The following is a 55,930-nucleotide window of genomic DNA, read 5'->3' as shown; positions in this document are numbered from 1 at the left end:
TCCACCTCGTCGGGGGTGACCCGGATGCCGCCCCACTCCGGGGGAACCGGGACCTGCTCGCCCTCCGGGTAGCGGGCGGCGAGCTCGGCGTAGCGGCGGTCCAGTTCCGCGCGGGAGCCGATCACGCTGGACTGCTCGCTCGCCCAGGCTCCCAGCTGCGAGCCGTGCGGGCGGGAGCGGAAGTACGCCGCCGTCTCGTCGCGGCCGATCCGGGCCGCCGTGCCGGTGACGGCGACCTGGCGGGAGATGGGGTGCCACGGGAACAGCAGGGCGATGTGCGGGTTCGCGTCGAGTTCACGGCCCTTGCGCGACGCATAATTGGTGAAGAAGACGAAGCCCCGCTCGTCGAACTGCTTGAGCAGCACCGTACGGGAGCTGGGGCGGCCGTCGGGGGTCGCCGTGGAGACGATCATGGCGTTGGGTTCGAAGAGGTGCGAGGCGGCGGCCTGCTGGAACCACCGGTCGAACTGCCGCATCGGGTCCTCCGCGAGGCTGTCCTCCTCCACGATCTCCGAGCGGTACTGCTTGCGCATGATGGCGGGGTCAAGGTCCTGGTGGGTCACGCGGGCCATCCTGCCGCAGCGGGACCGTCGGCGGTGTGCCGTATGTCACGCTTCCGCAGTCCATCCGGAACGGACAAAATCTTGGGGCCGGTCCGAGGGTCCCCGCACGGATGACCATCGGCCGTGCCGGGCATCAACGGGGATGACCGCGCCGGACCGCGAATCACGCCGGGAGCCGCGCGTGTTCGCACTATCTGAGGAGCCGCCTGATGTCCGACTTCGTACCCGGGCTCGAAGGGGTCGTCGCGTTCGAGACGGAGATCGCCGAACCGGATAAGGAAGGCGGTGCGCTCCGCTACCGCGGGGTCGACATCGAGGACCTCGTCGGTCACGTCTCCTTCGGGAACGTGTGGGGTCTGCTGGTCGACGGTGCCTTCAACCCCGGCCTGCCCGCCGCCGAGCCCTTCCCCATCCCGGTCCACTCCGGTGACATCCGCGTCGACGTGCAGTCGGCGCTCGCCATGCTCGCCCCCGTGTGGGGTCTGAAACCGCTCCTGGACATCGACGAGCGCACCGCGCGCGACGATCTCGCGCGGGCGGCCGTCATGGCGCTCTCGTACGTCGCCCAGTCCGCCCGCGGCCAGGGCCTGCCGATGGTGCCGCAGCGCGAGATCGACAAGGCCGAGTCCGTCGTCGAGCGGTTCATGATCCGTTGGCGGGGCGAGCCGGACCCCAAGCACGTCAAGGCCGTCGACGCGTACTGGACCTCGGCAGCCGAGCACGGCATGAACGCCTCCACGTTCACCGCGCGGGTGATCGCCTCGACCGGTGCGGACGTGGCTGCCGCCCTGTCCGGCGCCGTCGGCGCGATGTCCGGGCCGCTGCACGGCGGGGCCCCGTCCCGGGTCCTCGGCATGATCGAGGAGATCGAGCGCACCGGCGACGCCGTGGCGTACGTGAAGAAGGCCCTGGACAAGGGCGAGCGGCTGATGGGCTTCGGGCACCGCGTCTACCGGGCCGAGGACCCGCGTGCGCGCGTGCTGCGGCGTACGGCCAAGGAGCTGGACGCACCGCGCTACGAGGTGGCCGCCGCGCTGGAGAAGGCCGCGCTGGAGGAGCTGCACGCGCGTCGTCCCGACCGGGTGCTGGCCACCAACGTGGAGTTCTGGGCCGCGATCATGCTGGACTTCGCGGAGGTCCCGGCGCACATGTTCACCTCGATGTTCAGCTGCGCCCGTACCGCCGGCTGGTCGGCGCACATCCTGGAGCAGAAGCGCACCGGCCGCCTGGTGCGTCCGTCGGCCCGCTACATCGGGCCGGGGCGGCGGGACCCCCGCGACATCGTGGGGTACGCCGACATCGCCGAGACGGCCTGATCGCCGCGCTTCCAGGGCGTCGCATCCCCGCTCGTGTCGGGGTGCGGCGCCCTTCGCGTGCCCGCGTTCAGCCCAGGGCCGCGTCCAGGATGCGGGCCCACTGGGCGACCACGCGGGCGCGGCGGGCCGTGTCGTCGGTGAGGACATTGGCCAGGCCGAGTCCGCGGGCCATGTCGAGGAGGCCCTGCACGGTCTCGCGCACGCCGGGGACGGACTCGTCGGCGCCCAGCAGTTCGACGGCGATGCGGTGGGTCTCGCGGCCGACGCGGGCCTCCAGTTCGGTGACCCTGGGGCGCAGCTGCTCCTCGTTGGAGGCCGCGACCCACAGCTGGAGGGCGGCCCGGAAGAGGGTGCCGGTGTACAGGTCCACGAGCGCCTCCACCACGGAGGCGCGGGCGGCGGGGCCGGCGTGGAAGAGGTCCCGCAGGGCGGTGGACCGTTCCTCGGAGACGTACTCGACGGCCGCGGTGAAGAGGTCCTCGCGGGTCGGGAAGTGGTGCTGGGCCGCGCCGCGGGAGACGCCGGCGCGTTCGGCGACGACGGAGACGGTGGAGCCGGCCCAGCCGTGTTCGGCCAGGCAGGAGACGGCGGCCTCCAGGAGGTGGCGGCGGGTGACACGGCTGCGGGCCTGCTTGGGCCCGTGCGCGGGGCCCTGCTTCGGGCTGGTCACAGCGACCATGACGGGTCCCGGCGCTCGAAGCGGGCGGTGATGCCCTCGCGGGCCTCGGCGGAGGCGAAGAGTTCTGCCGACAGCTCCGTCAGGCGGGCGCCGTCGCGGTCCAGGACCTCGCGTACGGCAGCGGACGTCAGGGCCTTGGTGGCGGCCAGGCCCTGCGGGGAGGCCTTGCGCAGGCCGGCGAGGACGGGTTCCAGGGCCTCGTCGACATCGTCGGCGTGCAGGGTGAGCAGGCCGATCCGGGTGGCTTCGGCGGCGTCGAAGCGCTCGGCGGTCAGGAAGTAGCGGGCGGCCGCGCGCGGGTCGAGGCGCGGGAGCAGCGGCATGGAGATCACGGCGGGGGCGAGGCCGAGGTGGGTCTCGGTGAAGGCGTACGAGGACTGCGGTCCGGCGGCGGCGATGTCGCAGACGCCGAGCAGGCCGAGGCCGCCGGCCCGGACGTGGCCGGTGACGCGGGCGACGACCGGCTTGGGCAGTTCGGCGATCTCGCGGAGCAGGGCCAGGAAGTCGGCCGGTGCGGAGGGGGACTTGAGGTCGGCGCCGGCGCAGAAGGTGGTGCCGGTGTGGGTGAGGACGAGGGCGCGGACCGCCGGGTCCGCGGCGGCGGAGGCGAGGGCGGCGCGGAGGTCTCCGACGAGGGCTGCGGAGAGCGCGTTGCGGTTGGCCGGGGAGTCCAGGGTGAGGGTGGCGACGCCGGCCGCTAGCGCGGCGCGCACGGTTCCTCCGGAGCGGGTGTACGGATGGGCCATGTCTCCTCCGGAGCGGGGTGTGCGGGGCGGGTCTCCCGGGGGGAGGGTATGCGGTACCCCTGCCGGGGGCTCGGCGGGGTCGGGCCTCGGCCGTGTCCCTGCCGGAGGCTCGGCGGGGTCGGGCCTCAGCCGTGTCCCTGCCGGAGGCTTCGCGGGGTCGGGCCTCGGCTGCGCCGAAGCCGTTGCCCTGGCGGGGGCTTCGCGGGGGCGGGCTCGGATGTGCCGGTGCGGCGAAGCCGAACCCAGCCCCGCCGGCGATTGAGGCGCGGGGTCTGGGGCGGAGCCCCAGATCTTTGAGCCCCGCCGGCGATTGAGGCGTGGGGGTCCCCCCGGACGGGGTCTGGGGGAGGGTCTGGGGCGGAGCCCCAGGTCTTTGAGCCCCGCCGGCGATTGAGGCGCGGGGGCTGGGCAGCGCCCGCGCGCGGCGGCAACCCGGTCCTAGTAGGACTTGGGGAGGCCCAGGGTTTGGTGGGAGATGAAGTTGAGGATCATCTCGCGGCTGACCGGGGCGATGCGGGCCACTCGGGCGGCGGTGATCAGCGAGGCCAGACCGTATTCGCGGGTGAGGCCGTTGCCGCCGAGGGTGTGGACGGACTGGTCCACCGCCCGCACGCAGGCCTCGGCGGCCGCGTACTTGGCCATGTTCGCGGCCTCGCCCGCACCCATGTCGTCGCCCGCGTCGTAGAGATGGGCGGCCTTCTGCATCATCAGGCGGGCCAGTTCCAGCTCGATGTGGGCCGCCGCGAGGGGGTGCGCCACGGCCTGGTGGGCGCCGATGGGGTCCTTCCAGACCTGGCGGGTCTTGGCGTAGTCGACGGCCTTGGCGAGGGCGTAGCGGCCCATGCCGATGGCGAAGGCGGCGGTCATGATGCGTTCGGGGTTGAGCCCGGCGAAGAGCTGGAGCAGGCCCGCGTCCTCGTCGCCGACCAGGGCGTCGGCCGGGAGCCGTACCTCGTCCAGTGTCAGTTCGAACTGCTTTTCCGCCGCCTGGAGTTCCATGTCGATCGGCACGTGGGCGAAGCCGGCGGTGTCCCTGGGGACGATGAACAGGCACGGCTTGAGGCGGCCGGTACGGGCGTCTTCGGTGCGGCCGACGATGAGGGTGGCGTCGGCGATGTCGACGCCGGAGATGAAGACCTTGCGGCCGGTGAGGATCCAGTCGTCGCCGTCACGGCGGGCCGTGGTGGTGATCCGGTGGGAGTTGGAGCCGGCGTCGGGTTCGGTGATGCCGAAGGCCATGGTGCGGCTGCCGTCGGCGAGGCCGGGGAGCCAGGCCCGCTTCTGGGCCTCGGTGCCGAAGCGGGAGATGACCGTGCCGCAGATGGCGGGTGAGACGACCATCATGAGCAGGGGGCAGCCCGCGGCGCCGAGTTCTTCGAGGACGATGGACAGTTCGGCGATGCCGCCGCCCCCGCCGCCGTACTCCTCGGGCAGGTTGACGCCGAGGTAGCCGAGCTTGGCGGCGTCGGCCCACAGCTCGTCGGGGTGGCCGCCCTCGCGGGCGAGGCGGGCGAGGTACTCGCGGCCGTACTTCTGGCCGAGGGCGGCGACCGCCGTGCGCAGGGCCTTGTGTTCGTGGGTTTCTATGACGGAGCTCATGCTTGCGGTTCCTCCTGGACTACGGCGAGCAGGGCGCCGAACTCGACCTGTCGGCCGGTGGCGGCGTGGAGCGCGGTGAGCGTGCCGGAGGCGGGCGCGAGGATGCGGTGCTCCATCTTCATGGCCTCCAGCCAGAGCAGGGGCTGCCCGGCGGTGACGGGGCTGCCGGGGGCGAGGCCCTCGGCGACGCGGACGACGGTGCCGGGCATGGGGGCGAGCAGGGAGCCCGGTTCGGTGCGGTCCTGGGGGTCGGCGAACCGGGGGACGGGGGTGAGGGTGTGGGATCCGTCGAGCGCCGAGTCGACGTAGATCTCACCCTTGTTCGAATTTTGTTTCACGTGGAACATGCGGCGGATTCCCTCGACTTCGAGCGTGACGAGGGTGGGGCTCGTGGCCAGGACGCGGACTCCCGGGTGGTCCACAGGGTGGTAGCGGACCGTGTACTCGGTGGCCGCGGTGCCGGCCGCCGAGTAGCGGCGCGTCTGAGGCTGGGAACGGACGTTGCGCCAGCCGCCCAGGCGGGTGGCGAGCCGGGCGCCGGGGCCCGGGGCGGCTTCGGCGAGGGCTGCGGCCAGGGCGGACAGGGTGGCGTCCGGAGCGGCCTCGGTGAGTGCCGCGAGGTGGCGTTCGTAGAAGCCGGTGTCGAGCTGCCCGGCGGTGAACTCCGGGTGCCGCAGGGACCGTACGAGGAGCTCGCGGTTGGTGGTGAGCCCGTGGATGCGGGCTCCGGCGAGGGCGTGGGCGAGGGCGCGTACGGCCTCGGCGCGGGTCGGGGCGTGGGCGACGACCTTGGCGAGCATGGGGTCGTAGTGGATGCCGACGGTGTCTCCGTCGGCGAAGCCGCTGTCCACGCGGACCTCGCCGGGGACGGCGAGGGTGTGCAGGACGCCGGTCTTGGGGCGCCAGTCCTGGGCGGGGTCCTCGGCGTAGAGGCGGGCCTCCACGGCGTGGCCGGTGGGTGGCGGGGGTGTCAGGGGCAGGGCCGTACCCTCGGCGACGCGCAGTTGGAGGGCGACGAGGTCGAGGCCGAAGACGGCTTCGGTGACGGGGTGTTCGACCTGGAGCCGGGTGTTCATCTCCAGGAAGTACGGGCGCCCGTCGGCGGTGACGAGGAACTCGACGGTGCCCGCGCCCTGGTAGGAGACGGCGCGGGCGGCGGCGACGGCGGCCTCGTGGAGACTCTCGCGCAGGCGGTCCGGCAGGCCCGGCGCGGGAGCCTCCTCGATGACCTTCTGGTGGCGCCGCTGGAGGGAGCAGTCGCGGGTGCCCAGCGCCCAGACGGTGCCGTGGGCGTCGGCGAGGATCTGCACCTCGACGTGGCGGCCGCGCTCCACGTAGGGCTCGGCGAAGACCTCGCCGTCGCCGAAGGCGGAGCGGGCCTCGGCGCGGGCGGCCTCCAGTTCCTCCTTGAGGGCGTCGAGATCGCGGACCACGCGCATCCCGCGGCCGCCTCCCCCGGCCGCGGCCTTCAGGAGGAGCGGCAGGTCGGCGGGGGTCGCGGTGGCCGGGTCGACGGGTTCGAGGAGCGGCACACCGGCGGCGCGCATCAGTTCCTTGGCCCGGGTTTTGGAGGCCATGGCCTCGATGGCCTCGGGCGGCGGGCCGATCCAGGTCAGCCCGGCGGCCCGGACCTCGCGGGCGAAGCCGGCGTTCTCGGAGAGGAAGCCGTAGCCGGGGTGGACGGCGTCGGCCCCGGCGGCGAGGGCGGCCTTGATGATCAGGTCGCCGCGCAGGTAGGTGTCGGCGGGGACCGCACCGGGGAGTCGTACGGCCGCGTCGGCGGTGCGGACGTGCAGGGCATCGGCGTCCGGGTCGGAGTGGACGGCGACGGTGGCCAGGCCCAGGGCGCGGGCGGTGCGGAAGACGCGGACGGCGATCTCGCCGCGGTTGGCCACGAGGAGGGAGGTGATCAACTGAGTCATGTGCGGGCTCACATCCGGAAGACGCCGAAGCCGCCGCGGGCGCCCTCGACGGGGGCGTTGTGGACGGCCGACAGGCACAGGCCGAGGACGGTGCGGGTGTCGCGCGGGTCGATGACCCCGTCGTCGTAGAGCCGTCCGGACAGGAACATGGGCAGGGACTCGGACTCGATCTGCGCCTCGACGAAGGCGCGCATCCCGGCGTCCGCCTCCTCGTCGTACGGCTGTCCCTTCGCGGCGGCGGACTGTCTCGACACGATGGAGAGCACTCCGGCGAGCTGCTGGGGTCCCATGACCGCGGATTTGGCGCTGGGCCAGGCGAAGAGGAAGCGGGGCTCGTAGGCGCGGCCGCACATGCCGTAGTGGCCGGCGCCGTAGCTCGCGCCGATCAGGACGGAGAGGTGGGGGACGCGGGAGTTGGCGACCGCGTTGATCATCATCGAGCCGTGCTTGATGATGCCGCCCTGCTCGTACTCCTTGCCGACCATGTAGCCGGTGGTGTTGTGGAGGAAGAGCAGCGGGATGTCGCGCTGGTTGGCGAGCTGGATGAACTGGGCGGCCTTCTGTGACTCGGCGCTGAACAGCACGCCCTGGGCGTTGGCGAGGACGCCGACCGGGTAGCCGTGGAGGGTGGCCCAGCCGGTGACGAGGCTGGTGCCGTAGAGGGGCTTGAACTCGTCGAAGTCGGAGGCGTCGACGATGCGGGCGATGACCTCGCGGGGGTCGAAGGGCGTCTTGAGGTCGGGCGGGACGATCCCGAGGAGTTCTTCCGGGTCGTACAGGGGCTCGTCGGCCTCCGGCGGGTCCGCGTGCGGCTTGCGGTGGTTGAGGCGGGCGACGACGCGGCGGGCCTGGCGGATCGCGTCGTGCTCGTCGAGGGCGTAGTAGTCGGCGAGGCCGGAGGTGCGGGCGTGCATGTCGGCTCCGCCGAGGGACTCGTCGTCGCTCTCCTCGCCCGTGGCCATCTTGACCAGCGGCGGGCCGCCGAGGAACACCTTGGAGCGGTCCTTGATCATGATGGTGTGGTCGGACATGCCGGGGATGTACGCGCCTCCGGCGGTGGAGTTGCCGAACACGACGGCGACGGTCGGGATCCCCTCGGCGGAGAGCCGGGTGAGGTCGCGGAAGATCGCGCCGCCCGGGATGAAGATCTCCTTCTGGGAGGGCAGGTCGGCGCCGCCGGACTCCACGAGGCTGATGCAGGGAAGGCGGTTCTGCCGGGCGATCTCGTTGGCCCGCAGCGCCTTCTTCAGGGTCCAGGGGTTGCTGGCACCGCCGCGGACGGTCGGGTCGTTGGCGGTGACCAGGCACTCGACGCCCTCGACCGTGCCGATGCCGGTGACCATGGAGGCGCCGACCGGGTAGTCGCTGCCCCAGGCGGCGAGCGGGGACAGCTCCAGGAACGGGGTGTCGGGGTCGAGGAGCAGCTCGACGCGTTCGCGGGCCAGCAGCTTGCCACGGGTCTTGTGGCGGGCCGTGTACTTCTCGCCGCCGCCGGCGAGGGCCTTGACGTGCTCGGCGTCCAGTGCGGCGAGGCGTTCGAGGGCGGCCGTACGGGCCTGCGCGTGCTCGGGGGCGTGGGGGTCGACGGTGGTGCCGAGGCGGGTCATGGGCCGGTCCCCTCCGGGGCGGGTGTGGGCAGCAGGTGGGACGGGATGTCGAGGTGGCGGGCGCGGAGCCATTCACCGAGGGCCTTGGCCTGGGGGTCGAAGCGGTGGCCGGAGGCGACGCCGTCGCCGAGGATGCCGGTGACGGTGAAGTTCAGGGCGCGGAGGTTGGGGAGTTCGTGGCGGGTGACGGGGAGACCTGCGGTCTCGGGGAGCAGGGCCTGGAGGGTCTCCGCCGTGAGGGTGCGGTGCAGCCAGTCCCATGCGGCGTCGGACTCGACCCACACGCCGATGTTGGCGTCGCCGCCCTTGTCTCCGCTGCGGGCCCCGGCCACTGCCCCTAGGGGGGCGCGGGTGGTGGGCCCTGCGGGGCTCTCCCCCACCCCGCCCCTTCCCGAAACTCGGGGCTCCGCCCCGAGACCCCGTTCCCGGGGCTCCGCCCCGGACCCGGCGGGGGCTCCGCCCCCGGACCCCCGCGCCTCAAACGCCGGCGGGGCTGCGTTGCAGCCCATCGGCAGGCGGGTGCCGTCCGGAAGGACCGCCACGTGGGGGACCGAATCCGCCGGGACGAGGGCCGAGGTGAAGACCCCGTACGGCTGGGCCGGGCCCGGTGGGGCGGTGACGTGGAAGCCCGGGTAGCTGCCCAGGGCGAGTTCGACGGCCGCCGAGGTCAGGCCGCGGCCCACCCGGTCCGGGGACGGGTCGCGGACCACCAGGCGCAGGAGGGCACTGGCCGTCTCCTCCGTCGGGGCGTCCTCGTGGTCCGTGCGGGACAGCGTCCAGGCGGCGTCGGCCACGCCCTCCAGGGCCCCGGAGAGCTGGGCGCGGACGAGCTCCGCCTTCGCCTCGATGTCCAGGCCGGTCAGGACGAAGACCACCTCGTTGCGCCAGCCGCCGATGCGGGTGACGCCCACCTTGAGGGAGGGCGGGGGAGCCTCGCCGCGCACACCCGAGACACGGACGCGGTCGGGACCCTCCTCGGACAACCGGACCGTGTCCAGGCGGGCCGTCACGTCCGGGCCGAGGTAGCGGACGCCCTGGGTCTCGTAGAGGAGTTGGGCCGTGACCGTCCCCGTGGTGACGGCCCCGCCCGTGCCCGGGTGCTTGGTGATCACCGAGGAGCCGTCCTCGGAGATCTCCGCGAGGGGGAAGCCCGGGCGGCGGACGTCGTGGGCGGTGAAGAAGGAGTAGTTCCCGCCGGTGGCCTGCGTGCCGCACTCCAGGACGTGGCCCGCGACCACCGCCCCCGCCAGCCGGTCGTGGTCGTCCGGCGCCCAGTCGAACCACCAGGCCGCCGGGCCGCTGACCAGCGCCGCGTCCGTGACCCGGCCGGTCACCACCACGTCCGCGCCCGCCCGCAGGCACGCCGTGATCCCGGCGCCGCCGAGGTAGGCGTTGGCGGTCAGCGCGCCGTCGGAGTACGGCATCAGGTCGTCGCCCTCGACGTGCGCGACGGTGACGGGAACACCTGCCTTGGCCGCCAGCGCCCGTACGGCCTCGGCCAGTCCGGCCGGGTTCAGGCCGCCCGCGTTCGCGACGATCCGTACGCCCCGCTCGTGCGCGAGCCCGAGCCCCTCCTCCAGCTGCCGCAGGAAGGTCTTGGCATAGCCGAGGTCCGGGTTCTTCAGGCGGTCGCGGCCCAGGATCAGCATGGTCAGCTCGGCCAGGTAGTCCCCGGTGACCACGTCCAGCTCGCCGCCGGTCAGCATCTCGCGCAGGGCGTCGAAGCGGTCCCCGTAGAAGCCGGACGCGTTGCCGATGCGCAGCGGGCGGGGCAGCGGGCGGCGGGTCACCGCGAGGCTCCCGGCGCGCGGCCGGGGCCCGCCGGGCCCGCGAAGGCCTGGGCGATGTCGAGCCAGCGGTCCGCGTCGGGGCCCGTCGCGGTCAGGGTGAGGTCGGCGCGGTGGGCCCGCTGGGTCACCAGGAGGCAGAAGTCGAGCGCCGGGCCGGTGATCCGCTGCGGGGCGTCCGGCGGACCGTACGTCCACGCGTCCGGGCCGTCGGGGGCCGTCAGCTCCACCCGGAACTCCTCGGCGGGCGCGGGCAGTCCGCGTACGGCGAAGGCGTAGTCGCGGGCCCGTACGCCGATCCGGGCCACGTGCCGAAGCCGGGTGGTCGGGGTGCGGCGTACGCCGAGCGCGTCGGCGACGTCCTGGCCGTGCGCCCAGGTCTCCATCAGCCGGGCGCTGGCCATGGACGCGGCCTTCATCGGCGGCCCGTACCAGGGGAAGCGGGTGTCGGGCGAGGCCGAGGCGAGGGCCTCGTCGAGGGCGGTGCGCGCGGAGCGCCAGCGGGCGAGCAGTTCGGAGGGCGGCAGCGCCGCGCCCTCCTCCGCGCCTTCGTCGACGAAGGAGTCGGGGGCCTTGAGGGCCTCCTCGACCATGCGGCCGAAGCCGTCGGCGTCGGTGAGGGAGAGCAGCGCGGCCCGGTCGGTCCAGTGCAGGTGGGCGATCTGGTGGGCGACGCTCCAGCCGGGCGCGGGGGTGGGCCGGGCCCAGTCGAGGACCGGCAGCTCCTCGACCAGGGCGTCCAGTTCGCGGCCTTCCTCGCGCAGGTCCGCGCAGACCGCGGCGGTGGCGGCAGTGGCATGGGCGGTGGCATCGACGGCGGACGGATCGGGCACGGCGTGCTCCCCTCTCGGCGTGAGGGGAAGACTGGCAGCCTCCGAGAAAACAATCAAGCATGCTTGCATGATTTGGCCGGAGGGCGGCACGTTCCCGCCACCGACGCCAACCCGGCCCAGGCAAACGGAAGTTGGCGCCCACCACGGAGCGTGCTGGTCCCGCTGCACCCCGCCACCGGGCACGCAGGGGGCGATTCAGGCCGTAAGCCGGAAACTCGCGAAACGTCACCGGATGTCCCGTCGATACTGGACGTTCCGCTCAGGGCCCCGGGCGAACGCAGCAGCACGTTCATGTCACTCGACGCACTCGACGCAGACGACGACGAAGAGGATGAACCGACGTGACTCAAGCCGCCCGAACCCCCTTCTCCCTCTACCCCGAACTCGACGCGACCGCCCTCGGCGCCTTCGTCGCCGCCCTGGAGAGCGGCGACGTCACCGGCCTCGCCCCCGCCCGCGCCGCCGAGGTCGCCGGACTCCGCTCCGTCGCCGTCTTCAGCCGCGGCAAGGTGACCGGCGCCGACGGGGACCTGCTCGACGCCGCGCTCTGGCGCCACACCGGGGTCCAGCCACGCCCGCTGATCGTGATGCCCTCGCCCTGGAGCAGCCTGGGCTGGCTCGTGTACGCCGTCCAGGCCACCCTCTTCGCGGCCCGCGGCTACAACGTCCTCGCCTACACGACCCGCGGCTTCGCCGCCTCCGAGGGCCAGGTGGAGGTGGCCGGCCCGCTCGACGTCGCCGACGGCAGCCGCGCCCTGGACCACCTCGTCGAGCGCACCGCCGGCCCGGTGACGGGGATCGGCTTCCTCGGGGACTCGTACGGATCGGGCATCAGCCAGCTGGTCGCCGCGCACGACACCCGGGTCGACGCGGTGGTCGCGCTCAGCAGCTGGGGCGATCTCGGGGAGGCGTTCTACGAGAACTCCACGCGCCACGTCGAAGCCGTACGGGCCCTGCTCAAGGCGGCCGAGAAAGCGCGGCTGAGCCCGCAGACGCAGAGCGTCTTCGACAACGTCCTCGCCGACCGCGACGTCCAGGGCACCCTGGCCTGGGCGGAGCCGCGCTCGCCCTTCACGCACGTCAAGGAGCTCAACCGGCGGGAGGTGCCGGTCTTCTACGCGCACGCCTGGCACGAGACGCTCTTCCCGCCCAACCAGACCCTGAAGATGTTCAACGAGCTGACCGGCCCCAAGCGCCTGGTCCTGTCCATCGGCGACCACTCCGGCCCCGAGTCGTCCGGCATGTTCGGCCTGCCCAACCGGATCTGGACGGACGCCCACCGCTGGTTCGACCACCACCTCAAGGGCATCGACAACGGCATCGCCGCCGAGGGCCAGGTGCTCAGCGAGGTCATGTGGAGCAAGACCCTCGAACCCCGCCCGACCTGGCCCTCCCTCACCGAGCACATACACCGGCTGCACCTGGCGGGCGGCGGGGAACTCGCGGAGGAGCCTGAGGCCGGCTGGACGGCGACCGTGCTGTGCGGGGTGGACACCCCGGCGACCGTCGCCGACGCGGTCGTCACGGCCGGCTACGCCGAGATGGCCGGCCGCCCGAAGGTCTACCCGACGGGCGACATCGACCGTTCCGTCGCCGCGGTGTGGGCCGCGGCCCCGGCCCCGGAAACCACCCGGCTGCGGGGCACGCCGAAACTGCGCGTCACCTACCGGGCGGCCAACCCCGGGTCCACCTTCGTCGCGTACCTCCTCGACATGGCGCCCGACGGCTCGGCCCACATCGTCACGCACGCCCCGTACTCCGACCTCGACTCGGCGCCCGACAGCCTGATCAGCGCGGACATCGAGCTCCAGGCCACGGCGTACGACGTACCGCGCGGCAACCGGCTGATGCTGGTGATCGACGCCCGCGACCCCTTCTACGGGGACGCCAACCGGCCGCGCGCGACGCTGGCGTTCACGTCGCCGGAGGCGACGCCCTCGTACCTGGACCTGCCGCTCGGCTAGCCCCGGCCGGCCCGGCTGTCCGGCGTACGCCCGCCCCGCCGGTCCCCCGCGGCCGGCGGGGCGGGCGTACGGCCGGACCTCAGGGACGACGGCGCAGGTCCCTCGTCCAGTTGTGCGGCCAGGTGTCACCGCCGTCGACCGAGAAGAACCGTAGGAACACTCCCCTGACATCATGTGTCAGTGAAGTCCAGCCGGTTGCTGTCGATCCTCCTCCTGCTCCAGACCCGGGGGCGGATGACCGCCGCCGAGCTCGCCCGCGAGCTGGAGGTGTCCGTGCGCACGGTCTACCGCGACGCGGAGGCGCTGGCCGCGGCGGGCGTCCCGCTGTACGGGGACGCCGGGCACAGCGGGGGCTACCAGTTGCTCGCCGGCTACCGGACCCGGCTGACGGGGCTCAGCACGGGCGAGGCGGAGGCCCTGTTCCTGACCGGGATGCCGGGGCCGGCCGCCGAACTGGGCCTCGGCCGGGCCCTGTCGGCGGCGCAGCTGAAGCTGCGGGCGGCGCTGCCCGCGGAGTTGCGGGCGCAGGCGGACCGGATGCGGCTGCGGTTCCACCTGGACGCGCCGGGGTGGTACGCGGAGCACGAGGAGACCCCGTACCTCGCGCAGGTCGCCGACGCGGTGTGGCGGGGGCGGGTGATCGAGGTGCGCTACCGGCGGTGGAAGGAGCCGCAGGAGGTGGACCGCGTCCTCGCCCCGTACGGACTGGTCCTGAAGGCGGGGCGCTGGTACCTGGTGGCGGGCCCGGGCACTCCCCGCACCTACCGGGTGGACCAGATCCTGTCGGTCCGGGAGACGCCGGATGCCGCGGACCTCCCGGAGGACTTCGACCTGGCGTCGCACTGGGGGCGGGCCCAGGCCGACTTCCACGCCCGGCTCCACCCGGAGGAAGCGCTGGTACGCGTCTCCGCGCGGGGCGCGGCACGGCTGACCGGCGCCCAGGCCCGTGCCCTGGCAGCCACCGGCGAGCCGGATCCGGACCTGCCGGGCTGGACCCGGGCGGTCCTCCCGATCGAGTCGGCGGACCACGCGGAGGCCCAGTTCCTGGCCCTGGCCGCGGAGGCGGAGGTCCTCTCCCCGCCCGCACTGCGCGCTCGCATCAGGACCACCCTGACGGCGATGACCTCCCGCTACGCCGACCGCGGTTAGGGTCGGAGGGCCGCAGGGCCGGATGCACCGACGCGGGAGGGCCACCATGACGACCGGGACCAGGACCGGGACCAGGACCGGGACCGAGATCGTGATCGCGCAGACGACCATCGACGACGAGCTCAAGGCGGGGGAGCTGGCCCGGGGTGCCGTGGAGCTGCGGCTGGCGGCCTGCGCGCACATCGACCCGCCCGTCACGGCCGTCTACCGGTGGAAGGGAACCGTGGAGACCGCCACGGAGTGGCGCGTCTCCTACAGGACGACCCGCGACCGGCTGCCCGCCCTGACCGAATGGGTCGGTGCCGAACACGCCTATGACGTGCCGGAGTGGATCGTGCTCCCCGTCACCACCGGCTCGGCGGCCTACCTCTCGTGGGTCGCCGAAGAGACGACTCGCGAGTAGCCCCGCGTCGACCGCCCCCGTCAGCAGACCTTGCCCGGTGCGGCCCGGGCCGTCGCGCGGAGGAGGTCGCGCAGGAGGTCGAAGTCGATCCGGTCCATGTGGCGGAAGCGCAGGCAGCCCTTGCCCATGTCGTGGCCGGCCAGGCGGTCCGCGAAGGCGTCGCGGACGTCCGTACGCAGCAGGTAGAAGGAGATGTACTGCTTCTGGTTCGCCCAGGCGACCTCCCCGGCCGGCTCGCCGGGCCGTACGTACGCGGGCATCCCGTAGGCGATGACCTCCTCGAAGCCCGGCAGTTCCGCCAGGCACAGCTCGCGCAGCCGGGTCAGGGCCGGGCGGCGGGCCTCCGGGACTCCGGCCAGGTACGTGACGGCGTCCATCAGGCGGCCTGCTTCCGGGGCTGTTTCCGGGACTGCTCGCGGGACTGCTCGCGGGTCCGCTTGCGGGTCTGGGAGCGGACCGCGCCCATGCTGGCCGCGATCACCAGCGCGATGGCCAGGGCGTCCAGGACGGACATGGCCTGGTTCAGGACGAGGAAGCCCGCAGTGGCCGCGATGGCCGGCTCCAGGCTCATCAGGATCGCGAAGGTCGACGCCGGGAGCCGCCGCAGGGCCAGCAGTTCCAAGGTGTACGGGAGGACGGAGGACAGTACGGCCACACCGACACCCAGCGCGAGGGTGCCCGGGACCAGCAGGTCGGAGCCGGCCTCGACGATGCCCAGCGGCAGCGAGAGCACCGCGGCCACCGCCATCGCCAGGGCCAGGCCGTCCGCCTGCGGGAAGCGGCGGCCCGTACGCGCGCTGAACACGATGTACGCCGCCCACATCGCGCCCGCCCCGAGCGCGAAGGCCGCCCCCAGGAGGTCGAGACCGCCGAAGCCGCCCCCGCCGTGGCTGGACAGCAGGACGACACCGGCCAGGGCCAGGCCCGCCCACAGCAGGTTCACCAGGCGCCGGGAGACGACGACGGAGAGGGCGAGCGGCCCCAGCACCTCCAGGGTGACGGCCGGGCCGAGCGGGATCCGGTCGATGGCCTGGTAGAAGAGGCCGTTCATGCCCGCCATGGCCACGCCGAAGGCGACCACCGTGCCCCAGTCGGCGCGGACGTAGCCGCGGACCTTGGGGCGGCACAGGAGCAGCAGCACGACCGCGGCGGCCGCGAGGCGCAGGGTGACCACGCCCGCCGCCCCGGCCCTCGGCATGATCATGACCGCGAGGGCGGCGCCGAACTGCACCGAGATCCCCGCCGAGATCACCAGCGCGACGGGCCCGAAGAGGGCGCCCTTGGCGGACGGCGGGGCGGTGTCTGCCGCGGTGGCGGGTGCCGAGGCGGGTGCCGAGGCGGCTGTCGTGGCCGGGGACGAGGACGAAGGTGCGGGCATTTATCCAGATTAGTGGGTCGTAAGGAGTGCTGCTGCGTGTCTTGCCTTACAGCCCCTCCGCCAGGATCTCTGCCAGGTGGCGGGCCCGGACCCCGCCCAGCTGGGCGATCTGGGTGCGGCAGGAGAACCCGTCGGCCTGCACGAGGGCGTCCCGCGGGGCCGCGCGCAGGGACGGAAGGAGCTGCTCCTCGGCACACGCCACCGACACCTCGTGGTGGCCCGGCTCGAAGCCGAAGTTCCCGGCCAGGCCGCAGCAGCCGCCGCTGAGCTCGCCCACCAGGCCGGCGCGCTCGCGCAGCCGCCGGTCGGCGGCGTCGCCGAGGACCGCGTGCTGGTGGCAGTGGGTCTGGCCGGCCACCGGCCGGTCGAGACGGGGCGGCCGCCAGTCCGGAGCGTACTCCTCCAGGGTCTCGGCGAAGGTACGGACGGCTGCCGCCAGCCGCCGGGCCCGGGGGTCGTCGGGGAGCAGGGCGGGCAGATCGGAGCGGAGGGCCGCGGCGCAGCTGGGTTCCAGGACGAGGACGGGGGCGTGGACCTCGCCGATGGTGTCCAGGGTGCGGTGGAGGACCTTGCGGGCGCGGTCGAGACGGCCGGTGGAGAGGTAGGTGAGGCCGCAGCACACTCTGCCCGCGGGGACGGATACCTCCAGGCCGGCGGCCTCCAGGACGCGTACCGCCGCGTGGCCGACCTGCGGGGTCAGGTGCTCCGTGAACGTGTCCGGCCAGAGCGTGACGGTGGGCGGGCCCTGCGGGCGGCCTTCCCCACCCCGCCCCTTCCCGAAACTGGGGGCTCCGCCCCCAGACCCCCGCCCCTTCCCGGAAGCAGGGGCAGGCCGGGTGCGCCACCAGCGGGTGAACGGTTCGCCGGATACCGGCGGCAGCGCCCGTTCGCGGGTCAGCCCCGGGACCGGGAGCAGGCGGGCCAGCGCGTTGGCCGCTCCCGGCGCGCGGAGGCGGGCGATCAGGTGGAGCCAGTCGGGCAGGCCGCCCAGTGTGTAGTGGGCGAGCGGGCGGATGCGGCCCGCCCAGTGGCGGTGCAGGAACTCCGACTTGTACGAGGCCATGTCCACGCCCACCGGGCAGTCGCTGAGGCACCCCTTGCAGCCCAGGCACAGGTCGAGCGCCTCGGCGACCTCCGCCGAGCGCCAGCCGTCCTCCACGACCTCCCCGGCGAGCATCTCGTGCAGCAGCCGGGCCCGGCCCCGCGTGGAGTGCCGCTCCTCCCCCGTGGCCCGGTACGACGGGCACATCACCCCCGGCCCGCCGACGTCCACGGAACGGCATTTCGCGACGCCGACGCACCGGGCGACCTCACCGGCGAAGGAGGTCTCCGGCAGCACGGCGAAGCGGAGGTTCTCGTCGAGCCTCGCCGGCCGGACCAGCATCCCCGGGTTCATCCCGCCCGCCGGGTCCCACACGTCCTTGTACGCGCCGAAGAGGTCGATGACCGACGGACCGTACATCTTCGGCAGCAGCTCCGCCCGCGCCTGCCCGTCCCCGTGCTCCCCCGACAACGAGCCCCCGTGGGCGACGACCAGATCCGCCAGCTCGGACGAGAAGGCCCGGAAGCGGGCCACGCCACCCGCCGACGCCAGGTCGAAGTCGATCCGTACGTGGACACAGCCCTCCCCGAAGTGCCCGTACGGGGACCCGCGCAGCCCGTGCCGCGCCAGCAGGGCGCGGAACTCCCGCAGGTACGCCCCCAGCCGGGCCGGCGGCACCGCGCAGTCCTCCCACCCCGGCCAGGCCATCTCCCCTCCCGGCAGCCGCGTCGCCGTGCCCGCCGCGTCCTCCCGGATCCGCCACAGGGCCCGCTGCCCCGCCGGGTCCGCGACCACCACCGCGTCGAGCGCGTCGGCGCCCCGTACGAGCGAGCGCGCGCCGCCCTCGTCCGCCATCTCCACGAACAGCCACGCCCCGCCCCGCGGCAGCCCGCCCACACCCCTGACCAGGTCTTCCGCCATGCCCTCCACCGTCAGCGGGCGGTACGGGAGCAACCCCGCCGCCGCGTCCGCCGCCGCGCTCTCGTCCGCGTACCCGAGCACCGCGAGCGCCGGCGCGCGCGGCGCTTCCACCAGGCGCACCACGGCCTCGGTCACCACTCCGAGCGTGCCCTCGCTCCCGCAGAACGCCCGGGCCAGCTCCACGCCCCGCTCGGGCAGCAGGGCGTCCAGCCCGCCGTAGCCGGAGATCCGACGCGAGAAGCCGCCCGCCATCCCCGTCCGGAGCACCGCCAGGTTCCCGTCGACCAGCTCCCGCAGCCCGGCCGGCGCCCCCGCCCAGCCGGTCCCGATCCGGTACGAGGAGCCCCCGTACGCCGTCACGGCCAGCTCGGCCACGTTGTCCGCGGTGGTTCCCCAGGCGACCGAGTGGGCGCCGCACGCGTTGTTGCCGATCATGCCGCCGAGGGTGCAGCGGGAGTGCGTGGAGGGGTCCGGCCCGAAGGTCAGCCCGTACGGGCGCACCGCGTCCCGCAGCCGGTCGAGCACCAGCCCGGGCTGGACCACGGCGGTGCGCGCGGCCGGGTCGACCGACACCAGGGCGTTCATGTGCCGGGTGAGGTCGAGCACCACCCCGAGCCCCGTCGCCTGGCCGGCGATGGACGTCCCGCCGCCGCGCGGGACGACCGGGACCCCGGCGTCGGCGCACACGCGCAGGGCGGCCGCCACGTCCTCGGCATCGCGCGGGCTGACCACGCCCACCGGGACGCGCCGGTAGTTGGAGGCGTCCATGGTCACCAGCGCCCGCGCCGCGACCCCGAAGTCCACCTCCCCGCGCAGCCGCGCCCGCAAAGTCCGTTCGAGTTCCCCGGGAGACGTCACGTCCTCACCCTCCCACCGGGCCCGTGCGTCTCATCGGGTGGACGCGCCTGAGAAGCGCGGACCGGGACCCGATACGCTCCGCTCGTGGCTGAGATCCAGATTCCCGCTGACATCAAGCCCGCCGACGGACGCTTCGGCGCGGGCCCCTCCAAGGTGCGGACCGAGGCGCTGGACGCCCTCGCCGCCACCGGAACCTCCCTGCTCGGAACCTCGCACCGCCAGGCCCCGGTCAAGAACCTGGTCGGCTCGGTGCGCCAGGGGCTCCGGGACCTCTTCTCCCTCCCCGAGGGCTACGAGGTGATCCTGGGCAACGGCGGCTCCACCGCCTTCTGGGACATCGCGACCCACGGGCTGATCGAGCAGAAGTCCCAGCACCTGACCTTCGGCGAGTTCTCCTCCAAGTTCGCCAAGGCCGCGAAGCTCGCGCCGTGGCTGGACGCGCCGTCCGTGATCTCCTCCGAGCCGGGCACGCATCCCGAGCCGGTCGCCGAGGCGGGCGTGGACGTGTACGCGTACACCCACAACGAGACCTCGACGGGTGTCGCCGCGCCGGTCAAGCGCGTCGCGGGCGCCGACGCCGGGTCCCTCGTCCTGGTGGACGCGACCTCGGGTGCCGGCGGCCTGCCGGTGGACATCACCGAGACCGACGTCTACTACTTCGCCCCGCAGAAGTCCTTCGCCTCGGACGGCGGCCTGTGGCTGGCCGCGTTCTCCCCGGCCGCCCTGGAGCGCGCGCAGCGCGTGCACGCCTCCGGCCGGCACATCCCGGAGTTCTTCTCGCTGCCGACGGCGATCGACAACTCGCTGAAGAACCAGACGTACAACACCCCGGCGCTGTCGACCCTCTTCCTGCTGAACGAGCAGCTGGAGTGGATGAACGGCCAGGGCGGTCTGGAGTTCACGACCGGGCGTACGGCGGCCAGCGCGCGCAACCTGTACGGCTGGGCCGAGGCGTCGAAGTACGCGACCCCGTTCGTCGTGGACGCCGACAAGCGCTCCGCCGTCATCGGCACGATCGACTTCTCGGACGACATCGACGCGGCGGCCGTCGCCAAGGTGCTGCGCGCCAACGGGATCGTGGACACCGAGCCGTACCGCAAGCTCGGCCGCAACCAGCTCCGTATCGCGATGTTCCCGGCGATCGACCCGGCGGACGTGCAGGCGCTGACCGCGTGCGTCGACTACGTGATCGAGAAGCTCTAGGGACCGACCGCGGAGCCCCCGGTGACCTCGTGTCACCGGGGGCTTCCGCGTTCCCGTGGCGCGGGGCGCAGCGCGTACGCCGTGTTCGCCCACCTCACGCGGAAGCGGCAGCCCCGTACGCGCTACCTTCAGGAGGTTCGGGTACGGCAATTCTTGGAGGCAGCGGCGTGAGCGTGCGAGTGACGGCGGCCCAGAACGGTGTGGACCCCTTCGGCACGGCCCGGCTGCGGCGCGGGGTGCTCGACTCCTGGGGCGCGGGACCGGCCCGGTTCCGCGAGGACGCCAACGCCGAGGAGGACCTGGCCCTCGGCGGCTACCGCGACCGGCTCGTCGTCGAGCTGGCGCAGAACGCCGCCGACGCCGCGGCCCGGGCCCAGGTGCCGGGCCGGCTGCGGCTCACCCTGCACTCGGGCGGGGGCGGGCACGCGGTGCTGGCCGTAGCCAACACCGGCGCCCCGCTCGACGCCACGGGCGTAGAGTCGCTGAGCACCCTGCGCGCCTCCGCCAAGCGCGAATCCGGAACCGGCTCCGGCTCCGGCTCCGGCTCCGGCTCCGGCTCCGGCTCCGGCGACACCGTCGGCCGCTTCGGCGTCGGCTTCGCGGCCGTCCTCGCCGTCTCCGACGAACCCGCGGTGCTCGGCCGCCACGGCGGTGTCCGCTGGTCCCTGGCCGAGGCCCGCGAGCTGGCCCGCGAAGCCGCCGTCGGCAGCCCCGGCCTCGGTGACGAGCTGCGCCGCCGCGACGGCCACGTCCCGCTGCTGCGGCTCCCGCTGCCCGCCGAGGGCACCGCGCCCGAGGGCTACGACACCGTGGTGGTCCTCCCGCTGCGCGACGCCGCCGCCGAGGACCTGGTGGAGCGGCTCCTCACCGGCATCGACGACGCCCTCCTCCTCACCCTGCCGGGGCTGCGCGAGATCGTCGTGGAAACCCCGGCCGGCCCCGCCCGCACCCTGTACCGCCGTGACGAGGGCGCGTACACCGTCATCGAGGACTCCCGGTCGGGGACGAACCGCTGGCGCACCATCCGCCACGGCGGCCCCATCGAGCGGGCCCTGCTCGCCGACCGGCCCGTGGAGGAGCGGCTGCGGCCCTTCTGGACGGTGTCCTGGGCGGTGCCCGTCGACACCGACGGCGCCCCGCTGCGCCCCGCCACCGCGCCCGTGGTGCACGCCCCTACCCCGACCGACGAACCGCTCGGCATCCCGGCGCTGCTCATCGCGACCCTGCCGCTGGACACCACCCGCCGGCATCCCGCGCCGGGGCCGCTGACCGACTTCCTGGTGGAGCGGGCGGCCGACGCGTACGCCGAACTCCTCGGCGCCTGGGACCCGGTGACCACCGCCCTCGTGGACCTGGTGCCCGGCCCGCTCGGCAAGGGCGAGCTCGACGGCGCCCTGCGCGCGGCCGTCCTGCGGCGACTGCCCCGTACGGCCTTCCTCGCCCCGGCCGCGCCGCCCGAGCACGCGGAGGAACGCAACGCCCTGCGCCCCTTCGAGGCCGAGGTCGTGGAGGGGGCGGGCGCCGACACCGTACGGGTCCTCGCCGAGGTCCTGCCGACCCTGCTCCCGGCCGGCCTGGAGCGCCGTCCCGAGCTGCGCACCCTGGGCGTGGGCCGGCTCCCGCTGGGCGATGCCATCGAGCGGATCGCGGGCATCGAGCGGACGCCCGACTGGTGGCACCGGCTCTACGACAGCCTGGCCGGGGTGGACCCCGACCGGCTGTCCGGGCTGCCCGTGCCGCTGGCCGACGGCCGTACGACGATCGGGCCGCGCCACGTGCTCCTCCCGTACGCGGACACCCCGGCGGACCTGGCCCGGCTGGGGCTGAAGGTGGCCCACCCGGACGCGGCGCACCCGCTGCTGGAGAAGCTCGGTGCCCTGCCCGCGACGCCGCGCGCCGTGCTGACGACCCCGCAGGTCCGCGCGGCCGTCGCCGGATCGCTGGACGCGGGCGAGATCTGGGACGAGGACGCGCTGGACCCGGAGGAGCTGGCCGAGGTGGTCCTGGGCCTGGTCCGCGACGCCGATCTGAGCCCGGGCGACGAGCCCTGGCTGGGCGCGCTGGCCCTCCCGGACGAGGACGGGGAGCTGACGCCGGCGGGCGAACTGCTGCTGCCCGGCTCGCCGCTCGCCTCGGTCATCCGCGAGGACGAAGTCCCGTACGTCGACGCCGAGCTGGCCTCCCGGTGGGACGCCGACACCCTCACCGCCTGCGGGGTGCTGGCCGTCTTCCAGCTGGTCCGCGCCACCGACGTGGTCCTGGACCCGGACGAACTGGAGCCGCGCGAAGGGGACTTCGCCGAGCCCGACGACGCGGGCCTGCTCGACGCGGTGGACGTGTGGTGCGAGGACGTACTGGACCAGCTGCCGGACACCCCGGTGCCGCCGGTGGCGACCGAGCTCGTCGCCGTACGCGACCTCGACCTGGTCGACGACGACTGCTGGCCCCAGGCCCTGGCCATGCTGGCGCAGCCGCCGCTGCGGGACGCCCTGACCCAGCCGGTGCGCATCCTCCTCCCGGACGGCACCACGCAGTCCGTGCGCCCGTACACCGCCTGGTGGCTGCGCGACCACCCGGTGCTCGACGGCCGCCGACCGGCGGGCCTGCGCGCGGCGGGCGGCGATCCGCTGCTGGAGGGCCTCTACACCCCGGCGGACGCGACGGGCTTCGAGGACGAGCAGGTGCTGCGGGCCCTGGGCGTACGGACCACGGTGGCGGCCCTGCTGGACGAGCCGGGCGGCGCGGCCGAGCTCCTGGGCCGCCTCGCCGACCCGGACCGCGAGGTGACGGACCGCCAGCTGCACGGCCTCTACAACGCGCTGGGGGACCTGGACCCCGAGCAGGTCACCCTGCCGGACGAGCTGCGCGCGGTGGTGGACGGCGAGGTCCGCGTGGTGGACGCGGCGGACGCGGTCATCGCCGACGCCCCGGACCTGCTGCCGCTGACCGCGGGTCTGCCCCTCCTCCCGGTCTCCCCGTCCCGGGCGGCCGACCTGGCGGACCTCCTCCAGGTCCGGCGCCTCTCGGAGACGGTCCCCGCGGAGGTGACCACACCGGGCGAGGAGCACGAGGTCCCCGAGTCGGTCCGGATCCTGCTGGGCCCCTCGACCCCGTACACCTACGTCGAGCACGAGGAGCTGATCGCGGGCGGCACCGAACTGGACTGGCGCCGCACCCCGGACGGCACCCTGCACGCCTCCACGCTGGAGGGCGTCGCGGCGGGCCTGGCCTGGTCGGCGGGCCAGTGGCCCCGGCGCTTCGAGGTGGCGGCCCTCCTGGAGGACCCGTCCCGCACGGCGGAACTGGCGCGCGACCGCTGGTTCGACTAGGTCCGTGCCTCTGACCGGCCCGCCCTGGAGGACCCGGCGGGCCGGTCAGAGCCTGTACATCACTCCGCGCCAGGTCCATCCGGCGGCGAGGACCGCGTCGCGCAGGGGATTCTTCACATCCCGTGTGTCGAAGCGCAACGTCTCGACCTTGTGCCGACGGCCGTCGGGCCCCTTCTTGAACTCCCACCGCTTGTACACCATGAACCCGGGCCCGCGGGAGTACTGCCTACCGGATTCGTGCGACGGCTCCCACCGCTCGTCGAGGGCGCGCACCTCGCGCTTCGCCGCGATCAGGCGCATACGGATCTTGAGGGTCAGGTCCAGCTCCTTGACCCGGCAGTCCGCCACCAGATCGGCACGCTCTTTCGGGGTGCCGTCGCGCACGACGAACCGCAGGTGCGGCCCGTTCAGTGCGAGCAGCGCGTCCCGGACCTCCATGGCGGGCAGCGATCTGACCCCGTTGTACGGGTACTTGGTGCCGGTCCATCTGTCCCAGAGGCCGCTCACAGCTTGAACACCGCTCCGCGCCAGGTCCATCCGGCGCCGAGGACGGCCTCCCGCAGCGGGTCCTTCAGCTGCGCCGTGTCGAAGTGGAAGATCTCCGTCTTGTGCAGGCGGCCGTCCTCCCCCCGCTCGATCGTCGAGCGCCGGGAGACCGTCTTCACCTGCCCGCGGGACTGCTCGGCCGAGATCGCCACCCGGGGCGTGCCCCCGACCCAGGTGACGTCCAGCTGCTCGTCGAGGGCACGCACCTCGTTGTTCTCCGGGACCAGGCGCATCTTGATCCGGAGGCTGCGGGTCAGCTGGGTGCGGACGAAGAAGGTGTTCCAGGCGGGCTCCGTGATCCGCCACTCCGCGACCAGGTCGGCGCGCTCGGAGGGGGCGGCGTTGCGCACGACGTACGCCACGTCCGGACCGTTGACCGCGAACAGCGCGGCCCGGACGTCCTCGGCGGAACGCGGTGCGACCCCGCTGTCGGGGTGCTTGGTGCCGGTCAGCTTGTCGAAGATGCCCATCGGTCTCCCCTGTCGGTGTGACGCACTAGGCCGCCCCGGTGTCCGGGCGGACCGTGCGCAGGAATTCCTGGAAGTCTCCCAGGACGCTGTCGTGCTGTGCGGCGGTGGCGGTCAGGACCATCTTGATCACCGCACGCTTGTGCGGATCGTGGACGTCCAGCATGGACAGGTAGACGTGCGACTGGACGAGGTCGCGACGCACACCGCCCACGACCGCCGAGAACGTCAGCCGCTGGGTGAGGCCCGGCCCGCCTTCGGAGCCGACCTCGCGGCGGTGGGCCACCACCACGGACTCCGCGACCTCGCGCACGTGCTCCACCGCGTCATCGGCCATGCCCTCCAGCGTCTCCGCGTCCGGCCGGTACTCGCCCTCGATGGTGATGTTGGCCGTGAACCCGGCGTCCGGCCGCGGATGCAGCGCGATGAAGGCCACACCCGGGGCGCCGACCTCGTCCGGCGGAGCCGGGATCCAGCCCTCCGGCAGGCTGAACTCGATCGGCACCGGCAGTGTCGTGGCCATCTGGGACCTTCCTTCCAGGGAGACGTACATCAGTCGAACCAGCTGGTGACTTCGTCCTTGACCGAGCCGGCGGCGTCGCCGACCGCGTCGGCCGCATCCCCCACCGCGTCGGCCGCGTCGCCCGCGGCGTCGGTGAACTTGCCCGGGTCGAACGTGAACTCCCCGCCCACGGAGCCGCCGAACCCGAGGGCGAGGCCCGCCTTGCCGCCGATGTGGAACTTGCCGTCGTCGCCCTTGCCGAAGGTCACCTTGGCCTCCGCGCCCACGCCGGCCCATCCCTCGGCCGTCCCGCCGGCGCCGATCCCGGCGACCTCTCCGCCCCCGGCGACGGTGGCCTTGCCTCCGGCGAACGCCTTCGCACCGGCGTTGAGGCCTTCGGGGCCCACTCCGGCACTGACCCCGGCCTCGCCGCCGGCGAATCCCTCGACCCGCCCGTAGCCGCCGACGTGCCCGTATTCGATCCGGCCCTCGTTCAAGGCCCGGATTCCCGCGGACACCTCCGCCTTGCCGACGAGGCCCTTGTCGGTGAAACCGTAGTTCGCCGTGGCCCTGGCTCCCCCGTACCAGTCCTCGACCCCGGAGAGCTTCACGCCTCCCATGGTCGTCGACCCTTCCGCCTTCGCGTGGAAGAGGTCGGCGTACGCCTTGACCGAGCCTTCCTTGCCGTACTTGGTCCCGCTGACCGTGAAGCCGGCATCGGGGCCGGTCACCGTGACCTTGCCCTCGTCCCCGTCGGTCTTCGTCGGGACGTCCTCGTCCTTGGCCACCTTGACCTTCGCCAGGTCGCCCTGGGCGCCGGCGTTGAACCCGTTGAACGTCTCGTCGGCGCCCTTGCCGAAGGCGTCCTTGTTGCTGTCGACGACGGCGGCGCTCAGCGCGGTCTTGACGAGCAGGTCGGCCTCGGAGAAGGCCTTCACGCGGTCGTCGATGTGCTGCTGCCACTTGGTGACGGCTTCGCGGATCGTGGCCTGGCCGTCGGGGTCGTGGTGGTAGGCGCTGCGCTCGGAGGGGGTGAGCTTGGCGTAGTCGAAGGCGACGTGCCCCTGCTCGGAGACGGTCATGCCGGCGGCTATCGCGTCGTCGCGGGCGCTTTCGAGCTTCTTCTTGAGGTCGGTGAACTTCTCGTGGGCGTCCCGCAGCAGGCTCACGATCGCCTTGGCCTGGACCTGCGCGGCGGAGTACTCGTAGCGGGTCGCCGCGAAACTCGTGTGGGCGGTCCCGGCGCTGACACCGGACCAGGCCGGGCCCGTGGTGATCTTCTGGACGGTCTCGCCGTAGCGGGTCTCGACCTTCTTCAACTCGCCCGCCATCGAGTCCCATTTGCCGGCGGCCGTCGTCAGCAGGCCCAGGTCCGTGGTCATGACTTCGTGATAGGTCAGCACCCCAGCCCCCCTACAGGCCGTTCAGCTTCGACTTCGACGCCAGGAACTGGTTTCCCACCCCGGTGTCGTTGCTCGTGAAGAGACCCGAGGTGCCGCGCAGCGCGTTCTTCTCGCCTGCCAGACGGCCCATCAGGACCTTGACCTGCCGGTCCCACGTCTCGGCCACGGTCTTCAGACCGGCAGCCGTGTCCCAGCCCTCGAAGCCCTTCTGGGCGGTGCTGGTGGCATCGTCCGCGTGCTCGGTGGCCTTCTTGGTGTTCGGCTCCAGCTCGGTCTCGATCGTGCTCGCCGCCGCCTTCTTCTCCGCGGGCGTCGAGGCGAAGTCCCCGGAACCGCCCGGAGCGAGGAAGGGGCTCGTCGGCCCGCTGCTCGCACCCGGAGCGTAGGGACCATAAGGAGCTGACGGTCCACTGTTCAACCGCATGTCCACCTGGCCGAGATCACCTGTCATGTTCGCGCCTCCCCGTTGGCAGGCTTCGATCATATGCATAGCAACTGCACACTGACCAAGTGTCCTGCGTACGGGCGTAGATCGCCCCGGCACCCCAGGAACCGCCCCCTGCGGCGGTGGCCGATTCGCCCTCGGTGCCCAGGTACGGAAGCACGCAATCGAGCCAGCGCGGGCCCACCAGGCCGACTTGCCGAGGGGCGGCGCAGGTGACGACCCGGCCGGTGACCTCCAAGGCGTGGGCGACGGCGGCCTGGGCGACGCCGGTGGGCGGCCGGGCCTCGCGGACGCGGGAGAGCGGGAAGGACTCGTAGTCCATGCCCAGACCGAACACGATCGCGAACACCCCGCAGGTGAGTACGACTCTGAATGCGCTGGGAACGGCCGTGGCGCTCACTGCATACAACCGCGACAACCCCGGCTACGAATTTAACGTCTCCCTGCTCACCACCATCTGCATCCTGCTCCCCTGCGCCTGCGTCGCCGAGCTAGCGGGGTGCCTCGCCCTGTGGAGGGCTCAAGCTGCGGTCACGCCGGGAACCTCCGGTCGACCCAGCGGAACGTGAACTCGATCAGGGTCGCGGCGCCGGCCGCCACGGCCACGGCGGTCCACGGCATCGTCGTGCCCTCCAGCTTGAGCTGGAAGAAGTCCTGGAGCCACGGCACGACCAGCACGATCAGGAAGGCGCCGCCCATCGCGCCGACCAGGCCCACCCGCCACCACGTGTACGGGCGGGCGATGATCGCCAGCACCCACATCGTGGTCAGGAACAGCGTCAGCGTCGCCGCGCTCGTCTCGGCCTGGAGGGCGCCCTCGCCGGTGTAGTAGTGGCGGGCGATCAGGTACGTCACGAAGGTGGCGGTCCCCGCGATCGCGCCGCCCGGGATCGCGTAGCGCATCACGCGTTTCACGAAGTGCGGCTTCGCGCGCTCCTTGTTCGGGGCCAGGGCCAGGAAGAAGGCCGGGATGCCGATGGTCAGGGTGGACAGCAGCGTCAGGTGACGGGGCAGGAAGGGGTACTCGACCTGCGAGCAGACCACCAGGATGGCCAGCAGCACCGAGTAGACCGTCTTCGTGAGGAAGAGGGTCGCCACCCGGGTGATGTTGCCGATGACCCGGCGGCCTTCGGCGACCACCGAGGGAAGGGTCGAGAAGCTGTTGTCGAGGAGGACGATCTGGGCCACGGCCCTGGTGGCCTCGGAGCCGGAGCCCATCGATACGCCGATGTCGGCGTCCTTGAGGGCGAGCACGTCGTTGACGCCGTCGCCGGTCATCGCGACGGTGTGGCCCTTGGACTGGAGGGCCCCGACCATGTCCCGCTTCTGCTGCGGGCTGACCCGTCCGAAGACGGAGTTGGCGTCGAGGACCTTCGCCATGTCGGCCTGTTCGGCGGGGAGCCCCCGGGCGTCGACGGTGTTCTCCGCGCCCGGCAGGCCCAGCTTGCCGGCGACCGCGCCGACGGAGACGGCGTTGTCGCCGGAGATGACCTTGGCCTTGACGTCCTGGTCGTCGAAGTAGCGCAGCGTGTCGGCGGCCTCGGGGCGCAGCCGCTGCTCCAGGACGACCAGGGCGGTCGGCCGGACACCGGTGGCGACGGCCGCGTCGTCCAGTTCCCGGGCGGAGCGGGCCAGCAGGAGGACCCGTAGGCCCTGCTCGTTGAGGCCGCTGATCTCGTCGAGGGCCGGGTCCCCGGCGGGGAGGAGCACGTCGGGGGCGCCGAGCAGCCAGGTGTTGTTCTCGCCGTCGCCCTCGCTGAAGCTGGCGCCGCTGTACTTGCGGGCGGAGGAGAACGGCAGGGACTCGGTGCAGCGCCACTCCGCGCTGTCGGGGTAGGCGTCGATGATCGCCTGGAGGCTGGCGTTGGGGCGGGGGTCGGACTCGCCGAGGGCGCCGAGCACCTTCTTGACGTACGCCGGATCCGTGCCGCCGAGCGGGCGGAGCTCGGTGACGTCCATGCCGCCCTCGGTGAGGGTGCCGGTCTTGTCGAGGCAGACCACGTCGACGCGGGCGAGGCCCTCGATGGCGGGCAGCTCCTGGACCAGGCACTGCTTGCGGCCGAGCCGGATGACGCCGATGGCGAAGGCCACGGAGGTGAGGAGGACGAGCCCCTCGGGGATCATCGGGACGATGCCGCCGACGGTCCGGGCGATGGAGTCCTTGAGGTTGTTGTCCTTGACGATCAGCTGGCTGATGATCAGGCCGATCGAGGTCGGGATCATCATCCAGGTGACGTACTTGAGGATGGTGGAGATGCCGGAGCGCAGCTCGGAGTGGACGAGGGTGAAGCGGGAGGCTTCCTCGGCCAGCTGGGCGGCGTAGGCCTCGCGGCCCACCTTGGTGGCGGTGAACGCGCCGCCTCCGGCGACGACGAAGGAGCCGGACATGACCTGGTCGCCGGCCTTCTTCAGGACGGGGTCGGCCTCGCCGGTGAGCAGGGACTCGTCGATCTCCAGGCCGTCGGCCTCGCCGACGGATCCGTCGACGACGACCTTGTCGCCGGGGCCGAGTTCGATGACGTCGCCCAGGACGATCTCGGAGGTGGAGATCTCGGCGGTCCGGCCGTCGCGGCGCACGCTCGGTTTGGCCTCGCCGATGACGGCGAGGCTGTCGAGGGTCTTCTTGGCGCGCAGTTCCTGGATGATGCCGATGCCGGTGTTCGCGATGATCACGAAGCCGAAGAGGCTGTCCTGGATCGGGGCGACGAAGAGCATGATCACCCAGAGCACGCCGATGATCGCGTTGAACCGGGTGAAGACGTTGGCGCGGACGATGTCGGTCGTGGAGCGGCTGCTGCGGACGGGGACGTCGTTGACCTCACCGCGCGCGACGCGCTCGGCGACCTCGGTCGTGGTCAGCCCGGCGGGCTTGAACCGGGGCGCCGGTGGCCGCATCGGGTGGACCGGGTCGAGCTCGGCCCCCGCGTCGATGGCGGCGCCGGCCCGGTCCGGTCCGTCCTGATCGATCTTCGGCCGCTGCGTCATGCTTTCGACGTTAAAGGGGGTTGGTGGGCTTCACCCGCCGAGCGGGCGGAAGATCCGACTTCGGGATGACCCGAATCGTCCCTGGGTCGCCCCCGTGCGGTCCCGCGCGTCAATCTCCCCCGGACTCCGTCCGGGGGGACCCTCAGGCGGGGCTCTAATCCGCCTGCTCGGCCTCGGCGGCCCGTTCCGCCGCGTGCCGCTTGAGGGCGGCGTCGCGGCCCCGGACGTACCAGATGCCGATCAGGCCGAGGAAGCCGCCGGCCGCGCAGGTCCAGACCCACCACAGGAGATCCCGGTCGGCGAACCAGCCGTAGAAGGGGAGCTGGACCACGAACATGGCGAACCACAGGATCGTGCCGCCGGTGACGGTGGCGACGACCGGGCCCTCCAGGGGCTCGGGCGCCTCGTGCTTGGGAGTCCATTTCGCCATGCGGCAAGTCTAGGTGCGCGGATTCCATGTCTACGCGCGGAGATGGACGCTCCTTCGTTCATGTGTTCATACTGAAACGGTTTGGGCGCGGCCCATTTTCTTCGTATGAACCACCCAATGAGGACCGTATGAGCACCCCGGCCCCCGCCCCCGCGGCCACCCTCCCGGAGCCCTCCCCCCAGGGAACATCGGGCCTCGACCGCTACTTCAAGATCTCCGAGCGCGGCTCGACCGTGGCCCGCGAGGTCCGCGGCGGCCTGGCGACCTTCTTCGCGATGGCCTACATCATCGTGCTGAACCCGATCATCCTGGGCAGCGCGAAGGACATGTACGGGCACCAGCTCGACGGCGGCCAGCTCGTCACCGCCACCGTCCTGACGGCCGCCTTCTCCACGCTCCTCATGGGTGTCATCGGCAACGTCCCGATCGCCCTGGCCGCCGGCCTCGGCGTCAACACCGTCGTCGCACTCCAGCTCGCCCCGCGCATGAGCTGGGCCGACGCCATGGGCATGGTGGTCCTGGCCGGCTTCGTGGTGATGCTGCTCGTCGCCACCGGCCTGCGCGAGCGGGTCATGAACGCCGTCCCGGTGGGCCTGCGCAAGGGCATCGCGATCGGCATCGGCCTGTTCATCATGCTGATCGGCCTGGTCGACTCGGGCTTCGTCTCCCGCATCCCGGACGCCGCGCACACCACCGTCCCGCTCCAGCTCGGTGCGGGCGGCCACCTGCACGGCTGGCCCGTACTGGTCTTCGTCGTCGGCGTGCTGCTCACCCTCGCCCTGCTGATCCGCAAGACGCCGGGCGCGATCCTGATCTCCATCGTGGTGATGACCGTCGTCGCGGTCGCCGTCCAGCTCGTCGCCGGGCTGCCGGGCGAGGCCTGGGGCCTCACCGTCCCCGAGTGGCCGGGCAACCCGGTGGCCGCGCCCGACTTCGGGCTCGTCGGCCAGGTCAGCCTGTTCGGCGGGTTCGAGAAGGTCGGGATGCTGACCGGCGTCCTCTTCGTCTTCACCGTGCTGCTGTCCTGCTTCTTCGACGCCATGGGCACGATCCTGGGCGTCGGCGACGAGGCGAAGCTGATCGACAAGAACGGCGACTTCCCCGGCATCAACAAGGTCCTGCTGATCGACGGCCTGGCCGTCGCCTCGGGCGGTGCGACCTCCTCCTCGGCCACCACCTGCTTCGTGGAGTCCACGGCCGGGGTCGGCGAGGGCGCCCGTACGGGTCTGGCGAACGTCGTGACGGGCGGCCTCTTCGCCGTGGCGCTGTTCCTGACCCCGCTCGCCACCATGGTCCCGTCCCAGGCGGCCACCCCCGCCCTGGTGGCGGTCGGCTTCCTGATCCTGGCGGGCTCGGTCAAGGACATCGACTGGAGCGACTTCACCATCGCCGTCCCGGCCTTCCTGGCCATGGTGATGATGCCCTTCACCTACTCGATCACCAACGGCATCGGCATCGGCTTCGTGAGCTTCTGCGCGCTGCGGCTGGCGACCGGCCGGGGCCGCGAGGTCCCGGTGGCCATGTACGTCGTGTCGGCGGTGTTCGTCTTCTACTACGCGATGCCGGCACTGGGCCTCACGTAGGCCTCACGCCGCAAGGCCTCACGCCGCAAGGCCTCACATGATCAGGTGATTAGGTGAGGCCGTAGAACTTCTCTGTCTCGTCGACGGCCGCCTTGAAGCGTTCGTCGAAGTCGTCGCGAATGAGCGTCCGGACCACATAGTCCTGGACGCTCATTCCGCGTTTGGCGGCATGAGTCCGGAGCCTGTCGAGGAGCTCCCCGTCTATGCGCATGCTCAGCACATGTGTCCCCATGCCGAAAGAGTCGGGGCAGAGGGTAGGGACGCGTGTCACTTTCCGCCGCCGACTCACCCGTATGAGTGACGACCCATAATGGTGTTCCTTAGGTTGGGTAATGAGTTACTCTAAAGACATGCACGACCTCTCCCATGGCGACGACGCTGCCGCCGTGAACGACCTCCGCTCCGCCGTCATGCGACTGGGCCGGCGCCTGAAGCACCAGCGCGTCGACGAGTCGCTGAGCCCGACCGAGATGTCGGTCCTCGGCACCCTCGCCCGCTGCGGCCAGGCCACGCCTGGCGAGCTGGCCCGGCGCGAGCACGTACAGCCGCCGTCGATGACGCGCATCGTCGCGCTGCTGGAGGCCAAGGGACTGGTCACGCTGGAGCCGCACCCGGACGACCGCCGCCAGAAGGTGGTCCGCCAGACGGAGGAAGCCGAGGCGATGCTCGAAGAGAGCCGCCGCAAGCGCAACGCCTTCCTGGCCGGGCTCGCGGCCGAGCTGACCGAGGACGAATGGGCCAAGCTGCGCGAAGCCGCGCCCGTCCTGGAGAAGCTCGCCCACTTGTAAGGAACGACGCCAGGAGGCGAACGCTTTTGAGTACGGGAACCGGAGCAGACTCCGCACCCGGCCATACATCCACCCCCAACACAACCCCCGCGGGCAAGAACTCGATGTTCAGCTCGCTGAAGATCCGGAACTACCGGCTCTTCGCGACGGGCCAGGTCGTCTCGAACACCGGCACCTGGATGCAGCGCATCGCGCAGGACTGGCTGGTCCTCTCCCTGACCGGGTCCGCGTCCGCCGTCGGCATCACGATCGCCCTGCAGTTCCTGCCGATGCTGATGTTCGGCCTCTACGGAGGCGTACTCGCCGACCGGCTGCCGAAGCGGCCGCTGCTGCTCGTCACCCAGAGCGCGATGGGCCTGACCGGCATCGCCCTCGCCGTGCTCACCCTGGCGGGACACGTCCAGGTCTGGCACGTCTACCTCGCCGCCTTCGCACTCGGCCTGGTCACCGTCGTGGACAATCCGGCGCGGCAGACCTTCGTACCCGAGATGGTCGGCAAGGACCAGGTCGCCAACGCCGTCAGTCTGAATTCGGCCAACTTCCAGTCCGCGCGGCTGGTCGGCCCGGCGATCGCCGGTGTGCTGATCACCGCCGTCGGCTCCGGCTGGGCCTTCCTGCTGAACGGACTGTCCTTCGCCGCGCCCATCGCCGGCCTCCTGATGATGCGGACGTCCGAACTGCACCCCGTCGAGCCGCAGCCCCGCGCCAAGGGGCAGCTCCGCGAAGGCCTGCAGTACGTCGCCGGCCGCCCGGAGCTGATCTGGCCGATCGTGCTCGTGGGCTTCATCGGCACCTTCGGGTTCAACTTCCCGATCTGGCTGTCGGCGTTCGTGAGCGACGTCTTCCACGGGGACGCGGGCACGTACGGGCTCTTCAACACCCTGATCGCGGCCGGCTCCCTGGCGGGCGCCCTGCTCTCGGCCCGGCGCGGACACTCCCGGCTGCGGCTGCTGGTGGCGGCGGCCGTGCTGTTCTCGGGGCTGCTGCTCGTGACCGCCTTCGCGCCCGGCTTCTGGCTGTTCGCCGCGCTGCTCGTGCCCATCGGGATCTTCGGCCTGACGGTCAACGTGACGGCCAACTCCAGCGTGCAGATGGCGACCGACCCCGAGATGCGGGGGCGGGTCATGGCCCTGTTCATGATGGTCTTCACCGGCGGCACCCCGCTGGGGGCTCCGCTGCTGGGCTGGATCACGGACACCTACGGCGCGCGGATCGGCATGGCCGCGGGTGGTGTCGTCTCGCTGCTCGCCTCTGCCGGGATCGCGGTGGTCCTGGCCCGCGTGGGCAACCTCCGCCTGCGCGTGAACCGCCACGGCGTGGCGTTCGTCCCCTCGCCGCGCCCCCGGGACCTGGTGCCCGCGGCGTAACCCTGCCACCCCTGCGGCCCGGCCTCCGGGGCTCCGCCCAGGCCCCGCGCCGGGTCGTCGGGCCCCTGGCGGCCCGGCCTCCTGGGGCTCCGCCCCAGACCCTCCCCCAGACTCCGTCCGGGGGGACCCCCACGCCTCAAACGCCGGCGGGGCTGAATGTGCCCTGCGGGCAATCCAGCCCGCGCCGGCAGGCGACCTCAGCCAAATCCAGCCCCGCCGGCGATTGAGGCGCGGGGTACGGGGCGGAGCCCCGGATCTTCGAGCGCCGCCGGGCGTGAGGCGCAGGGTCGGGGGCGGAGCCGCCGGGCAGATTCCAGCCCCGCCGGCGATTGAGGCGCGGGGAGCCCCGGCCGTGCCCCCGGCGGCGGCGCTAGGCTCGGCGGTATGAGACTGTTCGCCGCCGTCCTGCCGCCCGAAGCGGCCCTGGCCGAGCTGCGGGACGCCGTACGCCCGCTGCGCGACGACCGGTTGAAGTGGACCGGCGAGCCGGCCTGGCACTTCACGCTCGCCTTCATGGGCGAAGTACGGGACGAGGTGCTCCCCGAACTGCACGCACGGCTCGCCCGCGCCGCGACCCGCACCGCGCCGTTCCCGCTCCGACTGCACGGCGTCGGCCATTTCGGCGACCGCGCGCTGTGGGTCGGCGCCGCCGGGGACCTCGACACGATGCGGCTGCTCGCGGAACGGGCCGACGCCGCCGCCCGGCGGGCCGGGGTGCCCATGGAACAGCACCGCCGCTACACCCCGCACCTCACCCTCGGCCGGTCCCGCGACGGCACGGTCCCGCTGCGCCCCTACCTGGACGCCCTCGCGGGCTTCGAGGGCACGCCCTGGCAGGCCGACACCCTCAGCCTCGTCCGCAGCAACCTGCCCGTCAGCGGCGTCCCCGGCGAGCAGCCCCGCTACGAGACCGTCGGGGCGTGGCCGCTGCACGGCTGACGGCCGCGAGCCGGCCTGATCGACAAGCCGCCTAGGGCCTAGTGACGCGACGGCAGCCAGCCCTCCTGCACGGCGCGGACGCCCGCCTCGAAGCGGCTGCGCGCGCCGAGCCGTTCCATCAGCTCGTTCGCGATGCGCCTGGCCGTCCGCGAGGACACTCCCAGCCGCTTGGCGATCGCCTCGTCCGTGTGTCCCTCCGCCAGCAGCCGGACCGCCTCCGACTGCTGGGCGGTCAGCCCGTGCGGACCCAGTACCACCGCCTCCGCCAGCGGCTGCGCCGACGCCCACGTCGACTCGAAGAGCGCGCACAGCGCGACCAGCATGCCGTGCCCGGTCAGGACCACCGCGCCGGCCGCCGAATCGTCGCTCACCGGGATCAGCGCGGTGGAACGGTCCACGATGAGCATCCGGGTCGGCAGTGACGGCGCCGTACGGACCTGCCCGCCCAGCTCCGTCAGCCAGTTGGCGTGCTCGACGGAGTGCCGGCTGTTGCGCACGCTGTCCAGGTAGACCGTGCGCATGCGTATCCCGCGTTCGAGCAACGCCTTGTTCAGCGGGCGCGAAGCGGCGATGTTCGACTCGGTCAGCGTGGCATCGGGCGAGAAGGCGAGCAGTTCCTCCTTCGTCTCCCGGGTCAGCGCCACCAGCCGGTCGCGGACCGCGTCGAGGCCGATGAGCTGCTCGACGCCCGGGTGGCTGGCAACGGGCCGCAGTTCGGAGTACTCGGAGATCAGCCGGGCCGCCGCAGCCCGCGAAGCCTCCAGCCGCTGCTGCCGGGAGGCGAGTTCGGCCTGCCCCCGGGCCATCAGGATCTCCATGCCGATGTCCGGGGACACCGCCCGCAGCCGACCGGCGTCGTCGGCCGACGGCTGGACCAGCGCGAGCTCGCTGAGCAGGTCCAGGGCCGTGCGTACCTCGTCCTCGGTGGCCCCCACCGCGGCGGCCAGCGCCGCCACACCCGCCGTGGGCTGCATGAGCATGGCCCGGTAGACGGCCTCGGCTCTGGCATCGAGTCCCAGTTCGGTCAACACGTATGTCCCCCAACCCCATTGGCACTTCGGTGGCGCGATCATCCCATCGTCCCGGAAGCTGGCCCGTTCCGTCCACGACCACAAGAGGCCAGCCGGATCGATGTCTACGACGGGCCGGCCGGGGAGACCGTTGACGCATGTATCTCGTCCACGCCCGCCTGCGTACGGTCCCTCCGGCCGGCCTCCCCGACGACCTGCGCGAGGCGGCCCGCGCGGGCCTGGATCCCGGCGACCGGATCGAGCACCTGGCCGTGCACCCGCAGCCCGCCGGGCACTTCACGCTCGGCCTCTACCTGGTGGCGGACTCCCTGGAGGAGGCCGAGCGGCGCGCCGAGTCCGTCTGCCGGCGCCTGCTCGCCACCGGGGCGCTGCCGGACGCGCGGCTGCTGGGTGTCGGCGTACCGCTCATGCCCGTGCACCGATGACCTGTGTCCGCATCCGTCCAGGGACGGTTTGGGCCAGCGGGAACCTCTTCTCCCCCTGCCGGACGGCGACTTAGCTATGCGTCACCGGAACGGACCGGCGCCACCGCGGGGCGCGGAACCGACCGGACGACACCGCCACTCGACGAACTCGCCTCACGGCGCACGCGAAGGGATCCGCCCGTCATGACCACCACCCGCATCCTCCAGGCCGCCGCGGTCGCCCTCCTCACCCTCGCCCTCGGGACCCCCGCCGTCGCCGCCTCGCTGCCGGCCCCCCAGCCGCCGGTCGCCTCGACGAACGACATGGGCTGGCAGTAGCCGCCGGTACGCGCACCGACGTCCCGCCCCCGCATCGCACCCGAACCTTCCCGAGGGAGACCCCCCAGTGGCCGTCCGTCACGCTGCCCGCAAGACCTCCGGCGCCGTCCTCTCCGGCGCGATCGCCGCCGGCCTGCTGACCGCCGTCACCATCGCCGCCCCGGCCGCCCAGGCCGCGACCACCTGCACCGGCACCGCCTCGGTCTACGGGGTCCTCCCCGACGGACGCCTCACCTTCAGCGCCATCAGCCCGTCGACCGGCAACCTCTCGCGGGTGCGCATCGGTCCGGCCCTCGGTTTCGAACCGAAGGCGATGGCGACCCTCAACTTCAATACGGTGCTGGTGACTTCGACGGCCGGCGCGCTCTACCGGGTCGATGTGCTGACGAACAACAACGCCCTGGAAGTGTCCGGCGTCGTGAAGATCGCCGACAGCGGATGGACCCACGACAAGCTGACGTACGACGGCCACGGCCACCTGTACGGCACCACCGCCGCGGGCACCCTGCTCCAGTACCTCGTCTCGCAGGACAAGCCGGCGGGCTCCCAGCACATCGGCCAGCGCAAGGAGATCGGCACCGGCTTCACGCTGAAGACCCTCGCCGCGGCCGCCGACGACCGCCTGGTGGCCACGACCTCCGACGGGCGCCTCCTCTCGTACAAGGTGAACGCGGACGGCACCTGGGACCGCGACGACCTGAAGCCCTCCGGCTGGTCCGCCTTCGACCAGCTCGTCTCGCCCGGCGGCGGCCTCTACTACGGCCGGATAGCCACGACCGGCTCCATGTACTGGTACAAGGACGCCAACCCGGCCGACGGCAGCGGCACCGACATCACCTACCACAACGACGACCCCGTCACGGCGGGCGGCTGGACGCAGAAGCTGCTGTCCGCGCAGCCGGACACCTTCAAGTGCACCACCTCCGTGGACACCGTCGACCGCGACAACATCTCCGAGGTCAAGGCGGCAGGCCGGAACATGATGAACACGTACGACGCGGGCTGGGCCAACGCGACCCAGTGGGACTGCCTGGAGCGGCTCTGGGACCGCGAGAGCGGCTGGCGCTGGAACGCCGACAACCCGAGCTCCGAGGCGTACGGCATCCCGCAGTCCAACCCCGGTTCGAAGATGTCGGTCTACGGCGACGACTGGCGCACCAACCCCATCACGCAGATCAAGTGGGGACTGAACTACATCGACGACCGCTACTCCACGCCGTGCGGTGCCTGGAACCACTCCCAGGAAACCGGCTGGTACTAGGCCGCGGCCGCGGCCCCGGCGGTGGCGGTGGCGGTCACGGTCAGGCGTCGTGCATGGTGACGGCGTAGCCCTCGGGCCCGGTGAAGGTGAACATCCTGCCGAACGGGCCGTCCTCGGGTGCCTTGAGGATGGGGACGCCGGCGGCCTGGAGCCGGTCGTGCAGAGCCTGCGCGTCGGGGGTCCGGAACCACAGGGCGACCCCGAGGCCGGGCCGCTCGACCGCGTCGAGATCCACGCCCGGCAGCGGCTCGCGGACGGCGAACGGGATCGGCTCGGTGGCGAACACCACGGCGTGGGGCGGCGAGACGGCCGCCCGGCGCAGCCCGAGGTGGTTCTCGTAGAAGGCGGCGGCCGCTTCGACGTCGCGCACCTGCAAGGCGATGAAGTCCGGCCCGCCGACGGTGTCGGCGCTTGTGTCGGTGACGGTGACGGTCATGAGTGCTCCTCGATCCATTCGCAATGTCAGGACTTTGACATAGGGGAAGTTAGACGTCTCCCCGCCCGCATGTCAAACTCCTGACATGCATGATGACGTGACCGAGCGCCTGGGATACCGCCTCAAGCGCGCCGCCGCCGCGCTGCGCGGCGCGATGGACAAAGCTCTGCGCGAGCACGGCCTGACCGTGCCGCAGTACGCCTGCCTCGAACTCCTCGACCAGCGCCCCGGCCTGTCCAACGCCGAGCTGGCCCGCGGCACCTTCGTCACGCGGCAGTCCATGAACGTGGTCCTGCGCGGACTGCAGGACGCCGGCCTCATCACCCGGCCGGCCACCACCGACCGCGGCCGCGCCCTGCCCGCCCACCTCACCGACGAGGGCCACCGCCGCCTCGCGGCGGCCCGCTCCGCCGTCTACGCCATCGACCAGCGCATGACCGACGCCGTCCCGCAGGAGCGCCTCGCCCGGCTCCTCGCCGACCTCGACCGCATGGCCGCGGTCCTCGACGCGTGAGAACGGCCACGGCCCCGCCCCCTCCGTGCGAGGGGCGGGGCCGGTCGCGTTAGTCTCGACGGGTGGATCCCAAGACCAGAAACCGCGTGATGGCCGGTGTGCTCGTACTGATGTTCGTCGTCGTGGCCGTGGCGGCCGCCGTCGGCCAGTAGCCCGGCCCGCCGCCTACCAGGCGAACGCCTCCGGCGACGGCCCCGGACCCGGGAAGATCTCGTCCAGGCCCGCCAGCAGCTCCTCCGACAGCTCCAGCTCGACCGCGCGCAGCGCCGAGTCGAGCTGCTCCTTCGTACGCGGCCCGACGATCGGTCCCGTGACCCCGGGGCGGGTCAGCAGCCAGGCCAGCGCGACCTCCCCCGGCTCCAGACCGTGCTTGGCCAGCAGGTCCTCGTACGCCTGCACCTGCGCCCGTACGGAGCTGCTGGACAGCGCGTCCGCCGAGCGGCCCGACGCGCTGCGCCCCGACTCGGCGGCCTTGCGGATGGCGCCGCCCAGCAGGCCCCCGTGGAGCGGGGACCACGGGATCACGCCGAGCCCGTACGCCTCGGCGGCCGGGACGACCTCCATCTCGGCGCGCCGCTCGGCGAGGTTGTAGAGGCACTGCTCGCTGACCAGCCCGAGCCGCCCCGTGCGCGCCGCGGTCTCGTTGGCCTGGGCGATCTTCCAGCCGGGGAAGTTCGAGGAGCCCGCGTAGAGGATCTTGCCCTGCTGGATCAGGACCTCGACGGCCTGCCAGATCTCCTCGAAGGGGGTCCGCCGGTCCACGTGGTGGAACTGGTAGAGGTCGATGTAGTCGGTCTGGAGCCGCTTGAGGCTGGCGTCGACGGCCCGCCGGATGTTCAGCGCCGACAGGCGGTCGTAGTTGGGCCAGTCCTCGCCGTGGGGGGCCATGCCGCCGTAGACCTTGGTGGCGAGCACGGTCTTCTCGCGGCGGCGGCCGCCCTGGGCGAACCAGGTGCCGATGATCTCCTCGGTGCGGCCCTTGTTCTCGCCCCACCCGTAGACATTGGCGGTGTCGAAGAAGTTGATGCCCGCGTCGAGGGCGGAGTCCATGATCGAGTGGCTTTCGGGCTCCCCGGTCTGGGGGCCGAAGTTCATGGTGCCGAGTACAAGTCGGCTGACCTTGAGGCCGGTGCGTCCGAGCTGCGTGTACTTCATGGGTCACCAGCCAACTGCTTGGAGTGGACTCCAGGCAAGACCCCGCCACGACGGGCGTGTTACAGCCCCGGACGGCCCCCGCCGGCCGCCCACGGCCCCTGGTAGGGGCCGCCGATGCCCCAGGCCTGGTGGAGGGCCGCCGCGAACTCCCCCGCCAGGCGGTGCTCGCCCGAGGCGTTGGGGTGGGTGCCGTCGTAGGTGTCGTGGTGGATGTCGTACGACTGCGGGCGCGCGGCCAGCAGGATCGGCGACGCGTCGGTCGTCAGATCGGCCACCGCCTTCGCCAGGAGCTCGTTGAAGCGGGCGACCTCGGCCGCGAACGGCGCGTCCTCCTCGGCCCGGACGTTCGGGATGACCGGGAGGAGCACCATCCGGACGGCCGGCCGGGCCTCGCGCGCGGCCGCGATGAAACGGCGGGCGTTGGCGGCGGTCTCGTCGGCCTTGGTGTAGAAACCGAGGTCGATCAGGCCGAGGGAGACGAGCAGCACGTCGGCCCGGCCCGCGCGGGCGGCGGGGCCGATCAGGGGGGCCATGTGCTGCCAGCCCTCGCCCCAGCCGGCCAGGTGGCGGCGGGCGTCCCGCGGGAAGGCCGGGTCGGCGTACGCGTGGCTGGTGGGCGCGTCGGCGGAGGTGTCGTACAGCTCGGAGCGCGGCCCGACGATCTCGTACGGGCCGCCGAGGGTCGAGTTGAGGTGCTGCCACATCCGGTAGCGCCAGGTGTAGTCGCCGGCGCGTCCGATGGTCATGGAGTCGCCGACGAACATGAAACGCATCCGGTCATCATCGCGGATCACGCGACTGGAGCATCTGTGATGCCGGACACGCGGTGCGGCCTGGCAGGCTTGAGGGATGCGCCTGCTGCCGTTGTCGTCCGCCTCCGCCGCCCTCGCTCTCGTCCTGCTGCCGACCGCGGCCTCCTCCGCGTTCGCGGCGGAGGCCACCGGGGCGTCGTCGTTCACGATAAGCGATCCGCGGATCAAGGAGTCGAGCGGGCTGGCGGCCAGCCGGATCCACCCCGGCGTGTACTGGACGCACAACGACAGCGACGACGGGCCGTACGTCTACGCGGTGGACTCGGCGACCGGCAGGACGGTGGCCCGGGTCACGCTGACCGGAATCGGGAAGCCGCGCGACGTCGAGGCGATCTCGCTCGGACCGGACGGGCAGTTGTACGTCGGTGACATCGGGGACAACCGGGACGGCACCTGGGACCACGTGTGGATCTACCGGTTCCCGGAACCGAAGGAGCTGGGCGACAGCACGGTCAAGGCCGCGCAGTTCACGGTGCGGTACGCGGACGGGCCGCGGAACGCGGAGGCGCTGATGGTGCATCCGGTGACGGGGCGGGTGTACATCGCGAGCAAGAACGAGAGCAAGGGCGGGCTGTACGAGGGCCCGGAGCAGCTGTCGGCGAGCGGGACGAACGTGTTCCGGCGGGTCGCGGACGTGCCGTGGGTGACGGACGGGGCGTTCTCCCCCGACGGGGGCCGGCTGACCCTGCGGGGCTACTTCACGGCCCGTACGTACCCGTGGAAGGACGGCCGGCCGGAGGGTGGGGGCGAGCGGTTGGACGCGCCGTGGCAGGGGCAGGCGGAGTCGGTGACGTACGCGGCGGACGGGTCGGCGCTGATGTTCGGCGCGGAGGGTGCCGACAGCCGCGTCGTGGCGGTCCCGCTGGCCGCGGCGGCCTCTCCCTCCGCCGCGCCGCAGCCCGGCTCCCCGCCGCAGCCGGCGCCCTCCCCGGAGCCGCCGGGCACCTTCGGGAAGGGAGCCCTTGTCCTGGCGGCGGCCCTGGCCCTGACGTTCGCCGCGAAGCGCCTCTTCCGCCGCCCGCGCCCGAACAAGTAGCCCCCGCCTGGGCCGCCGCGCCTCCACGGGCTGCCGCGCCCATGCCGCCTGCAGCGCCGGGCCCTGCGGGATGCCGCGCCCACGCCCGCCTGCAGCGCCGGGGCCCTGCGGGATGCCGCGCCATGCCCGCCTGCAGCGCCGCTGCCGGGGCCCTGCGGGATGCCGCGCCCATGCCCGCCCCTGCGGCACCGCTGCCGGGGCTCCAGGGGTGCCGCGCCCATGCCCGCCTGCCGCGCCGCTGCCGGGGCTCCGCCCCAGACCCCGCGCCTCAAACGCCGGCGGGGCTGGATTTGCCGGACCTCGGCCCCGGAAGTGCGCGGAGCCCAATGTCAGCCCCGCCGGCGATTGAGGCGCGGGGTACGGGGCGGAGCCCCGGCCTTTCAGCCCCGCCGGCGATTGAGGCGCCGGGTACGGGGCGGAGCCCCGGTCTTTCAGCCCCGCCGGCGATTGAGGCGCCGGGTACGGGGCGGAGCCCCGGTCTTCCAGCCCCGCCGGCGTTTGAGGCGCGGGGTACGGGGCGGAGCCCCGGTCTTTCAGCCCCGCCGGCGATTGAGGCGCGGGGCGCGGGGCGGAGCCCCGGTCCTTTGAGCCCCGCCGGCGATTGAGGCGCGGGGCGCGGGGGCGGCGCCTCCGACGGCGGCGGGGCGGGTGGCAACGGGCCGGGGGTGGGCGGGTCAGTCCTCGTGGATCGGGATGCGGCCGTTCACCGCGGGACCGGTCGGGCCGGAGGAGGCCGCGGGACCGGTCGGGCCGGAGGAGGCTGCGGGACCGGTCGGGACGGAAGCCGCCGCGGGGCCGGCGGAGCCGGGGGGCTGGGACATCGACGCCAGGAGCTGGCGGGCCACGCCCAGGCCCGTGCCGCCCATCGTCAGGGCCTTGGCGAACATCTCCGACATGCCCTCCGCCCCGTTCAGCAGGACCATGTGCTCCACGTTCCCGAAGGCCCCCGCGCCCGCCTCCACGATCGCCGGCCAGTTCTCGGCCAGCTGCTGCGCGACCACCGCCTCCTGGTTCTCCGCCAGGGCCGCCGCCCGCGCCTTGATCGCTTCCGCCTCGGCGAGACCCTTCGCCTTCGCCGAGGCGGCCTCCGCCAGACCTCGCGCCTGCGTGGCCGCCGCCTCCGCCTCACCCGTGGCCCGGGTCGCGGTCGCCGCCGCGAGCCCCCGGGCCTCCGTGGCCCTGGCGTCGGCCGCCGCCGCCGTCGTCACCCGCGTAGCCTCCGCGGCGGCCGCCAGCTCCGTCTCCTTCGCCTTGGCCTGCGCCGCCGAGATCCGGGCGTCGCGTTCGGCCTCCGCCCGGGTCCGCGTCTCGTACGCCGCCGCGTCCGCCGGCTTGCGTACGTCCGCCTGCAGCTGCTGCTCCCGCCGGTGCGCCTCCAGCTCCGCGACCCGGGTCTCCTGCACGACGACCTCCTGCCGCGCCGCCGCCTCCGACAGCGGGCCCGCCTGCCGGGCGGTCGCCGCGGCCTTGTCCCGTTCGGCCTGGTAGCCGGCCTGGAGGATCTCGCTGTCGCGGGTGGCCTCCGACATCCGGGCGAACGCGGCCTGTTCGGCCTCGGTCGCCAGCCGGTTCGCCTCGGCCTGCGCGATCCGCGCGTCCCGCTGCACGGCCGCCGCGTGCGGCATCGCCAGGTTCTTGATGTAGCCCGTCGGGTCCTCGATCTCGTGGATCTGGAGCGAGTCGACGATCAGGCCCAGCTTCTCCATCTCGGTACCGCAGGCCGCCCGGGTCTGGCCGGTCAGCTTCTCCCGGTCCCGGATCATGTCCTCGACCGTCAACCCGCCCACGATGGACCGCAGATGACCGGCGAAGACGATGTGCACCCGCTCGGGCATCATCTTCTGCTGGTCCAGGAAACGGCGCGCGGCGTTGGCGATGGACACGAAGTCGTCGCCGATCTTGAAGATGACCACGCCCTTGACGCGCAGCGGGATGCCCTGGTGGGTCACGCAGTCGACGTTCAGCTGCGTCTCGTTGAGGTCCAGCGACAGCTTCCGCACCGCCTGTACCCCGGGCAGGACCAGCGTCCCGCGCCCGGTGACGATCCGGAACCCCATGCCCTCGCCGATGCCCTCGGTCTTGTGCGCGGAACCGGAGATGACGAGTGCCTCGTTGGGTTCGGCCACCCGCCACATGAGCTTGAACAGGCCGATCAGAGCCAGAATTGCGGCGAGAACGATTCCCGCCACGACGCCGATAGCCATCGGCAACGCCCCCTTAGCGCGGTGCCGTTCGACACCGACGAGGGCGAGTCTGCGCCTGCCGCGCACCGGCGGGAAGACGCGCGCGAGGTCTTGTCGCCATCTTGATACGCACAGGTCGCGACGGGGCCCGGCCGGGTCTCAGTTGTCGTAGGCCGCCATCACGTACACCGTGCGCGGTGGCAGGTACTCGACGACGGTCACCACCGTGCCGACGGGCAGCCGGCCGGTGCCGTGGACGGGGTGCGCGAGGAAGTGCTCGGCTCCGCCGCGGATCCGTACGATCACCTCGCCGACCAGTCCCGGCCCGACCGTCCCGGTCACCCGCCCGGCCATCCCCACCATGTCCACGTCGTCCCCCATGGCCCGAGACTACGCCCCTGCGGGCCGCCTCCCGGGGCTCCGCCCCGGCAGCCGGGCCGCAGGCTACGAGTGGCCCAGGTCCGCGGCCGGGAGGTCCGAGACCGGGACCGAGCCGGTGTCGGGGGCCGGGCGGAGGAGGAACTCGTCCGAGGCCATGGAGTCGAGCACCGGCGGAGCCGGCCGCAGCGGCGCCGGCATGACCGCGGCCTCCGAGTGCCCGCCGCACCCGTAGGACAGGGAGACCAGCCGGCCGTCGGCCGGGCTGAACTCGTTCGCGCAAACCCCGAACGCCTGGCCCAGCGAGCCGCCGATCGCGACCAGGAAGCCGCAGGAGACGCACGACGCGGGCGCCGCCTGCGCCATCGGGGTCTTCGCGCCGAACGACTCGTCCCAGCGGTCGGCCGCGGTGTGCAGCCCGTACCGCGACAGCACACGCGCGCGCCGCATGCCCAGCTCTTCGGCGACCGAGGTGATGGAGCCGCGCACCGGGACCACCGCGCGGTCGGTGACGTCGGCGTCCTCCGCCTCGACCAGTTCGGCCATCTCGGTGGAGACCACCGAGTTCGGCGGCGGCGCGTCCTCGCCCGACCAGCCCGGCTCCAGGCGCAGGTCGTCGGACTCGGTGGGCAGCAGGTCGCCGGGGCCCATGTCGCCGGGGCGCAGCCGCTCGCTCCACGGCACCCATTCGGGGGCGAGCAGCGCGTCGTCGCCGGGCAGCAGCACCGTTTCGTCGAGCGTGACGTTCTTCGCGCGGGAGGCACGGGTCACCGTGACGGCCCAGCGCCAGCCCCGGTAGCCCGGTTCCTTGGACTCGAAGAAGTGCGTGACGACGCGGTCACCCTCCGCCACGGCGGAGACGTGGGCGCCCACCACGCCGGGGAAGGCGGCCTCCTCGGCCGCCGCGCGGGCGAGTTCTACCGCCTCGACGCACAGGCGGTCGGGGGTACGCGGGGTACGGCTTCGCGTCGTCGCAGCACTCACTGGTCTCGTTCTCTCCTACGCCGTCTCACGAGTGCGCCGTCCGTACTGTCGTCCACAACGACCCGTCGGTCCTGTCCGTACGTGGAGCGGGCGGAGCGGACCAGAGGGCCGCGTCGACGTCCGCACCCGATCGGACTCCGGGCGCACCTTTATGCGATCCATTCTGCGGGATCGCGAAGAGGCGCGCGGCCAAGAGCAACCGCCGGTGGCGCGCTACGCACGCTACCTCCTCCGAAGCCCCGGGCCCACATGCAAGGTCCGATTCGCGGACAAGCCCACGAGTGAGGGAGCGTCCGCGACGCGCCGGGAGGGGTCCGGGAGGGCCCCGTGGGGCACTATGGCCAGGTGGCACCCGTACGGTCGTCCGACGACGGCTCGGGACCGGCCAGGCGGGCCGGCCGGGCCGTCGGGCGTGCCCTGCACCTGCCGATCACCGGTACGGCGCGCGGCATCCGGCGGGCCACTCACGCGCACGGGGCGGGTGAATCGGGCCTCGGCAAGCTGATCGAGCTGCACGCCATCAACGGCGCCGGCGACATGATGATCACGGTGGCGCTGGCCTCGACGGTGTTCTTCTCCGTCCCCACGGACGAGGCGCGCGGCCGGGTGGCCCTGTACCTGGCCATCACGATGGCCCCCTTCACCCTGCTCGCCCCGGTGATCGGCCCGATGCTGGACCGGCTGCCGCACGGCCGGCGGGCCTCGATGGCGGCCGCGATGCTGGCCCGGGCGCTGCTGGCGCTGATGATGTCGGGCGCGGTGGCCACGGGCGGGCTGGAGCTGTATCCGGCGGCGCTGGGGGTGCTGGTCGCGTCCAAGGCGTACGGAGTGGTGCGCAGCGCCGTGGTCCCGCGGCTACTGCCGCCCAAATTCTCACTCGTCAAGGCGAACTCCCGGGTCACGCTGGCGGGCCTGCTGGCCACGGGCGTGGCGGCGCCGGTGGGCGCCGCCCTGCACGCGATCGGGCCGGAGTGGCCGCTGTACGGGGCCTGCGTGATCTTCATCTGGGGCACCTTCGCGGCGTTCACGCTGCCGCACAAGGTGGACGAGGCCAAGGGCGAGCGGCGGGCCCGGCTCTCCACGCACGAGGCGCACTCGCGGCGGCCGGGGCTGCGGACGGTCAGCCGCTCGGTCCTGTGCGGCCTGCTGGCGAACGCCTCGATGCGCGCGCTGTCCGGCTTCCTGATCTTCTTCCTGGCGTTCCTGCTGCGCGAGCACCCCCTGGCGGGGCAGAGCGCGGCGGTGTCGCTGGGGATCGTGGCCGTCTCGGCGGGCGTGGGCAACGCGTGCGGTACGGCGGTGGGCGCGTGGCTGCGGGCCAGGGCGCCGGAGGCGATCATCGCGGCGGTGCTGAGCCTGACCCTCGGGGTCGCGATCCTGGCGGCGGCCTTCTTCAGCGGCCTCTTCATGGCCGTGCTCGCCGCCACGGCGGGCTTCTGCCAGGCGCTGGCGAAGCTGTCGCTGGACGCGATGATCCAGCGGGACGTCCCGGAGGCGGTGCGCACCTCCGCCTTCGCCCGGTCGGAGACGGTGCTCCAAGTGGCGTGGGTGCTGGGCGGCGCGATCGGCATCGTCCTCCCCCTGAACGGCGTCCTGGGCATGTCGGTGGCCGCGGCCATGGTCGCCCTGGGCACGACCATGGCCTACCGAGGCCTCGTAGGAGCCCCCCGCCACCACCACCCGGGCACCTCCCGCCCAAGGGTGGCCTGACACCCGGCCCCACTACACCCAGCCCCACCACCCAGGCCCCGCCACACCCAGGCCCGCCACATCCAGGCCCGCCACATCCAGCCCCGCCGGCGTTTGAGGCGCGGGGTCCGGGGCGGAGCCCCGGCAACGGCGCCGCACCCGAACACCACGCCGCACCGCAGGCCAGGGGACCCCATGCTGCGGCGCAGCCCAAGGGCCCGATAGCCTTCGGCTCATGACCGCACCGCTTTTCTCGGGTAGGGCCCGCCGCAGCGTCGCGGCCCTCGGAGCCGTTTCCGCCGGCCTCCTCCTCCTCTCCGCATGCGGCGACAAGCCGACGTCGCTGGCCACCGTGACGGTCGGCACCTCGTCGGTGTCCGCCGAAGCCGCCTGCCACGACGGCAAGGAGTCGCTCACCATGGAGAGGCTCCAGGAGTGCCTCACCGAGGCGAAGAACTCCAAGACCCTCGAGTACGGGCGGGGTGACACCCTGCGTCTCGGGGTCGACCCCGAGGTCGTCGAGGACGGCAAGAAGTGGCAGGCGTTCCTGGACGGCCAGCAGATCACCGAGCCGTCCGAGAACACCTACCGCAGCTTCCCGGGCGCCGACGTCTTCGCCACCGGCGGCCAGGGCGAGGCCCCCGCCTCGAAGAAGCTGGCGTTCGTCCAGCTCGGCGAGGACGGCAAGCCGATCTCCGTCTGGACCTTCGACCTCAAGCTCAAGTAACCGGACGGCACCGGTGCGCGCGCTCGTCGTGACCGCGGTGGCGGCGGAGGCAGACTCCGTCGCGGCCGGTCTGACCCCTCATCCGGACGCTCCCGGTCCTGAGTCGCGCACCCTGCCAGGTGGTTACCGCATCACCCGGCGGGACCTCCCGGGCGTCGCCTTCGACGTCCTCGTCGCGGGCGTCGGCCCGGCGGCGGCCGCCGCCGGCGCCGCCACCGCCCTGGTCCTCGCCGACTACACGCTCGTCGTCTCCGCCGGCATCGGCGGCGGGTTCCAGCCCGCCGCCCCGCCCGGCTCCCTCGTGGTCGCGGACGCGATCGTCGCCGCCGACCTGGGCGCCGAGACCCCCGAGGGTTTCGTGGACGTACGGGCTCTCGGCTTCGGGCACAGCGTGCACCTGCCGCCGCCCGAGCTCGCCGCGCGCGCCGCCGAGGCGACCGGGGCGCTGCTCGCACCCGTGCTGACCGTCTCCACCGTCACCGGGACCGCCGCCCGGGCCGCCGAGCTCGCCGCCCGGCACCCGATGGCGGGGGCCGAGGCCATGGAGGGTTTCGGGGTCGCGGAGGCGGCCGTCGCGCACGGGCTGCCCGTACTGGAGATCCGCGCCGTGTCCAACGCCGTGGGCCCGCGTGACCGTGCCGCCTGGCGGATCGGGGACGCCCTCGCCGCCCTCGCCGACGGCTTCCGCACGCTGGGGCCCGTACTCGCGAACTGGGGAGAACGCCATGAGCGGTAACGCCGTGAAGATCGCCTACTCGCCCTGCCCGAACGACACCTTCGTCTTCGACGCCTGGGCGCACAACCGCGTCCCGGGCGCGCCCGCCCTCGACGTGACCTTCGCCGACATCGACATCACCAACGGCATGGCCGAGCGCGGCGAGCTGGACGTGCTGAAGGTGTCGTACGCCGTGCTGCCGTGGGTGCTGGAGGAGTACGCGCTGCTGCCCTGCGGCGGCGCCCTGGGGCGCGGCTGCGGCCCGTTGGTCCTGACCCGTGAGCCGGGTGTGGACCTCGCGGGGAAGACCGTGGCGGTGCCGAGCGAACGCTCCACCGCGTACCTGCTGTTCCGGCTGTGGGCGGCGGACGTGCTGCCCGACGGGGTCGGCAAGGTGGTCGTGCTGCCGTTCAACGAGATCATGCCGGCGGTGCGCGACGGCCGGGTGGACGCCGGACTGGTCATCCACGAGGCCCGGTTCACCTATCAGGACTACGGGCTGCACTGCCTGGCCGACATGGGCGAGCACTGGGAGTCCACGACCGGCCTGCCGATCCCGCTCGGTGCGATCATCGCCAAGCGTTCGCTGGGCGAGCAGCGGCTGCGCGCGCTCGCCGAGTCCGCCCGTACGTCGGTCCGGATGGCCTGGGACGACCCCGAGGCGTCCCGCCCGTACGTACGCGCCCACGCGCAGGAGCTGGACCCGGCCGTCGCGGACCAGCACATCGGGCTCTACGTCAACGAGTTCACCGCCGACCTCGGCGACGCCGGTTACGCGGCCGTGCGCGGGCTGCTGACCCGGGCGGCGGCCGAGGGGCTGGTACCGGCCATTTCGCCCGGCTCGCTGGCCTTCCCGTAGTCCGCGGACGCCCTCGGAAGTCCTCGAGAACGACGGTGCCCCGCCACTCTCGCGAGTGGCGGGGCACCGTCGTTCGTACGGCTCAGACGTCGAGCTGGTCGGCCACCGCGCGCAGCAGGCCGGCGATCTTCCCGCCGTGCACCTTGTCGGGGTAGCGGCCGCGCTCCAGCATCGGAGTGATGTTCTCCAGCAGCGTCGTGAGGTCCTGCACGATCGAGGCCAGCTCGTCGGGCTTGCGGCGCTGCGCCGCCGCGACGGACGGCGTCGGGTCCAGTACCGTCACCGAAAGTGCCTGGTCACCGCGTTGCCCGGCGACGACGCCGAACTCGACGCGCTGGCCGGGCTTGAGGGAGTCGACCCCGGCAGGGAGCACCGACGAGTGGACGAAGACGTCGCCGCCGTCGTCGCGGGAGAGAAAGCCGAAGCCCTTCTCACTGTTGAACCATTTGACCTTGCCGGTAGGCACGTCCGTCCTCTGTCCTTGTGCTCGTCGGGGTCCGGAATGCCGTGGAACGGCTCCGGATAACAGCGCAGCGGGTCATGGATGACCCGCCACCTCAAGGCTAATGGTCGAGGGCCGGGTGACAAGACGTTCCCCGGTCCTTCGCGGGCGGCCGCTTCGGCCGCTTCGGCCTGGGAACTACCCTGGTCGGGTGACTGTTACTCCTCATTCCGACGAAGCGCGGCCCGGCGACGCACTGGTGAAGACCGGCGGCATCGTGTTCATCGCGGGCGCCGTGGCCACGCTCGTGACGATGGCCCCGCTGTTCCTCGACATCGACCCGTTCCCGTCGTACGCGTGGGCGGTGTGCATGCTGATGGGCGTCGGCTTCGCCATCTCCGCGGCGGGCGTGCTCCGCTCGGCCGCGGCGCAGCGCAAGGCGGCCCGGGCCTCGCAGGCGTGACCCGGGTGGGCTCGCAGGCGTGACCCCCGTGACCCCGGCGAACCTTTCCGGCCACAGCACTAGACCGGCTGTGCCGCGACGTACTCCGCGAGCCACTGCGGCAGCGCGGTGAGGTCCGTGAGCACCACGTCCGCCCCCGCCGCCCGCAGTTCCGGCTCGGGGCACGGCCCGGTCGGCACGACCACGGACAGCGCGCCGGCCTTGCGGGCCCCGCGTACGTCGCCCACGTGGTCGCCGACGTAGACCTGCGCCCCGTACTCGCGCAGCGCCCCGGCCTTGGCCTCCGCCCAGAGCCAGCCGATGACCGCGTCGGGCTCGATGCCCAGGTGCTTCAGGTGCAGGCGGGCGTTGGGCTCGTGCTTGGCCGTGACGACGATCGCGCGGCCGCCGAGCGCCTGGACGGCCTCGATCGCCTCGCGGGCGCCCGGCATCGCCGGGGTCGGCTCGATGGCGCATGTGGGATAGATCTCGCGGTAGCGGTCCGCCATGGCCGGGATCTCGGCCTCCGGGAACCAGTACGCGAGCTCCTCGTCCAGCGGCGGCCCGAGCCGCGTGACCGCCTCGTCGGCGTCGATGAACGTACCCGTCTCGGCCGAGAGTGCCTGGTAGGCGGCCTTGATGCCCGGGCGCGAATCGATGAGGGTCATGTCGAGGTCGAAGCCGACGGTGAGGTTCATACCCTCCATTGTGCCGAGGCGGACCGACACCAGGCCGACCGCAGGCCGACGCCGGGCCTACAACAGGGGAAACGGCCGCGGCGCCGCCGTCAGGGGCTCCGCCCCCGAACCCCCGCGCCTCAAACTCCCCCAGCTACCGCTGGGAGGTGCCCCCAGGCGGGGCTGGATTTGCCGATGCCGTCCGGCTGGCACAACCCAGCCCCGCCGGCGATTGAGGCGTGGGGGTCCCCCCGGACGGAGTCTGGGGGAGGGTCCGGGGCGGAGCCCCAGCAGACGGGCCGCAAGGCAACCTCGAAGGCGGGCTCAACCTTTTGCGGGCGGCAGCGCTCAGGACAGGGGTGAGACACACGACGTGAGGGGGACGGCGGATGCCACCAGGCACCGAGCACGACTTCGAGGCCTTTGCCCGGGCCGGTCAGCGCAAGCTGTACCGGACCGCGTACCTGCTGTGCGGCGACGCCGACGGCGCGCGCGACCTGACGCAGACGACGCTCGCGAAGCTGTTCCAGCACTGGCGGCGGGCGTCCGCCGCCGACCATCCCGACGCGTACGCCAGAACCGTACTGACCCGCACCTTCCTCGCCGAGCGGCGCCGACGGCTGCGGGACCTCCTGGCCCACACGCACGCCGCGCCGCCGCCCGTGCCCGAACACGCGGACCTGCGCGTCACCCTGCTCGCCGCACTGGCCGCACTGCCGCCGCGGGCCCGGGCCATGGTCGTCCTGCGCTACTGGGACGACCTGAGCATCGAGACGGTCGCCGAACTGCTGCGCTGCAGCGAGGGCACGGTCAAGAGCCAGTGCTCGCGCGCACTGGCCAAGCTGCGCACGCAGCTCGGCGACGCCCACATCTACGCCACCGAGAGCTGAGGAAACGTCATGGGTACCAACGAAAACCTCAACGAAAACCTCAACGGAGACCTCAACGGAGACCTCGCCGCCGAAAGGGCCGTTCTCCTGGTCCGGGAGGCGATGGACCGTACGACCGCCGAACTGCCCGCGCTGCCCGACCTGGCGGGCCCGGCCCGCGCCCAGGGCATGCGCCGCAAGGCACGCGTCCGGGCGGCGATCGGCGGCGGGGTGCTGGCCGTCGTCGCGATCGGCGTCGCCGGAGCGTTCGCGCTGCCGGACGGCGGCGGCAACCAGGAGGCGGCCGGGGTGATCGGGGTGGCCGCGGCTCCGCCGGACGCCGGCCCGCAGCCGCCGGTCCACCTGGAACCGACCCCGGGCGAGACGCCGATGTCCGCGCTGCCGCCCGCCGAGCGCGCACGGCAGGAGAACTTCCAGAACCAGGCCGTCGGCGTGCTCCAGGGATTGCTGCCCGAGGCGGTCGGCACCGTGCGGCGGACCGACCTCAACGTGAACCTCTACCAGGCCGCCAAGGACGGCAAGACGTTCACCGTCATCTTCTCGGTACGGCCCTCCGACCCGGGCACGACGGCGAGGCCCTGCCGCGAGATCAAGGGCCAGACCTGTGCGAAGGCCACCCTGCCCGACGGCACCGAGGTCAACGCGGCGACCGCACCGATCAACTCCGGCACCGTCACCGAGTCCCGGGTCTTCTTCCACTACGGCAACAGCGACGTCCTGCTGTCCGTCGGCCCGCACGACGAGTCGAACACCTCGGCGCCCGTCACCAAGGAGCAGCTGCTGGAGGTCGCCAAGGCGCCGGGCTTCCTCGACCTCGTCAACGCCGCCGACCGCCGGCCGGTGCAGGAGAAGCAGACGATCGTCCCCCTCGGCTGAGACCGCGGCCGAGACCCCTGGCCGAGACCGGCGGACGCGCGGCGGGCCCGTCAGCGGCGACGGGCCCGCCACACCAGGTACAGGACGGACGCCAGCGCCGCGCCCCGCAGCAGCCACGGCCACATCCCGTGCAGCACCCCGCTCACCTGGTCCTCGGCCAGGGTCTCGCCCCACTTGCCGTTCAGCCGGCCCCACAGCCACACCGCAGCCCCCGCCAGGACCGCGCCGGGCGGGCCGAAGACGGCCCACTTGCGCTCGGCGGGCCGCAGCACGCGCGAGGCGTACGGCAGCAGCCAGCCGACGACGAGCAACAGCCAGTAGCCGGTGACCGCGCCGACGACGAGGACCGCCGCGGCCAGCATCAGGAAGGCGTTCGGCCGGGGCCGGGCGGCGGCCGCCGCCGCCGGGGCCTCCGGCTCGCCCTCCGCCGCCGCTTCCTTCCTCGCGCGCCGCCGCTCGCGCAGGAACCGTACGAGGCCCCGCGCGCGCCCCTCCGGCGGGCCGGGCGGCGGGGACTCCGGCTCCTCGTCCTCCTCCGGGCCGTCCTTGAACAGCTCCGGGAACTCGATCCCGCCCGCGAAGCCGTCGACCTGCGGGCCCGAGCCGTACGCGGCCGGACCGACGCGCCACCAGTCGGGCTCCGCCCCGCCGGAGGGGCCGAGTTCGTCGAGCCCGGCCAGGTGCGGCGGCACGTTCCGCGGCTCCGCCTCCGGGCGCGGCGGCGGCACCCGCTTGCGGCCCAGGCGGCCGGGACCCCGCTGGGTGGGCACCGCCGGGGCCGGATCCGCGGCCGCCCCGGAGGGCCCCGACCGCGTGCCGGGGGCGCCGAGGGTGCCCAGGGTGTCCAGGACCTCCTCCGGCGTGCCGATCCGCTCCAGGATGGCCCGTACGGCGGCCGGCGTCTCCGGGTCGTACTTGGCGCGCCGACGGTCGATCTCGTCCCGCAGCCCCGACACCAACCGCATCCGGTCGCCGGAGGACAGCTGCCGCCGCTGCGCCAAGTCCCCGACGCGGCTCAGATATTCGTAGACCAACTGATCGCTTTCGATGCCCACGCCCCGGCTCCTCCCCTACCGCCTGACCCGAAGGTAGCGCGTGCGCCCGTGGAGCTGTCGCGGACGCAGCGGATACCGTTGACCGGATGGGGACCGGCCGACTGACCGGCCGACGCGACCAGGAGGCGACTGTGCCCGAGGCAAGCACTGCGGGGAGATCCGGCGGAAGCGGCGCCCCGCGCTCCCTCGCCGAGGCGCTGCGCGCCCGCGACGACTCGGCGCTCGCCGCGCTGCTGCACGCCCGCCCGGACCTGCTCAGCCCGGTGCCCGGCGACGTGACGCAGCTGGCCACCCGCGCCGGCACCCGGGCCTCGGTGGTACGGGCGCTGGAGCGCCTTGACCGGTTCGCGCTGCAGACCGCCGAGGCCCTGGCGGTGGCCCCGGACCCGTGCCCGTACCCGGTGCTGGAATCGCTGCTGACCGGCGAGGAGGGCACCACCGGGGAGGACAACGGCGCGCGCGCCGCGCTCCCCCGGGCCCTGGCCACCCTGCGCGACCAGGCCCTGGTCTGGGGCGACGACGACCGGCTGCGCCTGGTGCGCACCGCCCGCGAACTGCTCGCCCCGTCGGCCCAGCGGCCCTCCCCGACCGGCCTCGGCCCCACCGTCGCCGAGGCCACGGCCGGGATGTCGCCGACCCGGATCCAGGAGATCGTGGCGGCCGCCGGACTGCCCGCCACCCACGACCCGGTGTCCGCGGTATCGGCGCTGACCGGGCTGTTCACCGACCCGGAGCGGATGTCGGCCCTGCTGGACCAGGCCCCCGCGGAGGCCCACCAGGTGCTCGGGCGGCTCGTGTGGGGGCCGCCGTACGGGGAGGTCACCCCGAGCCCGACCGCGCCCGTGCGCTGGCTGCGCGACCACGGCCTGCTGCTGCCCGCCTCCGCGCGGACCGTGGTCCTGCCCCGCGAGGTGGCACTGCACCTGCGCGGCGGACTCGCGCACCGGGACACCGCGCCGGCGGCTCCGCCCGTCCCCGCACACCGCGAGCACCGTCCACAGCTTGTGGACGCCAACGCCGCCGGGCAGGCGCTGGGCGCGCTGTCCACCGTCGAGGAGCTGGTGAAGTCCTGGGAGTACGCCGGTCCGCCGGTGCTGCGCGCGGGCGGGCTCTCCGTACGCGACCTCAAGCGGGCCGCGGCCACCCTGGACACCACCGAGTCCGCGGCGGCGTTCTGGATCGAACTCGCCTACGCGGCCGGCCTGCTGGCCGGCGACGCGGAGGCGGACGAGCGGTACGCGCCCACCCCCGCCTTCGACGACTGGTGCGAACTGCCACCCGCCGAACGCTGGTCGGCCCTCGCGGCGGCCTGGCTGCCGGCCACCCGCACAGCCGGCCTGGCCGGCGAGCAGGACGGCAAGGGCCGCACCCTCTCGGTACTCGGCCCCGATCTCGACCGCTCCGCCGCCCCCGAGGTGCGCCGGCGCGTCCTGGAACTCCTCGCCGCCCTGCCCGAGGGCGCCTCCCCCGACCCGGACGCCCTGCTCGACCGGCTCGCGTGGGAGCGTCCCGTACGCGGAACGAGCGACCTGCGGGCCCGCCTCGCGCACTGGACGCTGACCGAGGCGGAGGTCCTCGGCGTCACCGGCCGGGGCGCGCTCAGCGCCTTCGGCCGCGCCCTGCTGGAGCACCGCGACCCGGCGCCGCTGCTGGGCCCGCTGCTGCCGGAGCCGGTGGACCACGTGCTGCTCCAGGCCGACCTGACGGCGGTCGCCCCCGGCCCGCTGCGCCGCCCGCTCGGCGACACCATGGCACTGCTCGCGGACGTGGAGTCCAAGGGCGGCGCGACCGTGTACCGCTTCACGCCCGGGTCGGTACGGCGCGCCCTGGACGCCGGGCACGCCGCCGCCGACCTGCACGCCTTCCTCAAGGAGCACAGCCGCACGCCGGTCCCGCAGCCGCTGGCCTACCTGATCGACGACGTGGCCCGGCGGCACGGACACCTGCGGGTCGGCTCGGCGTCCTCGTACGTGCGCTGCGACGACGACGCGATGCTGGGCGAGATCCTGGCCGACAAGCGGTCGGCGGGGCTGGGGCTGCGCCGCCTCGCGCCGACGGTGCTGGCCGCGCTGGCCGAACCCACCGCCCTGCTGGAGGGGTTGCGGGCCATGGGGTACGCGCCGGCCGCGGAATCCCGTACCGGCGACGTGCTGGTGACCCGGGCCGACGCCCACCGCACGCCGGCCCGCTCGGCGCCCGTACCGGTGCCGGACGGCCCACCGGTGCCGGACGAGACGCTGCTGGGGGCGGCCGTACGGGCGATCCGCGCGG

Annotated in this window: 53 protein-coding genes (2 of these 53 running past the window's edge); 23 read left to right on the top strand and 30 right to left on the bottom strand. The window is 73.2% G+C overall.

What is annotated here, in order from left to right:
* Positions 1–572 carry the 5' portion of a pyridoxamine 5'-phosphate oxidase gene (gene pdxH, locus ACGFYQ_RS00545; protein ID WP_393738409.1) on the bottom strand. It extends 100 nt beyond the left edge of the window, so the window shows 572 of its 672 coding nt (coding positions 1–572); it begins with the start codon at positions 570–572; its stop codon lies beyond the left edge, outside the window.
* Between the two features lie 200 nt (positions 573–772).
* On the opposite strand from pdxH, the gene ACGFYQ_RS00540 reads away from it, so the two are divergent.
* The gene (locus tag ACGFYQ_RS00540) at positions 773–1,879 is read left to right on the top strand and encodes a citrate synthase 2 (protein WP_328926274.1); all 1,107 of its coding nucleotides are present in this window, start codon (positions 773–775) and stop codon (positions 1,877–1,879) included.
* A gap of 67 nt (positions 1,880–1,946) precedes the next feature.
* On the opposite strand, the gene ACGFYQ_RS00535 is transcribed toward ACGFYQ_RS00540, so the two are convergent.
* The 7 genes from ACGFYQ_RS00535 to ACGFYQ_RS00505 form a co-directional block, all read right to left on the bottom strand.
* Complete coding sequence (locus ACGFYQ_RS00535) at positions 1,947–2,558, bottom strand: TetR/AcrR family transcriptional regulator (protein ID WP_393738407.1); 612 nt, start codon at positions 2,556–2,558, stop codon at positions 1,947–1,949.
* The gene (locus ACGFYQ_RS00530; RefSeq protein ID WP_393738405.1) at positions 2,546–3,304 is read right to left on the bottom strand and encodes an enoyl-CoA hydratase family protein; all 759 of its coding nucleotides are present in this window, start codon (positions 3,302–3,304) and stop codon (positions 2,546–2,548) included. Before ACGFYQ_RS00530 ends, ACGFYQ_RS00535 begins: the two co-directional genes overlap by 13 nt.
* 438 nt (positions 3,305–3,742) lie before the next feature.
* Entirely contained in the window at positions 3,743–4,903 is a 1,161-nt protein-coding gene (locus ACGFYQ_RS00525; protein WP_393738403.1) for an acyl-CoA dehydrogenase family protein, read from the bottom strand.
* On the bottom strand, positions 4,900–6,825 hold the full coding sequence (locus tag ACGFYQ_RS00520) for an acetyl/propionyl/methylcrotonyl-CoA carboxylase subunit alpha (RefSeq protein WP_393738401.1): 1,926 nt from the start codon (positions 6,823–6,825) through the stop codon (positions 4,900–4,902). Before ACGFYQ_RS00520 ends, ACGFYQ_RS00525 begins: the two co-directional genes overlap by 4 nt.
* Before the next feature lie 8 nt (positions 6,826–6,833).
* Complete coding sequence (locus ACGFYQ_RS00515; RefSeq protein WP_393738399.1) at positions 6,834–8,432, bottom strand: acyl-CoA carboxylase subunit beta; 1,599 nt, start codon at positions 8,430–8,432, stop codon at positions 6,834–6,836.
* Complete coding sequence (locus ACGFYQ_RS00510; RefSeq protein ID WP_393739668.1) at positions 8,429–10,207, bottom strand: acyclic terpene utilization AtuA family protein; 1,779 nt, start codon at positions 10,205–10,207, stop codon at positions 8,429–8,431. Before ACGFYQ_RS00510 ends, ACGFYQ_RS00515 begins: the two co-directional genes overlap by 4 nt.
* 11 nt (positions 10,208–10,218) lie before the next feature.
* Entirely contained in the window at positions 10,219–11,052 is an 834-nt protein-coding gene (locus ACGFYQ_RS00505) for a TIGR03084 family metal-binding protein (protein ID WP_393738397.1), read from the bottom strand.
* 341 nt (positions 11,053–11,393) lie between these two features.
* Here ACGFYQ_RS00505 and ACGFYQ_RS00500 point away from each other — a divergent pair, with 341 nt between their 5' ends.
* The 3 genes from ACGFYQ_RS00500 to cutA all read left to right on the top strand — a co-directional run bounded on the left by ACGFYQ_RS00500 (position 11,394) and on the right by cutA (position 14,568).
* Positions 11,394–13,016 (top strand): CocE/NonD family hydrolase, encoded by a 1,623-nt coding sequence (locus tag ACGFYQ_RS00500; RefSeq protein WP_393738395.1) that lies wholly within the window; start codon positions 11,394–11,396, stop codon positions 13,014–13,016.
* 180 nt (positions 13,017–13,196) lie between these two features.
* Complete coding sequence (locus tag ACGFYQ_RS00495; protein WP_393738393.1) at positions 13,197–14,165, top strand: helix-turn-helix transcriptional regulator; 969 nt, start codon at positions 13,197–13,199, stop codon at positions 14,163–14,165.
* A 46-nt stretch (positions 14,166–14,211) separates the two neighbouring features.
* Positions 14,212–14,568 carry a divalent-cation tolerance protein CutA gene (cutA, locus tag ACGFYQ_RS00490; protein ID WP_393738391.1) on the top strand — a complete coding sequence of 119 codons (357 nt, stop codon included), beginning with the start codon at positions 14,212–14,214 and terminating at the stop codon, positions 14,566–14,568.
* Positions 14,569–14,588: 20 nt separating this feature from the next.
* Here the strand turns inward: cutA and ACGFYQ_RS00485 are convergent, their stop codons facing one another.
* The 3 genes from ACGFYQ_RS00485 to ACGFYQ_RS00475 are packed head-to-tail and all read right to left on the bottom strand — an operon-like array spanning position 14,589 to position 18,767.
* On the bottom strand, positions 14,589–14,945 hold the full coding sequence (locus ACGFYQ_RS00485) for an iron chaperone (protein WP_393738389.1): 357 nt from the start codon (positions 14,943–14,945) through the stop codon (positions 14,589–14,591).
* Entirely contained in the window at positions 14,945–15,946 is a 1,002-nt protein-coding gene (locus ACGFYQ_RS00480) for a DMT family transporter (protein WP_393738387.1), read from the bottom strand. The genes ACGFYQ_RS00485 and ACGFYQ_RS00480 overlap by 1 nt, the downstream gene beginning before the upstream one ends.
* Before the next feature lie 46 nt (positions 15,947–15,992).
* A complete protein-coding gene (locus ACGFYQ_RS00475) occupies positions 15,993–18,767 on the bottom strand; it encodes an FAD-binding and (Fe-S)-binding domain-containing protein (protein WP_393738385.1) in 2,775 nt (924 codons plus the stop codon).
* An 84-nt stretch (positions 18,768–18,851) separates the two neighbouring features.
* Between ACGFYQ_RS00475 and serC the strand changes: the two genes are divergently transcribed.
* Positions 18,852–19,970, top strand: a complete 1,119-nt coding sequence (gene serC / locus ACGFYQ_RS00470; protein WP_393738383.1) for a phosphoserine transaminase — start codon at positions 18,852–18,854, stop codon at positions 19,968–19,970.
* Positions 19,971–20,143: 173 nt separating this feature from the next.
* Complete coding sequence (locus ACGFYQ_RS00465; RefSeq protein WP_393739666.1) at positions 20,144–23,299, top strand: sacsin N-terminal ATP-binding-like domain-containing protein; 3,156 nt, start codon at positions 20,144–20,146, stop codon at positions 23,297–23,299.
* A 45-nt stretch (positions 23,300–23,344) separates the two neighbouring features.
* On the opposite strand, the gene ACGFYQ_RS00460 is transcribed toward ACGFYQ_RS00465, so the two are convergent.
* The 8 genes from ACGFYQ_RS00460 to ACGFYQ_RS00425 form a co-directional block, all read right to left on the bottom strand.
* A complete protein-coding gene (locus tag ACGFYQ_RS00460; protein ID WP_393738381.1) occupies positions 23,345–23,806 on the bottom strand; it encodes a hypothetical protein in 462 nt (153 codons plus the stop codon).
* On the bottom strand, positions 23,803–24,315 hold the full coding sequence (locus tag ACGFYQ_RS00455) for a hypothetical protein (protein ID WP_393738379.1): 513 nt from the start codon (positions 24,313–24,315) through the stop codon (positions 23,803–23,805). The genes ACGFYQ_RS00460 and ACGFYQ_RS00455 overlap by 4 nt, the downstream gene beginning before the upstream one ends.
* 25 nt (positions 24,316–24,340) lie before the next feature.
* Complete coding sequence (locus ACGFYQ_RS00450; protein ID WP_393738377.1) at positions 24,341–24,835, bottom strand: hypothetical protein; 495 nt, start codon at positions 24,833–24,835, stop codon at positions 24,341–24,343.
* 29 nt (positions 24,836–24,864) lie between these two features.
* On the bottom strand, positions 24,865–26,196 hold the full coding sequence (locus ACGFYQ_RS00445) for a hypothetical protein (protein WP_393738375.1): 1,332 nt from the start codon (positions 26,194–26,196) through the stop codon (positions 24,865–24,867).
* A 31-nt stretch (positions 26,197–26,227) separates the two neighbouring features.
* On the bottom strand, positions 26,228–26,668 hold the full coding sequence (locus tag ACGFYQ_RS00440) for a hypothetical protein (protein ID WP_393738373.1): 441 nt from the start codon (positions 26,666–26,668) through the stop codon (positions 26,228–26,230).
* Entirely contained in the window at positions 26,658–27,011 is a 354-nt protein-coding gene (locus ACGFYQ_RS00435; protein WP_393738371.1) for an MMPL family transporter, read from the bottom strand. The genes ACGFYQ_RS00440 and ACGFYQ_RS00435 overlap by 11 nt, the downstream gene beginning before the upstream one ends.
* Positions 27,012–27,193: 182 nt before the next feature.
* Entirely contained in the window at positions 27,194–29,647 is a 2,454-nt protein-coding gene (locus ACGFYQ_RS00430) for an HAD-IC family P-type ATPase (RefSeq protein WP_393738369.1), read from the bottom strand.
* 154 nt (positions 29,648–29,801) lie between these two features.
* On the bottom strand, positions 29,802–30,077 hold the full coding sequence (locus ACGFYQ_RS00425) for a DUF2530 domain-containing protein (protein WP_393738367.1): 276 nt from the start codon (positions 30,075–30,077) through the stop codon (positions 29,802–29,804).
* Positions 30,078–30,205: 128 nt separating this feature from the next.
* On the opposite strand from ACGFYQ_RS00425, the gene ACGFYQ_RS00420 reads away from it, so the two are divergent.
* Entirely contained in the window at positions 30,206–31,660 is a 1,455-nt protein-coding gene (locus ACGFYQ_RS00420) for an NCS2 family permease (protein WP_393738365.1), read from the top strand.
* A 49-nt stretch (positions 31,661–31,709) separates the two neighbouring features.
* Here the strand turns inward: ACGFYQ_RS00420 and ACGFYQ_RS00415 are convergent, their stop codons facing one another.
* Positions 31,710–31,892 (bottom strand): hypothetical protein, encoded by a 183-nt coding sequence (locus tag ACGFYQ_RS00415; RefSeq protein ID WP_030156886.1) that lies wholly within the window; start codon positions 31,890–31,892, stop codon positions 31,710–31,712.
* Positions 31,893–32,010: 118 nt separating this feature from the next.
* On the opposite strand from ACGFYQ_RS00415, the gene ACGFYQ_RS00410 reads away from it, so the two are divergent.
* The 3 genes from ACGFYQ_RS00410 (at position 32,011) to thpR (ending at position 34,754) form a co-directional block, all read left to right on the top strand.
* Positions 32,011–32,448, top strand: coding sequence for a MarR family winged helix-turn-helix transcriptional regulator (locus ACGFYQ_RS00410; RefSeq protein ID WP_267726860.1), 438 nt, complete (start codon positions 32,011–32,013; stop codon positions 32,446–32,448).
* A 26-nt stretch (positions 32,449–32,474) separates the two neighbouring features.
* Positions 32,475–33,815, top strand: coding sequence for an MFS transporter (locus ACGFYQ_RS00405; protein WP_393738362.1), 1,341 nt, complete (start codon positions 32,475–32,477; stop codon positions 33,813–33,815).
* A gap of 384 nt (positions 33,816–34,199) precedes the next feature.
* Complete coding sequence (gene thpR / locus ACGFYQ_RS00400) at positions 34,200–34,754, top strand: RNA 2',3'-cyclic phosphodiesterase (RefSeq protein WP_393738360.1); 555 nt, start codon at positions 34,200–34,202, stop codon at positions 34,752–34,754.
* Between the two features lie 38 nt (positions 34,755–34,792).
* Here thpR and ACGFYQ_RS00395 read toward each other — a convergent pair whose 3' ends face one another.
* Positions 34,793–35,785 (bottom strand): helix-turn-helix domain-containing protein, encoded by a 993-nt coding sequence (locus ACGFYQ_RS00395; RefSeq protein ID WP_393738358.1) that lies wholly within the window; start codon positions 35,783–35,785, stop codon positions 34,793–34,795.
* A 137-nt stretch (positions 35,786–35,922) separates the two neighbouring features.
* Between ACGFYQ_RS00395 and ACGFYQ_RS00390 the strand changes: the two genes are divergently transcribed.
* The 3 genes from ACGFYQ_RS00390 (at position 35,923) to ACGFYQ_RS00380 (ending at position 37,789) form a co-directional block, all read left to right on the top strand.
* Positions 35,923–36,210 carry a hypothetical protein gene (locus ACGFYQ_RS00390; RefSeq protein WP_393738356.1) on the top strand — a complete coding sequence of 96 codons (288 nt, stop codon included), beginning with the start codon at positions 35,923–35,925 and terminating at the stop codon, positions 36,208–36,210.
* Positions 36,211–36,393: 183 nt separating this feature from the next.
* Positions 36,394–36,528, top strand: coding sequence for a hypothetical protein (locus tag ACGFYQ_RS00385; RefSeq protein WP_393738354.1), 135 nt, complete (start codon positions 36,394–36,396; stop codon positions 36,526–36,528).
* Between the two features lie 67 nt (positions 36,529–36,595).
* Positions 36,596–37,789 carry a tachylectin-related carbohydrate-binding protein gene (locus ACGFYQ_RS00380; RefSeq protein ID WP_393738352.1) on the top strand — a complete coding sequence of 398 codons (1,194 nt, stop codon included), beginning with the start codon at positions 36,596–36,598 and terminating at the stop codon, positions 37,787–37,789.
* Positions 37,790–37,829: 40 nt separating this feature from the next.
* Here ACGFYQ_RS00380 and ACGFYQ_RS00375 read toward each other — a convergent pair whose 3' ends face one another.
* Positions 37,830–38,225, bottom strand: a complete 396-nt coding sequence (locus tag ACGFYQ_RS00375) for a VOC family protein (protein ID WP_393738350.1) — start codon at positions 38,223–38,225, stop codon at positions 37,830–37,832.
* Positions 38,226–38,310: 85 nt separating this feature from the next.
* On the opposite strand from ACGFYQ_RS00375, the gene ACGFYQ_RS00370 reads away from it, so the two are divergent.
* Entirely contained in the window at positions 38,311–38,739 is a 429-nt protein-coding gene (locus ACGFYQ_RS00370) for a MarR family winged helix-turn-helix transcriptional regulator (protein ID WP_393738349.1), read from the top strand.
* A gap of 165 nt (positions 38,740–38,904) precedes the next feature.
* Here ACGFYQ_RS00370 and ACGFYQ_RS00365 read toward each other — a convergent pair whose 3' ends face one another.
* Positions 38,905–39,894 carry an aldo/keto reductase gene (locus ACGFYQ_RS00365; RefSeq protein WP_393738348.1) on the bottom strand — a complete coding sequence of 330 codons (990 nt, stop codon included), beginning with the start codon at positions 39,892–39,894 and terminating at the stop codon, positions 38,905–38,907.
* A gap of 59 nt (positions 39,895–39,953) precedes the next feature.
* Positions 39,954–40,667 (bottom strand): GDSL-type esterase/lipase family protein, encoded by a 714-nt coding sequence (locus tag ACGFYQ_RS00360; RefSeq protein ID WP_393738347.1) that lies wholly within the window; start codon positions 40,665–40,667, stop codon positions 39,954–39,956.
* Positions 40,668–40,743: 76 nt separating this feature from the next.
* On the opposite strand from ACGFYQ_RS00360, the gene ACGFYQ_RS00355 reads away from it, so the two are divergent.
* Positions 40,744–41,742, top strand: a complete 999-nt coding sequence (locus ACGFYQ_RS00355; RefSeq protein ID WP_393738345.1) for a WD40 repeat domain-containing protein — start codon at positions 40,744–40,746, stop codon at positions 41,740–41,742.
* A 674-nt stretch (positions 41,743–42,416) separates the two neighbouring features.
* Here the strand turns inward: ACGFYQ_RS00355 and ACGFYQ_RS00350 are convergent.
* From ACGFYQ_RS00350 to ACGFYQ_RS00340, 3 genes are all read right to left on the bottom strand, one after another.
* Positions 42,417–43,946, bottom strand: coding sequence for an SPFH domain-containing protein (locus ACGFYQ_RS00350; protein ID WP_393738343.1), 1,530 nt, complete (start codon positions 43,944–43,946; stop codon positions 42,417–42,419).
* Positions 43,947–44,084: 138 nt separating this feature from the next.
* Entirely contained in the window at positions 44,085–44,306 is a 222-nt protein-coding gene (locus tag ACGFYQ_RS00345; protein ID WP_393738341.1) for a hypothetical protein, read from the bottom strand.
* A 63-nt stretch (positions 44,307–44,369) separates the two neighbouring features.
* The gene (locus ACGFYQ_RS00340) at positions 44,370–45,287 is read right to left on the bottom strand and encodes a DUF3027 domain-containing protein (protein ID WP_393738339.1); all 918 of its coding nucleotides are present in this window, start codon (positions 45,285–45,287) and stop codon (positions 44,370–44,372) included.
* Positions 45,288–45,614: 327 nt separating this feature from the next.
* On the opposite strand from ACGFYQ_RS00340, the gene ACGFYQ_RS00335 reads away from it, so the two are divergent.
* The 4 genes from ACGFYQ_RS00335 to ACGFYQ_RS00320 all read left to right on the top strand — a co-directional run bounded on the left by ACGFYQ_RS00335 (position 45,615) and on the right by ACGFYQ_RS00320 (position 49,277).
* A complete protein-coding gene (locus ACGFYQ_RS00335; RefSeq protein ID WP_393738337.1) occupies positions 45,615–46,997 on the top strand; it encodes an MFS transporter in 1,383 nt (460 codons plus the stop codon).
* Positions 46,998–47,211: 214 nt separating this feature from the next.
* Positions 47,212–47,703, top strand: a complete 492-nt coding sequence (locus ACGFYQ_RS00330) for a DUF2771 domain-containing protein (RefSeq protein WP_393738335.1) — start codon at positions 47,212–47,214, stop codon at positions 47,701–47,703.
* Positions 47,704–47,716: 13 nt separating this feature from the next.
* On the top strand, positions 47,717–48,439 hold the full coding sequence (locus ACGFYQ_RS00325; RefSeq protein ID WP_393738333.1) for a futalosine hydrolase: 723 nt from the start codon (positions 47,717–47,719) through the stop codon (positions 48,437–48,439).
* Positions 48,429–49,277, top strand: coding sequence for a 1,4-dihydroxy-6-naphthoate synthase (locus ACGFYQ_RS00320; protein ID WP_393738331.1), 849 nt, complete (start codon positions 48,429–48,431; stop codon positions 49,275–49,277). Before ACGFYQ_RS00325 ends, ACGFYQ_RS00320 begins: the two co-directional genes overlap by 11 nt.
* 82 nt (positions 49,278–49,359) lie before the next feature.
* On the opposite strand, the gene ACGFYQ_RS00315 is transcribed toward ACGFYQ_RS00320, so the two are convergent.
* Positions 49,360–49,743, bottom strand: a complete 384-nt coding sequence (locus tag ACGFYQ_RS00315; protein WP_393738329.1) for a cold-shock protein — start codon at positions 49,741–49,743, stop codon at positions 49,360–49,362.
* 187 nt (positions 49,744–49,930) lie between these two features.
* Here ACGFYQ_RS00315 and ACGFYQ_RS00310 point away from each other — a divergent pair, with 187 nt between their 5' ends.
* Positions 49,931–50,182 carry a hypothetical protein gene (locus ACGFYQ_RS00310; protein WP_362395699.1) on the top strand — a complete coding sequence of 84 codons (252 nt, stop codon included), beginning with the start codon at positions 49,931–49,933 and terminating at the stop codon, positions 50,180–50,182.
* 59 nt (positions 50,183–50,241) lie between these two features.
* Here the strand turns inward: ACGFYQ_RS00310 and ACGFYQ_RS00305 are convergent, their stop codons facing one another.
* Positions 50,242–50,859: an HAD family hydrolase gene (locus tag ACGFYQ_RS00305; protein WP_393738327.1), complete on the bottom strand. Its 618-nt coding sequence runs from the start codon at positions 50,857–50,859 to the stop codon at positions 50,242–50,244.
* Between the two features lie 368 nt (positions 50,860–51,227).
* Here ACGFYQ_RS00305 and ACGFYQ_RS00300 point away from each other — a divergent pair, with 368 nt between their 5' ends.
* On the top strand, positions 51,228–51,728 hold the full coding sequence (locus ACGFYQ_RS00300) for a SigE family RNA polymerase sigma factor (RefSeq protein ID WP_393738325.1): 501 nt from the start codon (positions 51,228–51,230) through the stop codon (positions 51,726–51,728).
* 9 nt (positions 51,729–51,737) lie between these two features.
* Positions 51,738–52,604, top strand: coding sequence for a hypothetical protein (locus tag ACGFYQ_RS00295; RefSeq protein WP_393738323.1), 867 nt, complete (start codon positions 51,738–51,740; stop codon positions 52,602–52,604).
* A gap of 50 nt (positions 52,605–52,654) precedes the next feature.
* Here ACGFYQ_RS00295 and ACGFYQ_RS00290 read toward each other — a convergent pair whose 3' ends face one another.
* A complete protein-coding gene (locus tag ACGFYQ_RS00290) occupies positions 52,655–53,659 on the bottom strand; it encodes a hypothetical protein (protein ID WP_393738321.1) in 1,005 nt (334 codons plus the stop codon).
* A gap of 86 nt (positions 53,660–53,745) precedes the next feature.
* On the opposite strand from ACGFYQ_RS00290, the gene ACGFYQ_RS00285 reads away from it, so the two are divergent.
* Positions 53,746–55,930 carry the 5' portion of a helicase-associated domain-containing protein gene (locus ACGFYQ_RS00285; protein WP_393738319.1) on the top strand. The gene runs 308 nt beyond the window's last position, so the window shows 2,185 of its 2,493 coding nt (coding positions 1–2,185); its start codon is at positions 53,746–53,748; its stop codon lies off the right edge, out of view.

Source organism: Streptomyces sp. NPDC048258 (assembly GCF_043201995.1).
GTDB lineage: Bacteria > Actinomycetota > Actinomycetes > Streptomycetales > Streptomycetaceae > Streptomyces.
The sequence above is the reverse complement of the archived record's forward strand: the minus strand, read 5'-3'. Positions and strand labels throughout refer to the sequence as shown.

Bases quoted from the DNA above. Each gene is read 5' to 3' on its own strand.
- ACGFYQ_RS00305 (WP_393738327.1), bottom strand. From the start codon at position 50,859: ATGAACCTCACCGTCGGCTTCGACCTCGACATGACCCTCATCGATTCG.
- ACGFYQ_RS00425 (WP_393738367.1), bottom strand. From the start codon at position 30,077: ATGGCGAAATGGACTCCCAAGCACGAGGCGCCCGAGCCCCTGGAGGGC.
- ACGFYQ_RS00365 (WP_393738348.1), bottom strand. From the start codon at position 39,894: ATGAAGTACACGCAGCTCGGACGCACCGGCCTCAAGGTCAGCCGACTT.
- ACGFYQ_RS00440 (WP_393738373.1), bottom strand. From the start codon at position 26,668: ATGACAGGTGATCTCGGCCAGGTGGACATGCGGTTGAACAGTGGACCG.
- ACGFYQ_RS00540 (WP_328926274.1), top strand. From the start codon at position 773: ATGTCCGACTTCGTACCCGGGCTCGAAGGGGTCGTCGCGTTCGAGACG.
- ACGFYQ_RS00520 (WP_393738401.1), bottom strand. From the start codon at position 6,825: ATGACTCAGTTGATCACCTCCCTCCTCGTGGCCAACCGCGGCGAGATC.
- ACGFYQ_RS00515 (WP_393738399.1), bottom strand. From the start codon at position 8,432: ATGACCCGCCTCGGCACCACCGTCGACCCCCACGCCCCCGAGCACGCG.
- thpR (WP_393738360.1), top strand. From the start codon at position 34,200: ATGAGACTGTTCGCCGCCGTCCTGCCGCCCGAAGCGGCCCTGGCCGAG.
- ACGFYQ_RS00320 (WP_393738331.1), top strand. From the start codon at position 48,429: ATGAGCGGTAACGCCGTGAAGATCGCCTACTCGCCCTGCCCGAACGAC.
- ACGFYQ_RS00420 (WP_393738365.1), top strand. From the start codon at position 30,206: ATGAGCACCCCGGCCCCCGCCCCCGCGGCCACCCTCCCGGAGCCCTCC.
- ACGFYQ_RS00430 (WP_393738369.1), bottom strand. From the start codon at position 29,647: ATGACGCAGCGGCCGAAGATCGATCAGGACGGACCGGACCGGGCCGGC.
- ACGFYQ_RS00390 (WP_393738356.1), top strand. From the start codon at position 35,923: ATGTATCTCGTCCACGCCCGCCTGCGTACGGTCCCTCCGGCCGGCCTC.
- ACGFYQ_RS00360 (WP_393738347.1), bottom strand. From the start codon at position 40,667: ATGCGTTTCATGTTCGTCGGCGACTCCATGACCATCGGACGCGCCGGC.
- ACGFYQ_RS00355 (WP_393738345.1), top strand. From the start codon at position 40,744: ATGCGCCTGCTGCCGTTGTCGTCCGCCTCCGCCGCCCTCGCTCTCGTC.
- ACGFYQ_RS00330 (WP_393738335.1), top strand. From the start codon at position 47,212: ATGACCGCACCGCTTTTCTCGGGTAGGGCCCGCCGCAGCGTCGCGGCC.
- ACGFYQ_RS00415 (WP_030156886.1), bottom strand. From the start codon at position 31,892: ATGGGGACACATGTGCTGAGCATGCGCATAGACGGGGAGCTCCTCGAC.
- ACGFYQ_RS00450 (WP_393738377.1), bottom strand. From the start codon at position 24,835: ATGGCCACGACACTGCCGGTGCCGATCGAGTTCAGCCTGCCGGAGGGC.
- ACGFYQ_RS00295 (WP_393738323.1), top strand. From the start codon at position 51,738: ATGGGTACCAACGAAAACCTCAACGAAAACCTCAACGGAGACCTCAAC.
- ACGFYQ_RS00300 (WP_393738325.1), top strand. From the start codon at position 51,228: ATGCCACCAGGCACCGAGCACGACTTCGAGGCCTTTGCCCGGGCCGGT.
- ACGFYQ_RS00480 (WP_393738387.1), bottom strand. From the start codon at position 15,946: ATGCCCGCACCTTCGTCCTCGTCCCCGGCCACGACAGCCGCCTCGGCA.
- ACGFYQ_RS00530 (WP_393738405.1), bottom strand. From the start codon at position 3,304: ATGGCCCATCCGTACACCCGCTCCGGAGGAACCGTGCGCGCCGCGCTA.
- ACGFYQ_RS00370 (WP_393738349.1), top strand. From the start codon at position 38,311: ATGCATGATGACGTGACCGAGCGCCTGGGATACCGCCTCAAGCGCGCC.
- ACGFYQ_RS00535 (WP_393738407.1), bottom strand. From the start codon at position 2,558: ATGGTCGCTGTGACCAGCCCGAAGCAGGGCCCCGCGCACGGGCCCAAG.
- ACGFYQ_RS00455 (WP_393738379.1), bottom strand. From the start codon at position 24,315: ATGGGCATCTTCGACAAGCTGACCGGCACCAAGCACCCCGACAGCGGG.
- ACGFYQ_RS00410 (WP_267726860.1), top strand. From the start codon at position 32,011: ATGCACGACCTCTCCCATGGCGACGACGCTGCCGCCGTGAACGACCTC.
- ACGFYQ_RS00525 (WP_393738403.1), bottom strand. From the start codon at position 4,903: ATGAGCTCCGTCATAGAAACCCACGAACACAAGGCCCTGCGCACGGCG.
- ACGFYQ_RS00375 (WP_393738350.1), bottom strand. From the start codon at position 38,225: ATGACCGTCACCGTCACCGACACAAGCGCCGACACCGTCGGCGGGCCG.
- ACGFYQ_RS00345 (WP_393738341.1), bottom strand. From the start codon at position 44,306: ATGGGGGACGACGTGGACATGGTGGGGATGGCCGGGCGGGTGACCGGG.
- cutA (WP_393738391.1), top strand. From the start codon at position 14,212: ATGACGACCGGGACCAGGACCGGGACCAGGACCGGGACCGAGATCGTG.
- ACGFYQ_RS00385 (WP_393738354.1), top strand. From the start codon at position 36,394: ATGACCACCACCCGCATCCTCCAGGCCGCCGCGGTCGCCCTCCTCACC.
- ACGFYQ_RS00485 (WP_393738389.1), bottom strand. From the start codon at position 14,945: ATGGACGCCGTCACGTACCTGGCCGGAGTCCCGGAGGCCCGCCGCCCG.
- ACGFYQ_RS00350 (WP_393738343.1), bottom strand. From the start codon at position 43,946: ATGGCTATCGGCGTCGTGGCGGGAATCGTTCTCGCCGCAATTCTGGCT.
- ACGFYQ_RS00445 (WP_393738375.1), bottom strand. From the start codon at position 26,196: ATGACCACGGACCTGGGCCTGCTGACGACGGCCGCCGGCAAATGGGAC.